This window comes from Bacillus sp. JJ1566, assembly GCF_036962685.1.
In the GTDB taxonomy this organism is placed as follows: domain Bacteria; phylum Bacillota; class Bacilli; order Bacillales; family Bacillaceae_L; genus Ferdinandcohnia.
In genome coordinates this window covers 32,190-89,860 of record NZ_JBALOP010000014.1, presented here as the reverse complement: position 1 = coordinate 89,860, position 57,671 = coordinate 32,190, and the positions used below count along the sequence as shown (strand labels likewise).

Annotated in this window: 51 protein-coding genes and 1 tRNA gene (1 of these 52 only partly in view); 45 read left to right on the top strand and 7 right to left on the bottom strand. The window is 39.6% G+C overall.

Annotated features, from left to right (window positions below):
• The 25 genes from V7112_RS07330 to tcuA form a co-directional block, all read left to right on the top strand.
• Window positions 1-299, top strand: the final stretch of a protein-coding gene (locus V7112_RS07330; protein WP_335417229.1) for a PEP/pyruvate-binding domain-containing protein. 640 nt of this gene lie to the left of the window's left edge; the window shows 299 of its 939 coding nt (coding positions 641-939); the start codon falls outside the window, past its left edge; the stop codon is at window positions 297-299.
• A 13-nt stretch (window positions 300-312) separates the two neighbouring features.
• Window positions 313-969, top strand: coding sequence for a GntR family transcriptional regulator (locus V7112_RS07325; RefSeq protein ID WP_335417227.1), 657 nt, complete (start codon window positions 313-315; stop codon window positions 967-969).
• Window positions 970-1,031: 62 nt separating this feature from the next.
• Window positions 1,032-2,723: a PEP-utilizing enzyme gene (locus tag V7112_RS07320; protein WP_335417225.1), complete on the top strand. Its 1,692-nt coding sequence runs from the start codon at window positions 1,032-1,034 to the stop codon at window positions 2,721-2,723.
• 116 nt (window positions 2,724-2,839) lie between these two features.
• The gene (locus V7112_RS07315) at window positions 2,840-3,562 is read left to right on the top strand and encodes a cyclase family protein (protein ID WP_335417223.1); all 723 of its coding nucleotides are present in this window, start codon (window positions 2,840-2,842) and stop codon (window positions 3,560-3,562) included.
• 33 nt (window positions 3,563-3,595) lie between these two features.
• Window positions 3,596-4,066, top strand: a complete 471-nt coding sequence (locus V7112_RS07310) for a CoxG family protein (protein ID WP_335417221.1) — start codon at window positions 3,596-3,598, stop codon at window positions 4,064-4,066.
• On the top strand, window positions 4,050-4,937 hold the full coding sequence (locus V7112_RS07305; protein ID WP_335417219.1) for an FAD binding domain-containing protein: 888 nt from the start codon (window positions 4,050-4,052) through the stop codon (window positions 4,935-4,937). The genes V7112_RS07310 and V7112_RS07305 overlap by 17 nt, the downstream gene beginning before the upstream one ends.
• Window positions 4,934-5,425 (top strand): (2Fe-2S)-binding protein, encoded by a 492-nt coding sequence (locus V7112_RS07300; protein WP_335417217.1) that lies wholly within the window; start codon window positions 4,934-4,936, stop codon window positions 5,423-5,425. Before V7112_RS07305 ends, V7112_RS07300 begins: the two co-directional genes overlap by 4 nt.
• The gene (locus V7112_RS07295) at window positions 5,418-7,715 is read left to right on the top strand and encodes a xanthine dehydrogenase family protein molybdopterin-binding subunit (RefSeq protein WP_335417215.1); all 2,298 of its coding nucleotides are present in this window, start codon (window positions 5,418-5,420) and stop codon (window positions 7,713-7,715) included. Before V7112_RS07300 ends, V7112_RS07295 begins: the two co-directional genes overlap by 8 nt.
• A complete protein-coding gene (locus tag V7112_RS07290) occupies window positions 7,712-8,431 on the top strand; it encodes a histidine phosphatase family protein (RefSeq protein WP_335417213.1) in 720 nt (239 codons plus the stop codon). Before V7112_RS07295 ends, V7112_RS07290 begins: the two co-directional genes overlap by 4 nt.
• A gap of 11 nt (window positions 8,432-8,442) precedes the next feature.
• Window positions 8,443-8,733, top strand: coding sequence for a putative quinol monooxygenase (locus tag V7112_RS07285; RefSeq protein ID WP_335417211.1), 291 nt, complete (start codon window positions 8,443-8,445; stop codon window positions 8,731-8,733).
• Window positions 8,734-8,755: 22 nt separating this feature from the next.
• Entirely contained in the window at window positions 8,756-9,748 is a 993-nt protein-coding gene (locus tag V7112_RS07280) for a fumarylacetoacetate hydrolase family protein (protein ID WP_335417209.1), read from the top strand.
• 94 nt (window positions 9,749-9,842) lie between these two features.
• Entirely contained in the window at window positions 9,843-10,910 is a 1,068-nt protein-coding gene (locus V7112_RS07275) for an XdhC family protein (RefSeq protein WP_335417207.1), read from the top strand.
• Between the two features lie 2 nt (window positions 10,911-10,912).
• Window positions 10,913-12,115 carry an MFS transporter gene (locus V7112_RS07270; RefSeq protein WP_335417205.1) on the top strand — a complete coding sequence of 401 codons (1,203 nt, stop codon included), beginning with the start codon at window positions 10,913-10,915 and terminating at the stop codon, window positions 12,113-12,115.
• A 75-nt stretch (window positions 12,116-12,190) separates the two neighbouring features.
• Entirely contained in the window at window positions 12,191-13,576 is a 1,386-nt protein-coding gene (locus V7112_RS07265; protein WP_335417259.1) for an aldehyde dehydrogenase family protein, read from the top strand.
• 448 nt (window positions 13,577-14,024) lie between these two features.
• Complete coding sequence (locus V7112_RS07260; protein ID WP_335417257.1) at window positions 14,025-15,191, top strand: ATP phosphoribosyltransferase regulatory subunit; 1,167 nt, start codon at window positions 14,025-14,027, stop codon at window positions 15,189-15,191.
• Window positions 15,192-15,821: an ATP phosphoribosyltransferase gene (gene hisG, locus V7112_RS07255; RefSeq protein WP_335417203.1), complete on the top strand. Its 630-nt coding sequence runs from the start codon at window positions 15,192-15,194 to the stop codon at window positions 15,819-15,821.
• 26 nt (window positions 15,822-15,847) lie between these two features.
• Entirely contained in the window at window positions 15,848-17,113 is a 1,266-nt protein-coding gene (gene hisD, locus V7112_RS07250) for a histidinol dehydrogenase (protein WP_335417200.1), read from the top strand.
• A gap of 335 nt (window positions 17,114-17,448) precedes the next feature.
• The gene (gene hisB, locus V7112_RS07245) at window positions 17,449-18,036 is read left to right on the top strand and encodes an imidazoleglycerol-phosphate dehydratase HisB (RefSeq protein WP_438823871.1); all 588 of its coding nucleotides are present in this window, start codon (window positions 17,449-17,451) and stop codon (window positions 18,034-18,036) included.
• On the top strand, window positions 18,037-18,669 hold the full coding sequence (gene hisH / locus V7112_RS07240) for an imidazole glycerol phosphate synthase subunit HisH (protein WP_335417199.1): 633 nt from the start codon (window positions 18,037-18,039) through the stop codon (window positions 18,667-18,669).
• The gene (hisA, locus tag V7112_RS07235) at window positions 18,666-19,400 is read left to right on the top strand and encodes a 1-(5-phosphoribosyl)-5-[(5-phosphoribosylamino)methylideneamino]imidazole-4-carboxamide isomerase (protein WP_335417197.1); all 735 of its coding nucleotides are present in this window, start codon (window positions 18,666-18,668) and stop codon (window positions 19,398-19,400) included. The genes hisH and hisA overlap by 4 nt, the downstream gene beginning before the upstream one ends.
• A complete protein-coding gene (hisF, locus tag V7112_RS07230; protein ID WP_335417195.1) occupies window positions 19,400-20,158 on the top strand; it encodes an imidazole glycerol phosphate synthase subunit HisF in 759 nt (252 codons plus the stop codon). The genes hisA and hisF overlap by 1 nt, the downstream gene beginning before the upstream one ends.
• Window positions 20,155-20,778, top strand: a complete 624-nt coding sequence (hisIE, locus tag V7112_RS07225) for a bifunctional phosphoribosyl-AMP cyclohydrolase/phosphoribosyl-ATP diphosphatase HisIE (RefSeq protein WP_335417193.1) — start codon at window positions 20,155-20,157, stop codon at window positions 20,776-20,778. The genes hisF and hisIE overlap by 4 nt, the downstream gene beginning before the upstream one ends.
• A gap of 340 nt (window positions 20,779-21,118) precedes the next feature.
• On the top strand, window positions 21,119-22,609 hold the full coding sequence (locus tag V7112_RS07220; RefSeq protein ID WP_335417191.1) for a tetratricopeptide repeat protein: 1,491 nt from the start codon (window positions 21,119-21,121) through the stop codon (window positions 22,607-22,609).
• Window positions 22,610-22,712: 103 nt separating this feature from the next.
• On the top strand, window positions 22,713-23,657 hold the full coding sequence (gene trxB, locus V7112_RS07215) for a thioredoxin-disulfide reductase (protein WP_335417189.1): 945 nt from the start codon (window positions 22,713-22,715) through the stop codon (window positions 23,655-23,657).
• 156 nt (window positions 23,658-23,813) lie between these two features.
• Window positions 23,814-25,316: an FAD-dependent tricarballylate dehydrogenase TcuA gene (tcuA, locus tag V7112_RS07210; protein WP_335417186.1), complete on the top strand. Its 1,503-nt coding sequence runs from the start codon at window positions 23,814-23,816 to the stop codon at window positions 25,314-25,316.
• Window positions 25,317-25,361: 45 nt separating this feature from the next.
• Here the strand turns inward: tcuA and V7112_RS07205 are convergent, their stop codons facing one another.
• Window positions 25,362-26,222, bottom strand: coding sequence for a LysR family transcriptional regulator (locus tag V7112_RS07205; RefSeq protein ID WP_335417183.1), 861 nt, complete (start codon window positions 26,220-26,222; stop codon window positions 25,362-25,364).
• Window positions 26,223-26,653: 431 nt separating this feature from the next.
• On the opposite strand from V7112_RS07205, the gene V7112_RS07200 reads away from it, so the two are divergent.
• The 3 genes from V7112_RS07200 to V7112_RS07190 all read left to right on the top strand — a co-directional run bounded on the left by V7112_RS07200 (window position 26,654) and on the right by V7112_RS07190 (window position 30,541).
• The gene (locus tag V7112_RS07200; protein ID WP_335417181.1) at window positions 26,654-28,294 is read left to right on the top strand and encodes an amidohydrolase; all 1,641 of its coding nucleotides are present in this window, start codon (window positions 26,654-26,656) and stop codon (window positions 28,292-28,294) included.
• A complete protein-coding gene (locus tag V7112_RS07195; protein ID WP_335417178.1) occupies window positions 28,295-29,362 on the top strand; it encodes an ABC transporter substrate-binding protein in 1,068 nt (355 codons plus the stop codon).
• A gap of 99 nt (window positions 29,363-29,461) precedes the next feature.
• Window positions 29,462-30,541, top strand: coding sequence for an ABC transporter ATP-binding protein (locus V7112_RS07190; protein WP_335417176.1), 1,080 nt, complete (start codon window positions 29,462-29,464; stop codon window positions 30,539-30,541).
• Between the two features lie 130 nt (window positions 30,542-30,671).
• On the opposite strand, the gene V7112_RS07185 is transcribed toward V7112_RS07190, so the two are convergent.
• Together V7112_RS07185 and potB are read right to left on the bottom strand one after the other, a co-directional pair.
• Window positions 30,672-31,454: an ABC transporter permease gene (locus V7112_RS07185; protein ID WP_335417175.1), complete on the bottom strand. Its 783-nt coding sequence runs from the start codon at window positions 31,452-31,454 to the stop codon at window positions 30,672-30,674.
• 1 nt (window position 31,455) lies between these two features.
• Complete coding sequence (gene potB, locus V7112_RS07180) at window positions 31,456-32,376, bottom strand: spermidine/putrescine ABC transporter permease PotB (protein ID WP_335417173.1); 921 nt, start codon at window positions 32,374-32,376, stop codon at window positions 31,456-31,458.
• Between the two features lie 261 nt (window positions 32,377-32,637).
• Between potB and V7112_RS07175 the strand changes: the two genes are divergently transcribed.
• The 7 genes from V7112_RS07175 to V7112_RS07145 all read left to right on the top strand — a co-directional run bounded on the left by V7112_RS07175 (window position 32,638) and on the right by V7112_RS07145 (window position 42,589).
• The gene (locus tag V7112_RS07175; RefSeq protein ID WP_335417171.1) at window positions 32,638-33,912 is read left to right on the top strand and encodes an NAD(P)/FAD-dependent oxidoreductase; all 1,275 of its coding nucleotides are present in this window, start codon (window positions 32,638-32,640) and stop codon (window positions 33,910-33,912) included.
• A 58-nt stretch (window positions 33,913-33,970) separates the two neighbouring features.
• Window positions 33,971-35,047 carry a C45 family peptidase gene (locus V7112_RS07170; protein WP_335417170.1) on the top strand — a complete coding sequence of 359 codons (1,077 nt, stop codon included), beginning with the start codon at window positions 33,971-33,973 and terminating at the stop codon, window positions 35,045-35,047.
• A 33-nt stretch (window positions 35,048-35,080) separates the two neighbouring features.
• Complete coding sequence (locus V7112_RS07165) at window positions 35,081-36,505, top strand: NAD-dependent succinate-semialdehyde dehydrogenase (RefSeq protein WP_335417168.1); 1,425 nt, start codon at window positions 35,081-35,083, stop codon at window positions 36,503-36,505.
• Window positions 36,506-36,627: 122 nt separating this feature from the next.
• Window positions 36,628-38,160, top strand: coding sequence for a bifunctional GNAT family N-acetyltransferase/carbon-nitrogen hydrolase family protein (locus V7112_RS07160; protein ID WP_335417254.1), 1,533 nt, complete (start codon window positions 36,628-36,630; stop codon window positions 38,158-38,160).
• Between the two features lie 77 nt (window positions 38,161-38,237).
• Window positions 38,238-39,296 carry an ABC transporter substrate-binding protein gene (locus V7112_RS07155; RefSeq protein ID WP_335417166.1) on the top strand — a complete coding sequence of 353 codons (1,059 nt, stop codon included), beginning with the start codon at window positions 38,238-38,240 and terminating at the stop codon, window positions 39,294-39,296.
• Between the two features lie 423 nt (window positions 39,297-39,719).
• Window positions 39,720-41,192, top strand: a complete 1,473-nt coding sequence (locus tag V7112_RS07150; RefSeq protein ID WP_335417164.1) for an aldehyde dehydrogenase family protein — start codon at window positions 39,720-39,722, stop codon at window positions 41,190-41,192.
• Window positions 41,193-41,209: 17 nt separating this feature from the next.
• Complete coding sequence (locus V7112_RS07145) at window positions 41,210-42,589, top strand: putrescine aminotransferase (protein WP_335417162.1); 1,380 nt, start codon at window positions 41,210-41,212, stop codon at window positions 42,587-42,589.
• Window positions 42,590-42,691: 102 nt separating this feature from the next.
• On the opposite strand, the gene V7112_RS07140 is transcribed toward V7112_RS07145, so the two are convergent.
• On the bottom strand, window positions 42,692-43,564 hold the full coding sequence (locus V7112_RS07140) for a carbon-nitrogen hydrolase (RefSeq protein WP_335417160.1): 873 nt from the start codon (window positions 43,562-43,564) through the stop codon (window positions 42,692-42,694).
• Window positions 43,565-43,591: 27 nt separating this feature from the next.
• Window positions 43,592-44,686 (bottom strand): agmatine deiminase, encoded by a 1,095-nt coding sequence (gene aguA / locus V7112_RS07135; RefSeq protein ID WP_335417252.1) that lies wholly within the window; start codon window positions 44,684-44,686, stop codon window positions 43,592-43,594.
• A 290-nt stretch (window positions 44,687-44,976) separates the two neighbouring features.
• On the opposite strand from aguA, the gene V7112_RS07130 reads away from it, so the two are divergent.
• From V7112_RS07130 to V7112_RS07115, 4 genes are all read left to right on the top strand, one after another.
• Complete coding sequence (locus V7112_RS07130; RefSeq protein WP_335417159.1) at window positions 44,977-45,222, top strand: hypothetical protein; 246 nt, start codon at window positions 44,977-44,979, stop codon at window positions 45,220-45,222.
• 144 nt (window positions 45,223-45,366) lie between these two features.
• On the top strand, window positions 45,367-47,502 hold the full coding sequence (locus V7112_RS07125) for a sigma 54-interacting transcriptional regulator (protein ID WP_335417157.1): 2,136 nt from the start codon (window positions 45,367-45,369) through the stop codon (window positions 47,500-47,502).
• A gap of 110 nt (window positions 47,503-47,612) precedes the next feature.
• The gene (gene gabT / locus V7112_RS07120; protein ID WP_335417155.1) at window positions 47,613-48,968 is read left to right on the top strand and encodes a 4-aminobutyrate--2-oxoglutarate transaminase; all 1,356 of its coding nucleotides are present in this window, start codon (window positions 47,613-47,615) and stop codon (window positions 48,966-48,968) included.
• A gap of 44 nt (window positions 48,969-49,012) precedes the next feature.
• On the top strand, window positions 49,013-50,428 hold the full coding sequence (locus V7112_RS07115) for an NAD-dependent succinate-semialdehyde dehydrogenase (RefSeq protein WP_335417249.1): 1,416 nt from the start codon (window positions 49,013-49,015) through the stop codon (window positions 50,426-50,428).
• 330 nt (window positions 50,429-50,758) lie between these two features.
• Here V7112_RS07115 and V7112_RS07110 read toward each other — a convergent pair whose 3' ends face one another.
• Window positions 50,759-52,072, bottom strand: coding sequence for an aminotransferase family protein (locus V7112_RS07110; RefSeq protein ID WP_335417153.1), 1,314 nt, complete (start codon window positions 52,070-52,072; stop codon window positions 50,759-50,761).
• 587 nt (window positions 52,073-52,659) lie between these two features.
• Between V7112_RS07110 and V7112_RS07105 the strand changes: the two genes are divergently transcribed.
• The 5 genes from V7112_RS07105 to V7112_RS07085 all read left to right on the top strand — a co-directional run bounded on the left by V7112_RS07105 (window position 52,660) and on the right by V7112_RS07085 (window position 56,509).
• Window positions 52,660-53,118: an NUDIX hydrolase gene (locus V7112_RS07105; protein WP_335417151.1), complete on the top strand. Its 459-nt coding sequence runs from the start codon at window positions 52,660-52,662 to the stop codon at window positions 53,116-53,118.
• A 149-nt stretch (window positions 53,119-53,267) separates the two neighbouring features.
• On the top strand, window positions 53,268-54,158 hold the full coding sequence (gene rapZ, locus V7112_RS07100) for an RNase adapter RapZ (RefSeq protein ID WP_335417149.1): 891 nt from the start codon (window positions 53,268-53,270) through the stop codon (window positions 54,156-54,158).
• Complete coding sequence (locus V7112_RS07095) at window positions 54,158-55,129, top strand: gluconeogenesis factor YvcK family protein (protein WP_335417146.1); 972 nt, start codon at window positions 54,158-54,160, stop codon at window positions 55,127-55,129. The genes rapZ and V7112_RS07095 overlap by 1 nt, the downstream gene beginning before the upstream one ends.
• Window positions 55,130-55,170: 41 nt before the next feature.
• On the top strand, window positions 55,171-56,112 hold the full coding sequence (gene whiA, locus V7112_RS07090; protein ID WP_335417145.1) for a DNA-binding protein WhiA: 942 nt from the start codon (window positions 55,171-55,173) through the stop codon (window positions 56,110-56,112).
• 139 nt (window positions 56,113-56,251) lie between these two features.
• Window positions 56,252-56,509, top strand: coding sequence for an HPr family phosphocarrier protein (locus V7112_RS07085; RefSeq protein WP_335417143.1), 258 nt, complete (start codon window positions 56,252-56,254; stop codon window positions 56,507-56,509).
• A 148-nt stretch (window positions 56,510-56,657) separates the two neighbouring features.
• On the opposite strand, the gene clpP is transcribed toward V7112_RS07085, so the two are convergent.
• Window positions 56,658-57,251 (bottom strand): ATP-dependent Clp endopeptidase proteolytic subunit ClpP, encoded by a 594-nt coding sequence (gene clpP / locus V7112_RS07080; protein WP_116353406.1) that lies wholly within the window; start codon window positions 57,249-57,251, stop codon window positions 56,658-56,660.
• A gap of 259 nt (window positions 57,252-57,510) precedes the next feature.
• Between clpP and V7112_RS07075 the strand changes: the two genes are divergently transcribed.
• Window positions 57,511-57,582, top strand: a tRNA-Arg gene (locus V7112_RS07075).
• Window positions 57,583-57,671: the final 89 nt, after the last annotated feature.

The following is a 57,671-nucleotide window of genomic DNA, read 5'->3' as shown; positions in this document are numbered from 1 at the left end:
TAGTATCAGGGGAGGTTACACCTGATCAGTACATAATAGAGAAACAATCAAACAAATTATTGATGGCAAACGTATTACCAAAAACCCATATGATTGTTCGAAGTGAAAATGAAGTGGAACAAAAACCTGTGCCGCCTGATAAGGTTCGTGCACAAGTTTTAAATAGTATTGAATTACATCGATTAAACAAGGTAGCATCAAATCTTGAAGACTTTTTCGGGTCTCCTCAAGATGTGGAATGGGCCATTAAGTTAGGGAAGGTTTACCTCCTTCAAAGTCGCCCAATAACAACAATTTAAAGGAAGTGTTTTAATGGAATGGCTTGAATCAGCTCAAGAGTCCCCGCTTAAAAAAACAGTTTTAAGGGACCACGTAAAAAACTTTATATTAGACGCAATCATAAATGGGAACTTACAACCAGGTGACCGTATTGTTGAAACGCAAATTGCTAAGTCCTTAGGAATTAGCCAGGGTCCGGTTCGTGAAGCTCTACGGGAACTTGAAAAGACGGGGGTACTTCATTCAGAACCGTATCGGGGTTCTTTTGTAAAAGAACTTTCTGAAAAAGAAATTACTGAGCGTTCCATTGTTCGAGCTTCTTTAGAGGAAACCGCAATTCGTTTGGCAATAGCAAGAGTTACGAAAGACGATATTAACAAATTAAGAGAGATAATTAATGAAATGGTCAATTCAGCTAAAGCCGTTGATGCAGCAAAATCAATTGCGTTTAATGTCGAATTTCATCGCAAAATTGTGGAATTATCAGGGAATGAATTTTTATTAGCAATGTGGGAGGATATTCATCCAAATACTTGGACAACTATTACGACTCATGTTGTTAAAAAAGAGCTAGTGGAATTAGCGGAAAGACATAATGAAGTTTTAGACTCAATCATCTCGGGTGATCCGGATATAGCTGTTAAAGTTATTCGCCAACATATAGTTGGGCTAACCTCTACTACTCCTTAAACGTGGCATTTTGGCCAATTGGCCTTTTGCATATATTTTTATCAATTTAAGGGGGAATCTGAATGACAGTACAAGTGAATTCGAGGGAAATTTTGGGCCAGTTTTTAGGGAATGAAAAATTTCCAATAAAGTGGAGAACTGAAAGTGACAAAGATGAATTTTGGTGGTTTGATGATCTCCACGTTCCCCGCCCGGTTTCGCCGTTATATTTTGACATCGGTGGCTGGTGGGGGGAAACATGTGAATACATGTTCCGTCGTTTCGGTGTGCCATTCGGAAAGGAGTGGAACGCATTAAATGTAAACGGTTACTTATATACTTCGGTGAAGCGAAGAGATCCTGAAGAAGAAGCAAGATTAGCTCCGTATTTCGGAATGATGCTTCCAATCTATGCAACTCGTTTTCTTGGATGGTGGGAAGAAAGGTATCTTCCAGAGATTAAGAAGAATCTTGAGTACTTAGATAATTTCCCTTATGAAAATTCTAGTATTCCAGAAATGATGGTCTTATTTGAGGATGCAATCGACATTCAGGAAAGACATTTCCGAATTCATTGGATTTTAAATTTAGCACAATTTGCTGCACACTCACAATTCAGCAATATTGCGGTAGAGGTTGCCGGTGAAGATGCTGGCCAATTTGTTGGGAAGGTTCTCGTATCTATTAAAGATAAAAACTGGGAATCTTCAAAAGAATTATTTGATATTAAGGAAAAAATTAAAGCTGATTCGAAGCTAAAGGCGATATTCACGGAGCAGGATACGATTGAAAACATACAAACCGCATTAGCAAAATCAGAAAAAGGACAGGCAATTTTAGATGAAATTAATCGCTATAAAGAGGAGTATGGATACAAAGCAATCTTTACACATGAATACACTTATGAGCTTTGGAAAGAAAACCCTGCTCCAATTTATGAAACATTGCGCAATTACTTAGATTCAGATTATGACTATCACCAAGATAATAAGAGGGTGGCGGTTGAGCAAGAGTCAGCAATAAATGAACTACGTTCTCGAATTCAAAATGAGGACGACCTTAAGAAATTTAATGATGCACTTGAATTAGCGCTTGCAATGAACCCATTAACACCAGACCATCATTTTTATATCGACCAAGGGACATATGCTCGTATGAGAATAGCCATTAAGGAAATTGGTAAGAAATTTGTAAACCGCGGGGATCTCGATGATTCAGAAGATATCTTCTATCTTGTGTATGATGAAATACGCCATTTAGCTGCCGTTCCAGATGCGTTTGATGCAAAAGCACTTGTGGCAAAGCGCAGACAGGAGCAGGATGAGGCACATGTGATTAGCCCTCGTGATTGGGTTGGAACAGCCGACCATTGGGCCTTACATGAACAAGTGTATGCAGGCGTTTGGGGATATCCGGAACGTTTTGAACTATCAAAAACAAAAGATCAAGAGGTTAGTGAAATTAGAGGACTTGCTGCTTCAAGTGGGGTAGTCGAAGGGGTAGCACGTTATATTAGTAGTCCGGACGATTTTGATAAGCTTCAGCAAGGGGACATACTCGTATGCAGAATGACGAACCCTGCTTGGACACTATTATTTAGTAAAATTTCCGGTCTAGTAACAGATTCTGGCGGAGTGCTTTCTCATCCAGCAGTAATCGCAAGAGAATATGGAGTTCCTGCAGTTACAAGTACATTAGATGGAACGACCAAAATTAAATCAGGTCAAAGAATCCGTGTAGACGGAAGCAGTGGTGTGGTTACAATTCTCGACTAACTATTAAAAGATGCTGGGTCGTTGCAGCGACTCAGTATCTGTTTCAACACACACCAGTGCTCCCGACTTATAAGTATAAAGGTATAGAAAAAAATTAACAAGGGAGGCGCATTCAGTTGCCACGTCAAATAATAGATTTAAGTTTAACGATTGGTCCAGATATGCAAACTTTCCCAAGGGTAGCTAAACCAATTATTGCCCAGGTCGAAAGCCATGCTGAATTTGCTAATAATATTGGTGCGACTAAGTTTGGAGAAGAATGGCTAACAGCCCATTGTGTAATCGTTCAAGGAGATCATATTGGTACACATATGGATTCACTCCGCCATATGAGGGGAGATGGTCCTGGGGCTGAAGGTATACCAGTAGAGTATTGTTTCGGAGACGGAGTTCGATTAGATTTTCGTCATAAAGAACCGGGAAGTGTCATCACTGTTGAGGATATCAAGCAAGCGGAGAAAGACATTAATTATGAAATTAAAGAAAGAGATATTGTTCTTATGTGGACAGGTGCAGGTGCTTATAATCAGGAAGACCGCTATCATCGCGATTTCGCAGGGATGAGTGCCGAGGCAACGATCTATTTGATTGAAAAAGGTGTTAAAGTCATGGGATGTGATGCTCCAACCTTTGATCCACCTGTTTGGTCGATGTTTGAAAAGAAGCTCTTTTGGGAAGCTCATAAGGTTATGCTAACACACGAATATTACCATCTTGAAAATATGATGAACTTTGAAAACATCCCTACGTCGCACGGATTCTTATTATCTGTGCTGCCAATCAAATGGGAAGGTGCTACTGGTGCAGCCGTCAGGGCTGTTGCTATTTTAGAAGAATAGTAAATTTGAGGGATTAAATGGGGGGGAAGAACGATGAAAATTGAACACTCTATTCAATTAACCGCAGGACGAGATGTTGTTTGGGATTGGGTAACTACGATTGAACGTGTTGCTGAGTGCATTCCAGGTGTTGAGAATATGAAGGTTATCGAAATCAATAAACATTACAGTGCATTGGCAACTGATAGAGTCGGACCATTTAAAGTTTCTTTTCCTATGGAATTATCATTAGAAGAAGCAGAATTTCCATTAATGAAAATCAAGGCATGGGGTCAAGATAAAATCACAAAAACCCATGTTCAATTGGAACTGTTTGTTGAAGTTAATGAAAATGAATCTGGTGGGTCAGAGCTTCATTTAAAAGTGGACCTCCAGATGAAAGGAAAGCTCGCAACGCTTGGTCAAGGAATGGTCAATCGAAAATTCACTGAAAAGGTTGAAGATTTCGCGAAGAATCTAACCGCTGTACTCGAGGGAGGCCAACAAAATGCTTCAGCCCTTTAGCCTTGTTAAAGCAAAAAGTATCGATGATGCAGTCGAACTAAAGGCTAAATTAGGAGAAGATGCTGCTTATTATGCTGGGGGTACAGAATTATTACAGGTATTAAAGGAAGGAATGCTTGAATACGAAAATTTAATAAGTTTACGTTCATTAATAGAACTAAATTTCATTGAAATAGATGAAGAGAATAAGAGATTAAGAATAGGTGCATTATCAACACATGCGGAAATCGCTAACTCTCCAATTGTCCAAAAATATCAACCTACTTTAGCACAATTAGAGAACAATATTGGAAATATCCGAATTCGAACGGCGGGAACGATTGGTGGAAACCTTGCGTTTGCCGAACCGCGTTCAGACCCTGGTGCATACCTAGTAGCCGCGGAAGCTGATATTAATACAATTTCGGCAAAAGGAACCAGACAAATTCCAATGAGTGATTTTTGGTTGGGACCGTTTGAAACCGCGCTAGAGGAAGGTGAAATGATTACTTCCATTGAGGTTCCATTTTTGAGTGAACGTACTGGGGCGTCCTATCATAAATTTTCAATTGTGGAGTTTCCAATGGCAGGAGTTGCTGCCGTCTTACGTTTAGATCCTAACCTTGAGACAATTACTGACTCAAAAATCGTTGTCGCAGCAACGAATCCAATCCCTACCCGCTTAACTACGATGGAAGCTTTACTAGTAGGAAAAAGCATTGAAGTAGTTGAGAAGGAAATTGATTGGTGGGTTGAGGGGATAACACCGGAAATGGATGCAGTTGATGATAATGATGGAAGTGCTGAATATAAAACACATGTTGTTGCCTCGCTTTTAAGAGTTGCTGTGGAGGAAGCCTTTATTAAAGGAAAGGAGGGGATAGAATCATGAAAATGCATAATATTACTAGCACTGTTAATGGAGAACAGATAAATATTGATGTCAATGCATCCGACTTATTAATCGACGTTTTAAGGGATAGAGGATTAATCAGTATAAAGTTAGCTTGTGATATGCAAGTGTGTGGGGCTTGCACTGTATTGTTAGATGGAAAACCGTATAGTGCATGTACGACACTAGCGATTGAAATGGACGGAAAAGATATTTTAACAGCGGAAGGATTAGCAGATGGAGAAAACCTACACGTCATCCAACAAGCATTTATGGAAAAGGGTGCACTTCAATGTGGATTTTGTACTTCAGGAATGATGCTGTCCTCTCTCGCATTACTAAAGGAAAATGCAAACCCTACCGAGGCTGAAATTAAACACTATCTACATGGAAATATTTGTAGATGTACAGGTTATTCTACAATTGTTGAAGCGGTCCAACAGGCAGCATCCAAGCAGCAGCGGGAAGGAGTAAAGATTTATGATTAAATCCGGAGTTCCGAATGCTGAATCAAGCACTGACCGAAAGATTCCACGTAAGGATTATCGTGCTAGGGTAACAGCGAAGCTCCCTTTTCCAAGTGATATACGTATGGATGGAATGCTTGATTCAGCTATTGTTAGAAGCCCGTTTGCACATGCTGAAATAGAATCAATTGATATCACAGATGCTTTAGATGTGCCTGGTGTTATTTGTGTGCTTACTCAAGATGATTTAAAAGAGTTAGATCCATATTACGGACCAGTTTTTCGTGACCAACCTGTACTTGCAATTGATCGAGTGCGCTACGAAGGGGAGCCAGTGGCGGCTGTTGTAGCAATTGATAAAAAATCAGCTTTTATGGCTGCTAGTTTAATAGATGTTTCTTATAATCCACTCCCAGTGGTAGATTCCATTGAGGCCGCTTTAGATCCTGATGCTCCTAAGGTTCAAACGGAAACATTCAAGGGTGGCCACTATAACAAAGTGTTAACAAATACTGATCCAAGCAATTCATCAAATATTGCTTATAAGTTTGATTATGAACGAGGTGAGGTTACTCCTGCATTAGCGGCCGCAGATTTTGTAATTGAAAATGAATACCAAATACCAATCATTCATCATTTCCCACTTGAACCTATTCATACTGTAGCAAAATATGATGAATCTGGAATTACGGTATGGACTGGAACCCAAACAGCCGCTGTAGTAAGACAGGACCTAGCTTTGATTTTTGGTTTACCCCAAGCAAAGGTACGTGTCATTTCAATCCCAATGGGTGGTTCATTTGGAGCGAAAGCATTTACTAAAATTGAACCTTTAGCAGCTGTACTAGCCATGAAAGCTGGAAGACCTGTTAGAGTTGCCTTATCTATGCAAGAAACAGCAAGGACGATACGTAGGGCAGGCGCAAGAGTGATAATCAAAAGTGGTGTAAAAAAAGATGGATCAATAGTTGCAAGAACGGTGAATATAGATTATCAAATAGGTGCTTATGCGGACTGTGGGCCTCGTGTTGCCCAAAAAGGTGGCTATGTTTCAGCCGGTCCATATCGTATTCCTAATTTGGAAATTCATTCTCGGGCTATTTATTCAAATACACCACCAAGTGGAGCGTATCGGGGGTTTGGGGTGCCACAAGCAACATGGGCTTATGAACAACATACGGATGAAATTGCAAAAATACTTAATATGGATCCAGTTGAGTTTCGCATGAAAAATCTTTTAAAGCGTGGTGAGCTGTATGCAGAAGGAGATACTCCAATGGATTCAGATTTGGCTCCTGTTTTAAAGGATTTAACAGAAGAACTTGGTTGGAACCAACCACTAAAACCTTGGCGAGGAAGAGGCGTTGCTGTTTCTTTTAAACCAAGTCAAGCTCCATCCGAGTCTACTGCGATAGCAAGATTACATGGAGACGGAAGTGTTTCCATTTTAATGGGGACTGCTGAAATGGGGCAAGGTTCTTTAAGCGTCATGGCACAAATTGCTGCAGAAGAATTACATATTCCTCTAAACCGAGTATTTGTCACACACCCTGATACAGCAATGGTTCCATTCGACTCTACGACAACAGCAAGTCGATCGACGGTTGCAATGGGAAGTGCGGTGCAAGATGCTGCAAAAAAAATCAAAGAGAAATTGGTGAAACGAGCATCGGCATTGTTAAATGTTTCAATTGATGAAATTTCTATTGAAAATGGGATGATTCGATCACAAGAGCACCGATTAGAGATTTCCGAAGTGCTCATGCAGACGAAACAGCAATATGGAATTGAAATATGCGAGGTTGGTCAATTTCTATTAACACCAACGAAAGCACCTTTAGGAGGATCAACTCCTTTCTGGGAGCCTTGTTGGGTTGCAACAGAAGTGGAAGTCGATCCTGCGACAGGAAGAGTGAAAATTATAAAACTATTGACAGCAGTTGATGCAGGTAAGGCATTAAATCTCCAGCAGGTAGAAGGTCAAGATATTGGTTCATCGATGCAAGGTATTGGAGCAGCGTTATATGAACAAATGATCTTCGAAGATGGGGTATTAAGCAACCCATCTTTAGTTCAATATCGTGTTCCTCTTTTCAATGACCTTCCGGATGATTTCCGTTCCCGTGTCATTGAAAATGGAGATGGTCCCGGGCCATTTGGGGCAAAGGGTGTAGGTGAGGGTGGCTTAATGGGTGTACCAGCAGCTGTTGGGAATGCAGTAGCTCAAGCCATTGGGATTTGTGTTAATCAACTTCCACTAACGCCCGAAAGAGTATGGAGGGCGATTAAAGACAGAGGTGATTTAGAATGACTCTCTATGTTCATTTTGTAAGACATGGAGAAGTTGCTTCTCATCAAGGTGATGTCCCAATTACAGAAGATGGCGCTAAATTTGCTCGGAAAATAGGAGCTTTATTTGGCGAGAAAATAACGAATCATGAGAAGATAACGTTTCTCTATGCATCCACGAATCGAACACGTCAAACTGCCGAAATGCTGCGGAATGGTATTCTTGATAAGCTTCAGGAACGTGATGTAGAGGAAGCTGTTTTATCTGAGCCAATGGTAGAAGATGCCATACGGAACCCGGATATCTATTTGGGAGGCTTACGGGTGGAGATGGTTTCAACAGCTGAAGCGTTAGCAGAACAAACCAAATCTGTTGGACTAAATGTTAATCATGTGAAAAAAGTACCATTCTGGCCACAGTTTTGGGAAAGTCCAGACCGGATAGGTTATTGGCTTGGGCTTGATGATCCGCCAGGAGAAAATACATTAACTGTTGCTGTTCGGTTGATGAAATTTGCGGAAAGCTTGGGGACTCTACCAGGTGAGGAAACCCGACGCTTTATATGTGTTACACATTCACCTGTATTGCGAGCATTTTTAAAAACGTATTTGCTTGAGAAAGATCTTGGAGAGCCAGAATACTGTGAAACGATTGATATGATTTATGAAACTGATGGCTCTTGCACAATTCGTTATCGGGATTTTATAAAAACAATAAATAACTATCAAACTATTTAGGAGGAGCTAAAATGATCGTATTAGTAGCAAAATATCATTGTAAACCAGGTAAAGGGGACGAAGTACAACAGTATTTAAATGACATGAAACCATTAGTAGAAGAATATGAAAAAGGTTGCCCTATATATTATGCGAATCGCTCTCAAGATAATCCAGATCTATTCTTACTATATGAGCAATATGTGGATCAAGCTGCATTAGAGGGTCATCGTGAAACACCACATTTCCAAGAAATTATTGAAGGAAAAATCATTCCACTATTAGAAAAGCGTGAACGTGAGATTTTTAACTTAGTAGAGTAGTTATCAATTAGGAGGTGATTACATGAAGCTGATCTCATATCAGATTCCAACAATTGAAGGCCCGAAAGTACGAATTGGGGCAGTTTATGGTTCGGTAGCAGTTGACTTAGCTGGTGCATACCGATTGAATTTACTAGCAAAAGGTTTACCCAATAGTGCGGCATTACGAATAAGTTCGGCACTTTTACCTAATGATATGGTGGCATTTATTGAAAATGATGAAGCGGGTATGGAAGCTGCCAGAACAGCACTTTCTAGGGCAATTGAGAGTGGTAATGAAGTAGGGCCAGAAGGAGAACGCATCATACTTCCACTGGAAGAAATCAAGCTTCTTCCACCTGTAATACGTCCACCCATGCTTAGAGATTTTATGGCTTTTGAAACGCATTTAAAAAATATCTATCCAAGATTGGGACGCGAAATTCCACCTGAGTGGTACGAAATACCAGCGTATTACAAAGGGAACCCAAGCAGTTTATCTGCCCATGGTGATGAAATTCCAATGCCATCTCATGCAACTGAAATGGATTTTGAGTTTGAACTTGGAATTATTGTAGGTCGTGGTGGTAAAAATATTCAACGTGAAAATGCGATGGATCATGTGTTTGGCTTAACCATCTATAACGATTTTAGTGCAAGACAAATTCAATCCAAAGAACTTGCCATTGGTTTAGGTCCCGCAAAAGCAAAAGATTTTACAAAAGGTCATACATTAGGACCTTGGATTGTGACGATGGATGAAATTAAAGATGTATATAATTTAGCAATGAAAGCTAAGGTAAATGGTGAAGTATGGTGTGACGATAATTCAGGGAGTATTCATTGGAAGTTTGAGGATTTAATTGCACATGCTTCTTGGGAAGAATACCTGCAATCAGGCGAAGTGTTAGGGACTGGAACAATTGGATGGGGTTCAGGTCATGAACGCGGACAATATTTATACCCTGGTGATCGAGTGGATTTAGAGGTAGAAGGCATTGGTACTTTAACAAATACGATTGCCGCTAAAGAATAGGAGATAGTAGAAAATTGGTCCATTAAAGACGTCCGTCCATATGGACCAATTTATTTTAACCGCAAACGGTAAATGGTTTCGGAGGTGACATTTTATGCGAAATTTGATACTAGGTTTAGAAAAATGTTTAGCCGAAAAGAAAACTGCAGTTATTGCCACTATCATTAAAACAGAAGGATCCACATATCAGCCAGTTGGAGCTCGTAGTTTAATTATGGTCGATGGTCAAATTGAAGGTCTTGTCAGTGGCGGGTGTGTAGAAAGTGATTTGATAGAAAGAGTATCTGGCATAATTGAAAACTATCGACCTGAAACATTATATTATGATTTTCGCTCAGAATTTGATCTCCTATGGGGGATGGGGCTTGGGTGTGACGGAGCGGTAGAAATTTTTTTACAACCATTTGACCCCATAAACCACCTTAAAAATGCAGAAGAAATTTATAAAAGTATGAAACAACGTGACGAAACCGAGGAAAGTTACCAAATTGCTACAGTGGTTCAATCTTCTAATGAAAGTAAATGTCCTGTTGGGCTGATTCAAATTTTACCATCATTAGATGAAGTGCAACTAAAACAATCAATGCTTTGCGAAATCACAATAAATGGGGCTCGAACGGTCAGTTTTATCGAAAAAGTGGAGCCACGACCGCATGTTACCATTTTTGGTGCAGGACCTGATGTAGTACCTGTTGTACAGCAATTAGCCAATATAAATTGGAAAACAACGATCGTTGACCATCGTCCTCAATATGCGACGTCTATTCATTTTCCTGAAGCAAATGAGGTCATACTAACTACTCGAAACGGTTATGAATCTATGAAATTAAAAAAGAATACATATGTCATAATCATGACTCATAATTTCGAGGTCGATGTAAGTATCTTACGTAGACTTTCCAAAGAAAATGTTCAGTATATTGGCATATTAGGAGCCCACAGACGAATATTTAAGCTCTTGGAAGAGTTAAAGGATTCCGAAATCGATATGTTTACGGCAAATAAAGTCCATTCACCGATTGGCCTTGATATTGGAGCACAGTCCCCAGAGGAAATCGCGCTTAGCATTGTTTCCGAATTGCTCGCTGTTAAAAATAATAAGAATGCTAGTCGAAGAGTTGTAACAACGAATGAATATAGGACATTATTACAAAGGTGTTGAGAATGACAGTAATTAAACAAGGAAATCGAATTCCATTATTTTGTACCGTCACATTATTGTTTTGGTTTTCGATGTATACTTGTGTTCCAATTTTAGCAGCTTATTTAGAGCATTTAGGTGCCTCCTACAAAATGGCAGGTCTTGTGGTTGGTATGTATGGTCTAACACAGATGTTACTTCGAATTCCTGTTGGGGTCATTTCGGATCGTCTTCACATACGGAAAATATTTATTATTTTTGGTATCCTATTTTCGATTTTGTCAGGTATTGGCATCCTCGTAACACAAGAAGTTACCTGGATCCTTCTGTTAAGAGCATTGGCTGGTGCAGCAGCTGCTACCTGGGTTGATTTTACGATTTTATTTGTAAGTTATTTTATGAAAGAACAAACAACTGAAGCCATTGGTAAGATTACCTTTTACAACATGAGTGGGCAAATGTTAGGGATTTTAGTTGGTGGATGGGTAGCGGATTTATATGGTTTTGAAGCTGCATTTCTAATAGGAGGAATCATAGGAGTAATTGGCTTAGTCGGATCCCTTTTTATTATTGAAAATACGGAAGGCGATGATCAGAAAATAACGATGCGAGGAGTTATAGAGGTTGCAAGTGACAAAAACCTTGTTATTGTATCTTCCATAGCCATCTTGTTCCAGTTATTAGCATTCGCAACTGTATTTGGATTCACCCCTGTTTATGCACAAAATTTGGGTGCATCAAAATTTGATATGGGACTGCTTACATTTTTCTCTACATTCCCAATGGCAATTGCTGCATGGATAGGTGGGGGCTATCTAGCAAAATACTTCGGTGAAAAAACAGTAGTTATTGCAGGTTTTGTTTTTATTGGACTTTTTACAATTGTAATCCCTTTTGTTGGAAGCATCTTTTTATTAATCATCACACAATGTCTTGCTGGATTAGGAAGAGGTTTTGTTTCGCCTATTCTAATGTCGATGAGTATAAAACACATGGATTCGGGAAAAAGAGCTACGGCCATGGGGTTTTATCAGGCAATATACGGTTTAGGTATGTTTATCGGTCCATTGTTTATGGGAGTCATCGGAGATTGGCTAACTTTAGAGCAGGGATTTATTATCCTTGGTTTATTAGGTTGTGTTACCGCTATACTTAGCTACTTTATGCTAAAACATGTAGTTGAAACACAAGTGTCATATAACCAAGAAAGAAATATAACGGGATGATCATAGTGATTTTCATTAACACAGTAGGAGGGATAGAAGGTGGAGAAACATAAACTATATATTGATGGTCGGTGGATGGAAGCTGAAGAATATCAAGAATTACGTTCTCCTTATAATCAAGAGCTAGTTGCTCAAATTCCTGTAGCAAATAAAAATCATGTTGAACAGGCTATTGCAAGTGCACAAAAGGCAACTAAAGTGATGAGAGGTTTAAGTGCAGCTGAACGTTCTGAAATTTTGGAGAAAGTATCCCAGATTATATCAGAAAGAAAAGAAGAATGTGCATTGATTTTAGCAACTGAAAATGCCAAGCCTTTAAAAGCTGCTAGAGCGGAAATAGCACGTACAATAGAAACCTATAAATTTGCAGCAGAAGAAGCGAAACGTTTACACGGTGAAACAGTACCCTTAGACGCGGCAAAAGGAGGGAAAAATCGCTTTGGCTATGTGAAGAAAGAGCCCCTAGGTGTTATTGCAGCGATAACTCCTTTTAATTTTCCATTTAACCTAACGGCGCATAAACTAGGGCCAGCATTTGCAGCGGGGAATACAGTTGTTCTTAAACCTGCATCTCAGACTCCATTAAGTGGCTTTATGACAGCTAAAATATTTGAAGAGGCAGGACTCCCAGCGGGTGCTTTAAACGTGATTACCGGTAGAGGAGGAGTAGTTGGTGATTTACTAGTTACCGATTCTCGTATAAAAATGGTAACTTTTACAGGAAGTGTACCAGTAGGTTTGGGGATTAAGGAGAAAGCAGGGTTAAAACGTGTAACCTTAGAATTAGGATCAAACGCCGGTGTGATTGTTGAAGATAGCGTGGATTTAGATGCAGTTGCTGCGCGTTGTGTAGAAGGTTCCTTTAATTTCTCAGGACAAGTTTGTATCTCTGTCCAAAGAATCTTTGTGAAAGAGAATCTATTTGATACATTTATTGAAAAAATGACAGCCCATGCTAAAAATTTAGTAATAGGCGATCCGAAAGCGGAGGATACAGATATTTCTGCCTTAATTAACCCTGGTGAAACAGATCGGATAGAAAGCTGGATAAAAGAAGCCGAAAGTGGAGGAGCAACTATAGCCTACGGCGGTAAGCGAGCAGGGAATGCATTTGAGCCAACCATTATAGTGAATGGTGGGAAAAAACTGTCGATCTCATGTAATGAAGCGTTTGGACCAATCGTTTTAGTAAATTCATATAAAACATGGGACGAAGCAATAGATTTAGTGAATGATTCAGAATATGGATTACAAGCAGGAGTCTACACAACAAATCTCCAAAAAGCCTTTGATGCGGTAGAGCGATTAGAGGTTGGTGGGGTAATCATTAATGACATCCCATCCTTCCGCGTTGATAATATGCCATATGGTGGTGTGAAGAATAGCGGAGTTGGAAAGGAAGGCATAAAATATTCTGTTGAGGAAATGACAGAATCAAAATTCGTTTCTTTTAAGTTATAGAACAAACTTACGGATGCTTTTCTTGCTAGAAGAGTGTCCTTTTTATGCAATTTATTTTCTCTACCAATAACAACTCATATACTCAATTTTTATCCCTTCTTCACCCCAACCTCATACCTGCACATACATTCCAGCATTTACCTCCTTTCTTCCTCTCTTGCTTACAAATTTTCGTTCTACTTATCCATTTTATTCACATAATCCACAATTCACTTTAAATGCTATCAACAATATCCACAAGAATATTTTTATCTGCACAATCCACATATCCACAACTACCCCATTCCACTTAGCTAAATTCTGACTTTTCCGTTGACGTATATCATGGTTAGGTGTAATATATACTTTATCTTGGTAGTATATTAGCGAACTAAAGTAAAATGGATTTTTAAGAAAAATATGAGAAAATAAATATATACAAACTATGGTGGTGACGAAAATCGTGTTTATGTTTGAAAAACCATTAGGGATGAGAGATACATTGCCAGCTCTATATGAAGCGAAAAAGAAAATTCGCGATGCAATGTCGTCTCAAATTGAAAGCTGGGGCTATCAATTTATTGAAACTCCTACCCTTGAATATTACGAAACAATCGGTGAGGCATCGGCGATCCTTGACCGACAACTATTTAAATTACTTGATTCACAGGGACATACACTTGTCCTTCGACCTGATATGACAGCACCTATCGCTCGAGTCGCAGCGTCTCGTTTATATAAAGGGGAATACCCACTTCGCATTGCTTATTCTGCAAATGTGTTCCGTGCTCAGCAGCATGAAGGCGGAAGACCTGCAGAATTCGAGCAAATCGGGATTGAGTATATTGGCGATACAACAACTAGTGCAGATGCAGAGGTTATTGCCCTTATGATTGCAGCCCTTAAGCAAGCGGGACTGACCAATTTTACCGTACCAATTGGTCATATTGGTTATGTAAAGTCATTGTTTATGGAGATTGTCGGAAATGAAGCAAGAGCGGATATCCTACAACGATTTTTATATGAAAAAAATTACGTTGGCTACAGGGAGCATGTGAAAAACTTGCCCCTCTCTTCGATTGATAAACAACGTTTGCTTTCCCTTTTACAATTAAGAGGAAATGACTCAAAAATTGCAAATGCGAAAGAATTAGTCGAATGTGAAGAAGGGAAAAAGGCAGCCGTAGAACTTGAAATGCTATGGAAAAGATTAGAGAGCTTCGGTGTAACGGAGCATATTAAAATTGACTTCAATTTAGTCAGTCATATGAGCTATTACACAGGAATTCTATTTGAAGTGTACGCAGAGAATGTCGGCTTTTTAGTTGGAAACGGCGGCCGTTATGATCATTTATTTGAGAAATTTGATCGACCTGCACCAGCGACAGGCTTTGGAATTCGTATCGATCGACTTTTGGAAGCACTTGATCTGCCTCAGGATGAGCCTGAAATTCATTGTGTGATATTTAGCGCGGAGCAACGGGAAGAAGCAATCCGTTTTGCCATGAATAAACGAGAGCAGGGTGAGCGAGTCATCCTTCAGGATATAACAGGAATCAAAGATGTGGATGCGTGCACGAATGCATTTGCGAAAAACACCTTTTTCTTAGGAAATACAAGAAAGGAGGATGCTTAAATGAATGACAAACTAACAATCGCGATGCCGAAGGGACGAATTTTTGAAGAAGCGGCAGAGCTTTTACAAAAAGCAGGCTACAAGCTTCCTCCTGAATTTGAGGATTCCAGAAAGTTAATTATCGACGTTCCTGACGAGCCATTTCGATTTATGCTTGCAAAGCCTATGGATGTGACCACTTACGTAGAGCATGGCGTGGCTGACCTTGGAATTGCTGGAAAAGACGTTATGCTTGAGGAAGAGCGCGATGTATATGAGGTACTCGATTTGCAAATCAGTAAATGCTATCTCGCGGTTGCAGGGCTTCCAAATGTAAAAGTGAAAGGTGTCGCACCAAAAATTGCAACCAAATACCCGAATGTCGCATCAAGTTATTTTCGTGAAAATGGCGAACAGGTGGAAATCATTAAATTGAACGGTTCGATTGAGCTTGCTCCTTTAATTGGATTAGCCGACCGAATTGTGGATATCGTATCAACAGGACGAACTTTAAAGGAAAATGGATTAGTGGAGCTTGAACATATCGCAGACATCACTTCACGCCTTATTGTGAATCCAGTGAGCTATCGCTTAAAGGACCAGCAAATTGACGATATCGTGGAACGACTTTCAAAAGTAGTATCACAGTAAACTCCATTGGAAAGGACCGACACAGCATGCAAATTGAACGTGTAACCAATACTGTTTCTCTGAAGCGGACAATTGATAGTGGAACTGAGGAACAAAGAAAAGCTGTTTTAGAAATACTCGCTGAAGTGCAAAAAGAAGGGGATAATGCCCTTCGTTACTATACGGAAAAATTTGATGGTGTTTTACCTAGTGAGTTAAAAGTCACCGAATCAGATATTCAAGAAGCCTATCAAAAATTAGACGAAAATCTTGTACCTATCCTAAAAGAAGCAGCTGAGAATATCAGGGATTATCACGGTCGGCAGGTTAGACAATCATGGATGACGATGAAGGATAATGGTACGATTCTTGGTCAGAAAATCACTCCACTTGATGCAGTTGGTGTTTATGTACCCGGTGGAAAAGCGGCCTATCCATCATCGGTCCTAATGAATGTCATTCCGGCACAGGTAGCGGGTGTCGAGAGAATCGTGATGGTATCACCACCCGGAAAGGATGGGGCAATTCCTGCAGGCGTACTTGTAGCTGCTGATATCCTTGGTGTGGAGGAAATCTATAAGGTTGGCGGTGCACAGGCAATTGGGGCATTGGCGTTTGGAACAAAAACCATCAAGCCTGTTGATAAAATTGTTGGACCCGGAAATATTTTTGTCGCGTTAGCAAAGCGTGAAGTGTACGGGAATGTGGATATCGACATGATTGCTGGACCTAGTGAAATCGTTGTGGTAGCCGATGAAACAGCTCTTCCAAACGAGGTTGCAGCGGATTTGTTATCGCAAGCAGAGCATGATGAGCGGGCATCAAGTATCCTTGTAACACCTTCAATGGAGCTAGCCGAAGCAGTTTCAGCAGAAGTTGAAAAACAATTAGCGGTTCTGCCTCGTGAGGAAATTGCTAGAGCTTCAATCAATGACTTTGGCGCCATTTATGTCACCAAGGATTTAGATGAAGCAATCAAGGTTGTTAATGAGCTTGCACCTGAGCATCTTGAGATTGTAACGAAAGAGCCAATGGAACAGGTAGGAAAAATCAAACACGCCGGCGCAATTTTTATCGGTCGTTATAGCTCAGAGCCTGTTGGTGACTACTTCGCTGGTCCAAACCATGTCCTCCCGACAAATGGAACAGCCCGTTTTTCAAGTCCGCTTAGTGTGGATGATTTTACGAAAAAATCAAGCATAATCTCCTATAGTAAACAAGCAATCGAAACCAATGGACCTAAAATTGCTGCCTTTGCAAGACTTGAGGGGCTAGAAGCCCACGCAAGAGCAGTTGAGGAACGACTAAAATAGGAAGTTTAAAAGTCCGGTGAAAATGACACGTCGATAGTGGAACTTCGACTAAATGCCGACACGTCCTGTGTCGAACGTCGAAGTCACCACATCCTGTGGAAGCGCGTTGGCTTGCTTTTCCGTTCCTCACGTATTAACTGCATACGTTCCGGTACTCAAAGCTGCGCCGCCTTGAACTTTCGACGTACAGGATGTGCTAGTGCCGGCGACGCCACAGGACGTGGCGTTTTTAGCCGGCGTGGTCCTTTTCATCCTCCTTTTAAACATTTATTAAGATAAATCACAGGTTTTCCTGTATTCATTAAACAAAATTGTGGATAGCGGAAGGTGTAATCATGATAAGACAAGCAAAAGTTGAACGTAAAACAAATGAAACAGATATAAAATTAGATTTTTCAGTAGATGGAGAAGGTATCTCAAAGCTAGATACGGGTGTACCATTCATGTCCCACATGCTTGACCTTTTTACAAAGCACGGTCAATTTAACCTGACAGTTGATGCAAATGGTGATACCGAGATTGACGATCACCACACAACAGAGGACATTGGAATTTGTTTAGGACAGGCTTTACGTGAGGCTCTTGGTGATAAAAAAGGAATCAAGCGCTACGGAAATGCGTTTGTCCCAATGGATGAAGCACTCGCACAGGTTGTCATTGACCTTGGAAATCGTCCGCATTTTGAATTAAAGGCTGATTTCCCAAGCTCCCGTGTTGGCACATTCGATACGGAACTTGTGCATGAATTTTTGTGGAAGCTTGCACTAGAGGCAAGAATCAATCTCCATGTCATTGTTCACTACGGTCACAACACACATCACATGATCGAGGCTGTTTTTAAAGCATTAGGTCGTGCATTAGACGAGGCAACGATGGTTGACCCACGTGTTAAGGGGGTCCCATCAACGAAAGGGATGTTGTAAATGATCGGTATAATCGATTATGGTATGGGGAATTTGTATAGTGTTTCTAAGGCACTCGAGCGAATGAACTACGAATACTTTATTTCAAGCTCACCAAACGAACTTAGTAAAGCAGAAGGTTTGATTTTACCAGGTGTTGGCTCCTTTAAGGATGCGATGGGGATTTTACATGAAACAGGGTTAGTGAGTTTTATAAAAGAATCCGTTGGAAAAGGAACACCACTCCTAGGGATATGTCTTGGAATGCAGCTTTTGTTTGAAGAAAGCGAAGAAAATGGACTAACGAAGGGCCTTGGATTTTTAAAAGGTAGAATCGCGAAAATCCCGGGGGTAACAGCAGGTGGAGAAACCTACAAGGTCCCACATATGGGATGGAATGACCTTGCCCTAATAAATCCGTCTCCGCTCTTACAAGACATTGAGGGTGGACATGTTTATTTCGTTCACTCCTATTATGCGACAACTGACAATGAGAATGTGATCGCAAGCAGTACCTATGATGTTGAGGTTCCAGCAGTTGTCGGAAAAGAAAATGTGTTTGGGACCCAGTTTCATCCTGAAAAAAGCAGCGACCTAGGTATAAAAATTCTCCAAAACTACGCTGCAATCGTGGAAAAGAAGGTGAAGAGATGAGTACTTTTACAATTTATCCTGCAATTGATATGCGTGGCGGCAAATGTGTTCGCCTGCTACAAGGGGATTATAATAAGGAAACAATATATGGCGATTCTCCATTTGACATGGCAAAAGCGTTCGCTGATGCGGGCGCAGAGTGGATTCATATGGTGGATTTAGATGGGGCAAAAGCAGGCAAGCGCGTAAATGATCAATATGTGCTTGAGGTTGCGGAAAAACTCGACGCGAAAGTTCAAATCGGTGGTGGCATTCGAACGGAAGAGGATGTTGCCTACTATATTGAAAAAGGCGTTGACCGTGTAATTTTAGGAAGTGCCGCGATTTCTAATCCTGATTTCGTAAAAGAAATGCTGAAAAAATACAAAGAAAAAATCGCAATCGGCATTGATGCAAAAGACGGCTATGTAGCAACAGAAGGTTGGTTAAATACTTCCTCTGTAAAAGCGACAGATTTAGGTGTTGAGCTAGCAAATGCGGGCGCAGAAGTATTTATTTTTACAGATATCGCAACAGATGGCATGCTTAGTGGTCCTAATATTGACGCGGTTGCGACACTTGCTGCTGCAACTGGTAAAAAAGTGATTGCTTCAGGTGGAGTCAGCTCGATAGATGACTTAAAAGCACTCAGCAAACTAGCAGACGAGGGTGTTTCTGGCGCAATTGTCGGAAAAGCGATCTACACCAATCAATTTACCGTCCAAGAGGCGCTTGAAGAGGTGAAGGACTAATGATTACAAAACGAATCATTCCATGTTTGGACGTGAAGGACGGCCGTGTTGTAAAAGGAATTCAGTTTGTTGGGCTTCGTGATGCGGGGGACCCAGTGGAACTTGCAAAGTTTTACGATTCTGAAGGTGCAGATGAACTGGTTTTTCTAGATATCTCCGCTTCCCATGAGGGGCGGAAAACGATGGTTGAGGTTGTCGAAAAAGTTGCGGCAGAGCTTGCGATTCCTTTTACAGTAGGGGGAGGAATTAATTCCTTAGAGGATATGAAAAAAATTCTTCGCGCAGGTGCGGACAAGGTTTCACTCAATACGGCAGCTGTTACAAATCCAGACTTAATCAAAGAAGGGGCAGATTTCTTTGGCTCTCAATGTATCGTCGTAGCGATTGATGCAAAATATGATGAGGAACTTTGTAGTTGGCGAGTGTTTACACATGGTGGCCGTAAAGCAACCGATTGGGAGGTTGTCGCTTGGGCACAGGAAGCAATCAAACTTGGTGCCGGTGAGATTTTATTAACAAGCATGGACGATGATGGCAGCAAGGATGGATTCAATCTAGAATTAACAAGACGTGTAAGTGAAGCTGCTTCAGTACCAGTTATCGCTTCAGGCGGTGCCGGAAATGCGCAGCATTTTGTGGAAGCCTTCACTGAAGGCAAGGCAGACGCGGCACTTGCAGCAAGTATTTTTCATTACAAAGAAACTTCCGTGAAAGAGGTTAAAAACGTTTTAAAAGAGAAAGGGGTCAATGTCCGATGAACACACTAGACATTAAATTCGACGAAAAGGGACTTGCTCCAGCTATTGTTCAGGATGCCGTAAGCAAAGAGGTCTTAACGCTTGCTTATATGAATGAAGAATCTCTACGCAAATCTATTGAAACACGTGAAACTTGGTTTTATAGCCGTTCTCGCGAAGAGCTTTGGCACAAGGGCGAAACCTCAGGAAATACCCAAAAGATTATGGATATCAAATATGACTGTGACAAGGATGCGATTCTTGTTTTAGTTGAGCCAGCAGGACCTGCATGTCACACTGGAAGCTATTCATGTTTTTCTGAATCTCTTCTTGGGAAATCAAAAGAAGTGACTTCTTCTGACCGCTTTGCCATCCTCAATGAATTAGAAAAAGTAATCGCAGAGCGCGAGGCAGAAATGCCAGAGGGAGCTTATACGACATACCTATTTGATAAAGGAGTAGACAAAATCCTGAAAAAAGTAGGAGAGGAAGCTTCTGAGGTTATTATTGCTGCTAAGAATCGTGACCATGAAGAGCTAAAATGGGAGGCGGCAGACCTTATTTACCACTTGCTCGTCTTACTTCGCGAGCAAAAGCTTCCACTTGATGATGTATTGACCGTTTTGCAAAAAAGAAGATAATAAGCTAAAGGGTACTTATCCACAAGTGAGTACCCTTTTCTAATGCCTCATTTATTGGTGTTCGAATTATTTATCCACGATATCCACATTATCCACAAACCAACATCCGTATTTGTGCATATGTCTAATGAATTCAGTAACTGCAACAGATTGTTCATATGAAAGGAGGAACTTGTCCACATTGTCCACATTGCCCACAAAATACCATTCAAAATGTTTTTCACTTTTAACCAAGCATCCCTATGTGCCAACCGCTTTTATGTGTTATACTACCTTGGGAAATAATTTTATTCAGTGGGGGTGTAAACCCCTGTAATGCATTTTAAAGTGGAGGACCCCGATGGAAAAACATAACGTAAAAGAAAGTCAACGTGCATCAAAGATCATTCCGTTTATCCAGACGGGAGAATATTATTTTAAAAAAGGATTAAAGGCGTATCGCCAGCATGATATATATAAATCAATTAAACATTTTAAACGAGCAATTGAGCTTGAACCCAATGAGCCTATGTTTTTATGTCAGCTATCGGTTGCGTTAACAGAAATTGGTGACTACATTCTATCAAATCAGTATCTTACTAAAATATTGGATAATCCAAAATTTGATATGCCTGAGTGCTTTTATTTTATGGCCAACAATTATGCTCATTTGGGCTTGTTCCAAGAGGCTGGAAAGCATGCAGAATGGTATTTGGATCGTGAACCTGATGGAGATTTTGTAGAGGACGCAGAGGATTTGCTTGATTTATTACGTCTTGAAGAAGGGGACTTTGAGGATTCTGCAAACCATCAGGATGAACTTATTGTGAAGCAAGAACAAGCGCGTGATTTCCTTGAAACAGGAAGATTGGACGAAGCAGTGACCCTTTTAAAGGAGATTATTCGTGAGTACCCGGAGTTTTGGTCTGCCTATAATAATTTAGCACTTGCTTATTTTTATTCAGGAGATGTGGAAAATGCATCTGAAATCCTTGATGAGGTTTTGAGTAAAAACCCAGGAAATCTGCATGCACTCTGCAATACTCTTGTCTTTTTATATTATCAACGTAAAAATCAGCAGGTAAAAGAGTTAACAAAACGATTATCTTCCATTCATCCGATGCTGTTTGAACACCGTTATAAGCTAGGTGCAACATTCGGGTTAATCGGACGGCATGATCTTGCTTATAAATGGCTCCGCAATCTTCAGCGTTGCGGTTTTGAAGGGGATGAAACCTTCTATTATTGGCTTTCCTATTCCGCCTATTTCACAGGGCATCATGATGTTGCCGGGAATGCGTGGAAGAGGGTGCTTGAGGAAAATCCAAGTAAAAAAGGTTCAGCACCTTGGGAGTCTGAACGCACCAAACCAATTAGTGATGTTCTCGATCGTTGGTTGACCGGTGATTTTATTGAGGAACGTTTATATGGTTTATTTTTAGCAAGCAAAACAAATTCATCCTTAGCACGTAAGGATTTAAAGCATATTCAATTTCATGCGACTCTTGAACAGGAATTTGCGAACTATGTTTTAGCGAAAAAGAAAAAAACGGAAAAAATTCCGGCTTACATCATTGATGGCTACAATATTGCGGACACATTATTTACAAAAAATATACATGATGACTCTGCAAATGAAGAGCTTTATTTAACATGGTTGATGATATACGATGAAGCTGTTAAGCGTCAGCTCAGTGTTTCCAACTGGCAGGCATGGGCTGCAGCAACAGAATACATTTGGCGTAATCACGCGTCAAGGGCAATCACCCAAAAACAGGTTGCAGAAAAATATAAAATTTCGAAGGCAACCGTCATGAAATATGTAAAATATGTTAAAGAACTTCTACACTGAGCATATTAATAGCGGATTTTGTCAGGATTTTATAGGATAGGGGTAGGAGATACTAAACGATATATCAAAATTTTACCCAGAGGAAATAAGGAGAGACGAAAAAATGACGGAAGAAAAAATTTATGATGTCATTATTATCGGTGCCGGACCAGCAGGTATGACTGCTGCCGTTTATACATCTCGTGCAAACCTATCAACATTAATGCTAGAGCGCGGGATTCCCGGTGGGCAAATGGCAAACACAGAGGAAGTTGAAAACTACCCAGGCTTTGATCATATTTTAGGACCTGAGCTATCGACAAAAATGTTTGATCACGCGAAAAAGTTCGGTGCAGAATATGCGTATGGTGATATAAAAGAAGTCATCGATGGCGACGAATATAAAACGGTAGTTGCAGGAAGCAAAGAATATAAAGCTCGTGCTGTGATTATCTCAACTGGTGCGGAGTATAAGAAAATTGGTGTGCCAGGTGAAAAAGAACTTGGTGGTCGCGGCGTTTCTTATTGTGCAGTATGTGACGGTGCGTTCTTCAAAAATAGAGAGCTTGTTGTAATTGGCGGCGGGGACTCTGCAGTTGAGGAAGGTGTATACCTGACTCGTTTTGCATCCAAGGTAACCATCATTCACCGCCGTGACGAGCTACGCGCGCAAAAGATCCTTCAACAACGCGCATTCGATAACCCCAAAGTGGATTTCATCTGGAATCACACAGTTAAAGAAATTCACGAAAAAGATGGCAAGGTTGGCAGCTTAACGCTTGTTAATACACAAACTGGTGAAGAATCAGAATTTGGCGCAGATGGCGTATTCGTATACGTTGGAATGCTTCCACTTTCAAAACCATTTGAAGCTCTGGGCATTACAAACGAAAACGGTTATATCGAAACAAACGAAAAAATGGAAACAAAAGTACCTGGCATCTTTGCGGCAGGTGACATCCGAGAAAAATCACTTCGCCAAATCGTAACAGCAACTGGCGACGGAAGTATTGCTGCCCAAACAGCACAGTCCTATATCGAAGAATTGATGGAAAAAATAAAAGCATAACATTAAGCGCCTATCAGACGAATGATAGGCGTTTTTTTTCTTTCCTCCATTCCAATTATAAGATTTTTCTATAGAAATAAATAAAAGATTAATATTTTATTTATCTATGAAAACGATTTACAATAACTTTACATATTGGAGAGGGAGGAGAAAGTAATGTCAAAAGAATTCAAATATGATGTTGTAGTCGTAGGTGCTGGGAATGCAGCTTTATGTGCCGCGATATCTGCTCGCGAACAAGGAGCAAATGTATTAGTACTTGAAAAAGGTCCAAAAGAAAAACGTGGTGGAAATTCATATTTTACAGATGGTGCGATTCGATTTGCCTACAATGACCTCGAAGACATTCGTGAGTTAATGCCTGAATTAACGGATGATGAGGCTTCAATTATTCAAATGCCTCAATATACAACAGAAGATTATTATCACGATTTAATGAAGGTTACTGGTGGAAAAAGTGATCCAGAATTAGCTAATCAACTTGTTTCTAATTCATATGAAACAATTGTATGGATGAAAAAACAAGGTGTAGAATTTGAATTAAACTATGCAAACCAGTCTTTTAAAAAAGAGGGTATTATTCAATTTTGGGGTGGCCTACCAGTCAAAACAAAAGGAATTGGGATGGGGCTCGTTAATCGACTTTTTACACGAGCTGAAGAACTAGGTATTGAAATTTGGTATGAATCCCCAGCTATAAAGTTAATTACGAATGAAAATAGGATTTCGGCTGTAGTTGTAAAACAAGAAAATGTCGAATTAATTGTGAACACTAATAGTATCGTTTTAGCAAGTGGTAGCTTTGAAGCAAATAAGCAAATGCGTGAGGAAAACCTTGGTAAGCAATGGACAGCCGCTAGGGTTAGAGGCACAGAATTTAATACTGGTGCTGGTATAAAAATGGCATTAGAAATCGGTGGGCAAAAGCATGGACAATGGACAGGATGTCATTCAATTGGGACAGATTACAATGTTCCAGTTGTAGGTGATTTTAAAAAACCGGGCGATATCTTTAAGAAGCACTCATACCCGTTGGGAATAATGGTGAATAAAAATGGGGAAAGATTTGTTGATGAAGGAGCGGATTTTCGAAATTATACCTATGCAAAATATGGTGCAGAGGTGTTGAAGCAACCTGACCAAGTTGCCTACCAAATATTTGATAGCCAAGTGAGGAATAAACTAAGGGATGAATATAATCTTCCTGAAGCTACAGGTTATGAAGCGAATACGTTAGAGGAATTGGCGGAATTAATTCCGATTAATAAGGAGAAATTCCTAGAAACAGTAGAACAATATAATCATGCAGTACAAGAAGGGGACTATAATCCGTCTATTAAAGATGGAAAAGGAACCAAGGGTATTACTCCACCTAAATCAAATTGGGCATTACGAACTGAAGAATCTCCATTTTATGCCTTTCCGATTACATGTGGAATTACATTCTGTTTTGGAGGCGTCCATACAAGTAAAAACGGGGAAGTACTAAATGAAAATAAGGAACCAATTAAAGGCCTTTACGCTGCTGGAGAAATGATAGGTGGCATTTTCTATGATAACTATCCAGGCGGATCTGGCTTAATGTCGGGTGCTGTTTATGGGAAAATTTCTGGAGCAAATGCGGCACAATATTCTCTGAAAGAACCAGCTATAAACTAATATGAAAAACCTTTGAGTAATTTTCTGCTCAAAGGTTTTTCTTTATCAATAATTTTTATCCTTTAAAAATGAGATAAACTTCTTAATGATCGGATAATCCAAATCTTCTTTTCTGTATAGAAGCCATGTATCTCTCAAAATGGGCTTCCCTTCTGGATCTGTTAAAACGATTTTATGTAAATCAGGGTACTCGGTCAAACCAATACTTGGAACAATTGCGTAACCAAGTCCATTAGCTACCATTTTAGTACAGGTTTCAATATTATCTATATCCATTGCAACAGTATAAGGGTCAGAATAGTTTTGTTGCCACCATTTATCTATAGATTGCTGAAGCTCGTTATCTGTTTTAAAAATAATTCTTGGTAACTCATGTAACCTATCAACGTTAATAGGTTCCTTCGATATTAAACATAAGGATTCTCTTTTCAACAGGATTTTACCATCCTGCCAATAGTTATCTCCTCTAACAATCGCTAGATTTATTGAATCCTTTTCCAACATCTTCATAATGGACTGACTTAAAGATGTTGTTACATGAAATTGTACATTTGTATTTATATCTAAAAACTCTTTTAAAATATCAGGTAACATAAATCTCGCAAAGTTTCTTGAAACTCCTAGTCTTATCATTCCACCATCCGTATCATTCATATTTAACAAGTGATCTTTTACCTTCTGAAAGTCATATAGCATCTTATTAGCATATTTGGTAAGGTACTCACCTTCTTTTGTAAATTTAATTCCTTTTTTTGTTCTAAACATGATTTCCACACCTAACTCTTGCTCAATATTTTTAATTCGATAAGTCAATGCAGGTTGTGAAATGTATATTTTTTCAGCAGCGCGTGTGATATTTTTTTCCTCATATAAAACTTTTAATATATTCCAATCCTTACTATCCATATTTGCCACCTCCTAGTAAAACAGCTCTGGTTGAAAGGACTTTGTTTCACTATATAATAAAAAATTTTTAGTAACATAAAGGGAATACCCTATTGTTACTCATAATATCAGAAAAGTGATAATTTTGACTATAAATAGGGATTTCGCAAAAGGTGAATGGGGAAAGGGTGAAAAACAACTCCTTATTCTAGAAATATTGAAAAGTGCGGGAGAAAGAGTCTCGCACTTTTGTGCTTTATGAAAAATCATTACCGTTAAAATAAAAAAATATCATCCACGGTATTATCCTAAAGACAAGCTCCATTTTAAATTTTGGCACGGTATTTGCATAATTTAATTCACGAAAGATTTAATCTTTTAAAGGAGGAGAGTGCAAAAACGTAGATACAAGATTACGTGCCACTTGCCATTTTTGAGGGGGGGATTGCAGCTTGTACGCAGATATTCTTATTAAGGGAAATGCGATTTTTACAGGGAATGAAACCAGTCCAATGAAGGGAGCAGTCGTTATTAAAAACGATAGAATCCTGGATGTGGGAGAGATTGAAAACGTTAATGATTATATAGGACCAAAGACAAAAGTCATTTATGCAGACGATAAGCTTGTTTTACCTGGTTTTCATGACTTTCATCTTCATCTTGTATTAGGAAGTATGTTTAGTGAATTTACTACACTTACAGAATGTTCCTCAGAGGAAGAGGCTGCTCAAAAAATTTATCATTATGCCGAGAAGAATCCAAATGATGCTTGGGTATTAGGATTTGGCTGGCATCATGTTCGTTGGCCGGGAAAAAAGTCACCAACCCGTCAATCGCTTGATCAACTAATTCCAAACCGTCCAGTGTTCCTTTTAAATGAGGAAGGCCATAGTGCATGGGTAAATTCGAAAGCTCTAAAACTTTTAAACATAACAAAAGAAACTCAGGACCCACCATTTGGTTTGATTGAAAGAGATGAGAATGGTGACCCAACAGGCTTTTTGTATGAAACAGCCGTAAAGCTTGTTGCAGAAAAAGCCTATCAATTCTCAGAAGAAATGCAGCGAAGATTAATGGATGCCTTTTTGAAAAAGGCTGCATCCTACGGAATTACATCGGTAAGTGATATGCTTCCTTTGCCTGGCTTTGAACTGGGTTCTCCATCTTTTTATGCGGCATACGAAAAAGAAGGGAAATTAACAACGAGAATTCACTTCTTATCCTCCCTAGATGGTGATTTATCTAAGGCAAAATTTTATCGAGAGCTCTATCAATCTGATAAATTACAATTTTCTGGATTAAAACAATTTATCGATGGTGTTCCAAATACGTATACGGGTTATTTAATTGAGCCTTATTCAGACCGGCCAGAAACAAGAGGTGGCATTTTGTTTGAAGAGGAAACATATATGAGATGGATTAAGGAAGCCGACAAGGAGGGCTTCCGCATCCGGCTACATGCCTGTGGAGATGGGGCCGTCAGGTTTGGACTAGATTGCTATCAAGCAGCACAACAGCAAAATGGAAAGCGAGATTCTAGACATACAATTGAGCATATTGAGGTCATTCATCCTTATGATATTAAACGTTTTGAGGAGCTAGGGGTCATTGCATCCATACAGCCTGAGCATATGAGTGCAGAATCAATGGAGGGGCATACATATCTTGATAGATTGGGCCCAGAACGAGCTCGTTATACATGGCCGATTGGATCTCTAAAAAGTAATGGCGCATCCATTGCTTTTAGTAGTGACTATCCAGTTGTTGATATGAACCCGATGATTGAAATCTACCGTGCTGTAACAAGAAGAAATGCAGATGGAACACCAGAAGATGGTTGGAATCCACAAGAAAAAATATCACTTGTAGACGCACTACAGTTTTATACGAAGGCTCCTGCCTATGGGAATTTCCGCGAGGACGATCTAGGAACTGTAGAGGCTGGAAAAAAAGCAGATATAGCTATTTTGGATAGAAATCTGTTTTCTGTGGATGCGAACGAGATTTTAGAAGCGAAGGTAGAGATGACAATAATGGATGGAAATATCGTCTATACACGAGAACAAACAAAAAAGCTTGAAGGGGCAATGTGAATGTATAAGAAAATGAGATTCCTTGCAATTGCTTTTATTTTATTAACGATGACCTTTTTATCTGCATGCGGAGGAAAAGAAGCAGGCGGAGCTAAGCAATCCGATGAAAAAGTATTAAATTTATTTAACTGGGCGGAATATTTACCACAAGAAGTCATCCAGCAATTTGAAGAGGAAACCGGAATTAAGGTAAATTACGACGCATACTCAAGCAACGAGGAAATGATGGCGAAGTTACAAGCGGGAAATACACAGTATGACATTGCTGTAGCTACAACGTTTTTCGTTGATATCCTACTGAAGCAGGAATTAATTCAAAAAATAAATAAAGAAAATATCCCGAATGTCAAAAACTTAGATCCAACGTTTACCTCAGCCGAATTTGATAAAGAAGGAGATTATTTTATTCCTTATCTGTGGGGTTCAGGTGTTTTATTTCAAAATACCGAACTCGTGGATTTTGAGATAAAAGGGTATCAGGATCTTTTTAGACCGGAGCTTAAAGATAAAATTGTATTACCGGATGACCAACGTGGTGTCATTGGGCTTGCTCTGCAAATGCTTGGATATTCGATGAATACGACTGACGAAAAAGAATTAGAAGAAGCGAAAGAAAAGCTTTTAGAACTGCGTCCAAATATTAGGGCATTTAATACAGAACCGAAAACGATGATGATTGCTGGGGACGTTGCAGCAGGAATGGCGTGGACAGCCGAAGTATTTAATGCACAAAAAGAAAATCCAGCTATTGTGCCGATTATTCCAGAAGAAGGCCTAATGGTTTTCCATGACAATTTTGTTATTCCTAAAGGCGCACCGCATCTTGAAAATGCGGAAAAATTTATAGACTTCCTACTTCAACCTGAAATTAGTAAACTAATCTCCACAACATACCCGTATGGGAACCCAAATATGGAAGCATATAAATTGCTTCCAGAGGATTTGAAAAATAATAAAGTCGTATATCCAGATCTTGACCAAGTTACAAATGTTCAACAAGCGCTTGATATTGGTGAAGCTACACAATTATATGACCGTATTTATAGTGAATTAAAGGCTGGGAACTAGTGTGGAGAAAGGTGGACTCGTTAAAGCGGGTCCGCCTTTTTGGCATGATTTTTGCAACTAAAACTTACAAAGGGAAACTACTAGGGGGAGGATAATCGAATGTCAGTTAATATGGTCGAACTACGAGATATCAACAAACAATTTGGGGAAACGAAGGTTGTCCAAAATGTATCATTACATGTAAAAGAGGGAGAATTTCTAACATTACTTGGCCCAAGTGGATGTGGGAAAACAACAACACTTAGGATGATTGCCGGTTTTGAACAGCCAAGCTCAGGTAGCATTCTTTTAGATGGTAAGCATGTGGAGGGAATACCCGCAAATAAACGAAATGTTAATACCGTCTTTCAAAGCTATGCACTTTTTCCGCATATGAATATTTATGATAACGTGGCATTCGGTCTTAAAATGAGAGGTGAGGATAAAGGAATAATTAAAGAAAAGGTAACGAAAATGTTGGAGCTAGTTCGATTACAGGGCTATGAGAATAGAACTCCAGCGCAGCTTAGTGGTGGTCAAAAGCAACGGATTGCGATTGCACGGGCCTTAATTAATAATCCTAAAGTCATTTTGTTAGATGAACCACTAGGAGCATTAGACCTAAAGCTTCGAAAACAAATGCAGGTTGAACTGAAGCATCTTCAACAACAGCTTAAAATAACATTTATTTATGTGACGCATGATCAGGAAGAGGCACTTACGATGTCGGACCGGATTGCAGTTATGAATAATGGATTCATAGAACAGCTAGGTCCTCCAATTGATATATATGAAAAACCAAAAACCAAGTTTGTCGCCGATTTTATCGGGGAAACAAATTTATTTGAAGGAAAAATTTCAAGGCTGGATAAGAGCTATGCCTATTTAGATTTCGGTGGTAAGGAAATTGAAGTAAAGAACGAAGGACTAAAAGTTGGAGAAAAAGTGTTTGTCACGATTCGGCCAGAACGTATTAAAATCGTTGGGGACGAGTCCACAAAAACGAACACTGTCAAATTAAAAGGAAGGTTTAAGGAACTTATTTATGTTGGCTCTGTTTCAAAAATGGTCGTGTTACTTGAAAATGGGAAGGAAGTTGTTGTGAATGAACAAGCAGCAGGCTCCCAATCAAAGGACTACATAAATAAGGATCTATATTTAACCTGGGGCGTTGACCATGGGGTTGTTATGAAGGAATAGAAAAGGTGCTATCAACTGAGCCAAACTTTGGATGAGAATTGTACAAAATAAAACCCAAGAATGCTGAAAAGCATTTTTGGGTTTTATTTTTCCGATTTAGTCTAGAAAACTACTTGCCCCTTTTCAATTTCTATCCATTTTTCCTCATCAGCAACCGTTCACCAGCAATGACGGCACCAAGGGTAACGATAAGCATTAATGTGGATAATGCGTTAATTTCAGGTGTAACCCCATATCGAACCATTGAAAATATTTGTAATGGTAGTGTTGTACTTCCTGGACCTGCTACGAAGAAGCTCACGATTACATCATCTAGGGAAATTGTAAATGAAAGCAACGCACTAGCTACAATTGCGGGACCAATAATCGGTAAGGTAATAAGGCGAAAGGTTTGCCATTCACTAGCCCCTAAATCCATTGCTGCCTCTTCCACAGAACGATCAAATCCTTTCAAACGTGCCCTTACAACGACGACAACATATGGAATACAAAATGTAATATGAGAGATAATGAGTGTCCATATTCCTAATGGCATTTTTACCATCGAAAAGAATGCAAGTAATGCAATCCCCATTACGATTTCCGACATGACAAGGGGAATGTAAAGCATTCCATCGAGTAGTGATTTTCCTTTGAAATAATATTTGTACATCCCTACAGATACGAGCGTTCCTAAAATGGTTGAGGCAATCGTAGAAACAATCGCAACGATAATTGTAATTTTGGCTGCCTCTAATACCTGCGTATTTGACCAAAGCTTTGCGTACCACTCGAACGTAAATCCAGTCCAAACAGCGTTAAGCTTTGATTTATTAAATGAAAATAAAATCAAAATGAGAATCGGTAAATACAAAAACGAATAAATAAGAGCGCCATAGATGATTGACGACCATTTTGTAAACCTTGAACTCACCTTACATCACCCCCAAGTCATCTTTATTTCCTTTTGAAATCCGCAGATAAACAAAGATTAAAATCATGGTTAAAATGACTAGAATAATGGACGACGCTGCTCCAAATGGCCAGTCCCTTGCAGTTAGGAATTGATTTTTAATCAGATTTCCAATCATCATCGTCTTTGCTCCTCCCATTAAGTCAGGAATGAAAAAGAGTCCTAAGGTTGGAATAAACACAAGTAAGGAACCAGCCACAATACCTGGCATTGTTAAAGGGAGTGTAATTTTCATAAAGGTTTGCCATCCCTTAGCTCCTAAATCACTGGCTGCTTCCAAATATGATTTATCTAGCTTTTCAATCGACGCATACAACGGAAGAACCATAAATGGAAACAGAGTATATACAAGTCCTATCAATATAGCACCATTGTTATAAAGTAATGCAAGTGGTTCTGAAATCAAGCCGATACTCATTAGGAGATGGTTAATCACCCCTTCAGTACGCAGCAAAATAATCCATGCATATGTACGAATAAGTGAGTTCGTCCAAAAAGGAATGATAACAAGGAATAATAACAAAGTTCGATACTTAGGTGAAGATCGTGCAATCAAGTACGCAAATGGATATCCGAAAATAATACAGATGGCAGTTGTGGCGGTTGCCATAAAGATGGATGAAAGCAAAATGTTCATATATAGAGAATCAAAAAAACGTGCATAATTCTCCAAGGTAAAGACGTATTCAATACCACCATACGTCCCCCTAGTCATAAAGCTTACAACAAGAATTAAGACAATTGGTATAAATAAAAATCCAATCATCCAGAATGTTACTGGGGATAGCATCCAAATGGGACCTGTACTCTTTATCCTCCTCTTTTTCGGTCGTTTTGTGTGCAATGTGACCGGTTGACTTGTAGATAACTCTTCTTTATTCATCTTTTTCCCCTCCAGCCAAAAAAACGATTACCTAATTAATATGCAAGATTCATTCCAACTAAAAGTTACATGAAATAAAAAAAGAGTAAGAAAACAAAAAGGTATTTATGCACATGTGAATAACTTATTCATTTTTGCATAATGCTTATCCACAATAAAATTCTATTTCTACATTGAATTTTTGTATAAATAATAACCTGGTACGATACTTGCATAAATTTATGTTAGAGAGAATCGGAAAAGTGTAGGAGAGTGGACATTTTGATACAAGTTTCAATGTGGGAAGCAACATCAAATAAGAGAAAACAACGCTCATCCATATCCGGTAACCAAGAGTGTGATGTGGTCATAATAGGAGGAGGTTTTACAGGTCTATCAACGGCCTATCATTTACAAAAGAAAAACGTTAAAACTATTGTACTTGAAAAAAGCTATCTCGGAAGCGGGGCAAGCGGTCGAAATGGCGGCCAAATATTAACAGGCTTCATTGACTCCATGAGCTCATTAGCCAAGAAAAAAGGATTAGAAACGGCCAAACAAATGCTACAAATGTCTCTTGATTCCATTGATTTAATTGAACAAATTAGTAAGGATAATCAAGTTGCATGTTCCTTCAAGCGCTCTGGTCATCTTTATGCAGCCTATAAGTCTACACATATCGACTGGTTAAAGGAGGAGCAAGAAATACTAGAACGAGATTTTAATTACAAGGTTCGGGTAATTGACAAGAAGGATTTACAAACAGAATTAAAAACAAATTTTTATCACGGTGGTTGTATCGACGAAAATAGTGCAACCTATCATCCTTTTAATTACGTACTCGGGTTAGCAGATACGGTAGAAAAATTAGGAGGTGTCATCTATGAAAATTCGGAGGCACTTCAAATCAATAAAGCTTCGAATGGTAAAGTCACCATTGAAACGAAGGAAGGAAAAGTTACTGCCGATCATCTAGTGATTGTCACGAATGCCTATTCAGGGAACCTACATAAAACGATTTCTCGAAGTGTCATACCAGTTGAAAGCATTATGATTGCTACGGAACAATTACCTGAAGAGCTAGTTTCTTCGTTAATCCCGAATAATAGAGCTATTTTTGATACAAAGCACATGCTTTATTACTTCAGGAGAACTCCTGACAATCGGATTGCATTTGGGGGATCTGGCAGGTCATTAAGTGGTGATACATCTCCACTGTACCTCAAGTTGAAAGAGGGGATGAATACTGTATTTCCAGAGTTGAAAAAGTATAAGGTTGAATTTTGCTGGAGTGGGAAGGTTGGGTTTACGAGGGAAATGCTTCCTTACATTGGCCAGCTTGACGACGGTACCCATTTCGCTTTCGGCTATGCCGGGCATGGTGCTGCAATGTCGACATTAATGGGGAAACTGCTTGCTGGAAATATCCTCTCCGAAAACAATGGAAAAAACCCATTTGAAAAAAATGATTTACGCCCGATCCCGTTTTATAGTCAGCACGGGAAAGTAGTCGGCCTCATGAAGTACTATTTTAAGGTTAAAGACGCCATCTCATAATAGGCTCAACATATGCAAGCATACAATAGTAAAAAGCCAACAAGAAAGGAATGTCGACATGATAAAAAAACTCCAGTTGTCAGGCACACCAAAGGAAATTGGTGAAAAACATGGCAGCGAAGGGAAAAATGAGGTTCATCAAAGTCTTGATACGTATGAATCTCTTTTCTACGGATATAGCAAAATTAGCTGGGAGCAAGCTATTCAGATAGCATTGGAACATTTACCAGCCATTGAAGCTTATAATCGTGACTTAATTGAGGAAATGGTAGGAGTCGCAAAGGGGGCTGGGGTACGCTTTGAGGATATTTTAGCGTTGAATACTCGAAGTGAAATTGCCTTAGCAGGAAGAAAACCATTTTCAGATGGTTGTACGGCTATTTCAATAACCCCTCCACATACAAAAGAAACGATTATTGGCCAAAATTGGGATTGGAAATCTGACCAAGCAAATAGCTTACTCCTACTTGAAATTGAGCAAAAGAATAAGCCCACAATCAAAATGATAACCGAGGGCGGATTAATTGGGAAAATCGGATTCAATAGTAGCGGGATTGGTGTTTGTTTGAATGCACTCCATACTGATAAAAAGTCGAATCAAATTCCGATTCATTTGGGACTGCGAAGTGTCCTTAATTCTCATACACTTCATGAAGCTATATCTAAGATTAAACACCGTCAAATGGCCTCTGCAGCCAATTTCCTTATTGCCAGCGAAGATGAGAATGGGCAGGCAATGGCAGCTAATTTTGAGGTCTCACCATTTGGAATGGATATGATTCCAAACAGTGAAGGGGTGGTTGTCCATACGAATCATATTTGTTCACTTGAAGTACAAAAACATCTTACAGATATGAATGAATATAAATTTGAGGATTCAATGATCCGTAAAAATAGAGCAGAACAACTGATTTCTGCAAGCATTAGAGCTGGTAATGAAATTAACGAGAATCGCTTTAAGGAATGGTTCTCTGATACCTTCAACTACCCGAATTCGATCAATCATTATGTGAATACGAGTGCGCCTGAGCATCGTCAAATGGAGACAGTCTTCTCTGTCATTATGAATCTATCAAAACGAACAATGCAGGTATGTATTGGAAAACCTTCGTTAAATGGGTATTTTGAGGTGTAAAAAAATGTACCAACATCTAAAAGGAGTGGAACCATGTTATATATAAACGGAGAATGGAAGGAATCGAATTCAGGAAAGACGCTTCAGGTAAACAATCCGGCAACATCGGAACGAATTCAGGAGGTTGCCTTCGGGGGAACAGAGGAAACAAAAGAGGCAATAGCTGCTGCAGCTTTAGCTTTTCCAACTTGGAAAAAGACAACGGGGAAGGAACGCGGACAGTACCTTGAAAAGGTTGCAGCTCTTTTACGAGAAAAAACGAATGAAATTGCTGTCGTAATGACATCTGAAATGGGCAAGCCAATTCCAGAAGCAATCCGTGAAATTGGCATTGCAATTGATTATGTTGATTGGTATGCCGAAGAGGCAAAACGAATTTATGGAGATACACTGACCCCATCCCACCCTGATAAACATTTAATGGTGTTACGTGAACCTGTAGGAGTAACAGCAGCCATAACACCATGGAATTTTCCAATTGCAATGATTACTCGTAAGCTGGCTCCTGCATTAGCGGCTGGATGCACAGTGATCTTAAAACCCGCATCAGCAACACCGCTAACAGCGATTAAAGTCTTTGAATGTTTTCATGAAGCTGAGTTACCTAAGGGGGTCGTTAATTTAGTCATTGGTTCTGCTTCCGAAATTGCCGCTGAAATGACAAGTAATCCAGACGTGAAAAAAATTACGTTTACTGGGTCAACTGAGGTTGGGAAAAAGTTGATCCAAGACTCTGCCCCACAGCTAAAAAAGGTATCCATGGAGTTAGGGGGACACGCGCCATTTGTTGTGTTTGAGGATGCAGATTTAGATTTAGCTGTTGAGGGGATTATGCTAACAAAGTTTAAAAACTGCGGGCAAACATGTATTAGTACAAACCGCATTTATGTTGCGGATAAGATTGCGGATCAGTTTGGTCGAAAGCTTGCCGAACGTGTAAGTAAGTTAACGATTGGAAATGGGCTGGAGGAAGGCATAGATGTGGGTCCTTTAATTGATAAGAAGGCATTAGAAAAGGTTGAGGAGCATGTGCAGGATGCACTTTCTCATAATGGAAAACTCCTTTGTGGAGGAAAACAGGTTGTTAAGGAGGGATTAAAGGGTAGCTTCTATGAGCCAACTGTCATTGCTGGGGCTAATGAAAATATGAAAATCCTAACGGAAGAAACCTTCGGCCCAGTCGCTCCGATTATTTCATTTACGACTGAAGAAGAGGTAATTGGGAAGGTGAATCATGAGCAATATGGTTTGGCTTCATACTGCTACACAAAGGATTTAAGTCGAGCAATGAGGATCATGCGGGAACTTGACTATGGAATTGTAGGAATTAATGATCCGACTCCTGTTGTGGCACAAGCTCCTTTTGGTGGTGTGAAGGAAAGTGGCATCGGAAGGGAAGGTGGAAAATACGGATTAGAGGAGTACTTGGAAGAAAAATTTGTTTCCATACAATTCTAATTATTGTTCAACCTAAACTGAAATACAACAACCGTCACTGTGGCTACAATTAAAAAATTGAATAAATTAAGAAAGGGTAGATATTTGTGCCAACCATCGATCTTTCGAGATTTGAGAAGAAGATGATTTTAAGGAATATCAAACATGAGGATATTGATGAAATAATTGGTCTGTCAAAAATTTGTTTCCCTAATATGGAGAATTGGGAACGTGATGAATTAGAAAGTCATCTCTCTATTTTTCCAGAAGGTCAGTTTTGCGTAGAGTATGACGGAAAGATAATTGGCTCCTGCTCAAGCTTAATTGTTGAATTTGATGAATATGACGATAAGCATACCTTCAATGAAATTAGTGGCAATTCCTATATTCGAAATCATGACCCAGAAGGAAAAAATCTTTACGGTATTGATGTAATGGTTCATCCAGATTATCGGAGGATGAAAATTGGCCGTCGTCTTTATGAGGCACGTATGAAGCTAACTCAAGCACTTAACTTAGAGAGTATCATCATTGGAGGCAGAATCTCAAACTATCACAAATATGCCGATAAAATGTCTGCTAGAGAATATGTAGAACAGGTCTTGCAGCAAAATATATATGATCCTGCACTAACATTTCAAATGATGAATGGGTTTGTATTAAAACGTATCAATGCCAATTATTTAACTGACAAGGATTCGTTAGGCTATGCAACCCTTATGGAATGGAATAATCCGGACTATCTACCAAGGAAAACGAGGCGTATCTATACAAGGGCTTTGCCTGTTAGGATCTCTGTGATTCAATACATGATGAAGAAAATTAAGTCGTTTGAGGAATTTGAAACGCAATGTGAATACTTTATTGATGCAAGCTCTAATTTTCACTCGGATTTTGCAGTATTTCCGGAAACATTTACCATGCAGCTTTTATCATTTATAAAAGAACAGGTTCCAAGTAAACAGATTAAAAAGGTTGCCGAATATACAGAGGAATATATCAATCTATTTTCAATGCTTGCGGTAAAATACAATATAAATATTGTGGGTGGCTCCCATTTTGTTGAGGAAGGCCATGGAATTTATAATGTCGCGTATTTATTTAGACGTGATGGAACAATCGATAAACAATATAAGCTTCATATCACCCCTGATGAAAGAAGATGGTGGGGTGTTCAGCCTGGAAACGATGTTCACGTATTTGATACAGACTGTGGAAAAATATCAATTTTGATCAGCTATGACATTCAATTTCCTGAACTGGCACGGATTGCGGTTGATAAAGGTGCTCAAATTATATTTACCCCATTTAGCACAGAAGACCAGCAGGGCTATTTAAGAGTGCGCTATTGTTCACAAGCGCGTGCAGTTGAAAATCAAGTATATACTGTAATCGCAGGAACGGTTGGGAACCTTTCGCATGTTCCGCATATGGATGTTCAATATGCACAGTCTGGTATTTTTTCACCGTCTGATTTTACATTCTCTAGTAATGGAATCGTTGGAGAATGTAATCCAAATATCGAAACAATCGTTGTCGGTGAAGTTGACCTTGAAAGCCTGCGCCGGAATCGCAAGAATGGTACGGAAACACCACTTAAGGATCGCCGGAATGATTACTACCAAATCATCACAAAAGACACTAAGCCTCGGAAAAAGGTCATACCAGTCGATTGAAAAAAGAATTGGCATATAACTTGCAAGATTAATAGAAAAGTTACATTTCTATTTTCTTAAAAAGGGGAGAGTGTTATATGCCGTTTAAAAGGAATTTTGGTATGTCCGTTTTTGTGATTCTATTTCTTGCTTCCATGTTGCTAACAGCTTGTGGTGGAGATAAAGCAGGAGGAAAATCTGATGAAAAGGTCCTGAATGTTTTTAACTGGTCTGAATACTTGCCAACGAGTGTGATCAAGCAATTCGAGGAAGAAACAGGTATTAAAGTGAACTATGATACGTATTCCTCCAATGAAGAAATGTTAGCAAAACTGCAGGCTGGGAATACGGGATACGATATTGCAGTTGCCTCTACCTATTTTATAGAGATTATGCGAAAGCAAGATATGCTTGCAGCATTAAACAAAGAAAGCATTCCTAATTTCAAAAATATCGGTGATAGTTTTCTAGGTACACAGGCAGACCCGAATGATGAATATTCTGTTCCGTATATGTGGGGAAAGGCAGTTATCGCCTATAATGAGGATTTAGTCGACAAGGAAATTAAAGGGTATGCTGATTTGTTCGACCCGGAGTTTAAGGATAATCTTGTTGTCCTGGATGATGTCCGCGTGCTAGTTGGTAATATGCTTGCCCTGTTAGGATATTCGCAAAATAGTATAGATGAGCAGGAGCTTGAAGAAGCAAAGCAAAAACTACTTGAGTTTAAACCAAATATTAAGGCATTTGATAGTGATAGTCCAAAGACGCTCCTTGTGAGTGGTGAAGTAAAAGCGGGTATCGTGTGGGGGGCAGAAGCTACCCTTGCTGCAAGGGAAAATCCTGCAATCAAGACCGTGTTCCCTGAAGAAGGGATGAATCTGTGGCAAGATAACTTTGTCATTCCAAAGGATGCACCACATAAGGAAAATGCCGAGAAATTTATTGATTTCATTTTACGACCAGAAATCAGTAAGGAAATCTCAATGGAATATCCATATGGAAATCCAAATGTTGAAGCTCTAAAGCTTTTACCTGATGATGTTAGAAAAACTCTTGAAGTTCCAGAAGAGGATTTGGCAAAGGGAGAGTATAACATCGATGTAGGTGAAGCTACACAGATTTACGATCGAATTTGGTCTGAAATTAAAAATTAACCATTATCCTTCTATCCGTTTTTTTGGGTAGAGGGATTTTTATATGATTTTTAATGTCTAGCTCCACCGCCTATCCCCTCTCTGGTCTAGCCAATCCGTCAAGAAGGATAAAGAGCATCCTTCTGGCCGACTTTTTTATGCTTGTCGGACTTGCACAGGACAAGGAAGGCTTCGCAGCATAAACATCGCACGAAGAAAATGCAATGCATTTTCGAGAAGGTGCTGGCATCGACGTTTGCCACAAGGCGTGGCAGTAGTTAGTCGATGTACCTCTCTTTTTCGTTTTTATGCACATGTGAATAAGTTATTCAATTTTGCATTCCGGGTCAAAAACAATCATGGAGGCAAAGGAAAAAAGAACAATAAACTTGGCACACATTTTGCATATTACATAGTTGAGAAAAACCAAAGGGGAGGATGGAAATGCAGAAACTAAAGATGTTTATAAATGGGGAATGGGTTGATGCCCAAAGTAAAAAGACCCGTTCTATTGTAAATCCTGCTAATGGAAAAATCATTGCAGAAGCAGCAGAAGGAGATGTTGAGGACGCCGGGATTGCTATAGATGTAGCACGACATGCATTTGATTCAGGAATTTGGTCCGATTTATCTGCTGCAGAACGGGCATCCTACCTGTTTAAAATTGCAGATAAACTTGAGGAACGTGCGGATGAGATATCTAAACTTGAAACAGAAGATAATGGAAAACCACTTAGAGAAACCGAATTTGACGTAGCAGACGCAGTTGCCTGTTTTCGCTATTATGCAGGCTTAGCTACAAAGCCAGACGGTCAAACCTACCATGTCGCAGATCCGATGCAAGCTATGGTGGTTCGTGAACCAGTTGGCGTGTGTGGATTAATTGTTCCATGGAACTATCCACTTCTTATGGGAGTGTGGAAAATCGCACCTGCACTTGCTGCGGGAAATACGATTGTATTCAAACCTTCCGAGGTTACCCCAGTAACTTCTATTAAACTATTTGAAATCATTCAAGAGGTTGGTATCCCTGCAGGGGTAGCGAATATGGTAATGGGACCGGGACCAACTGTTGGAAATGAGATTGCTGAAAGCCATAAAGTAGATAAGGTGTCATTTACAGGTGGTACGGCAACGGGCCGAAGTATTATGAAGGCGGCTACCGGTAATATAAAGAAGATTTCATTAGAATTAGGTGGGAAATCACCAAATATTGTATTTGCTGATGCTGACTTTGATACAGCAGTTGATTATGCTCTATTTGGAATTTTCTCCAATGCAGGGCAGGTATGTTCTGCAGGTTCTCGACTACTCCTAGAAGAAAGCATTCATGACAAGTTTATTGATAGGTTAGTAGAAAGAGCAAAGAAAATACGGGTGGGTGCTGGGGATGATCCTAATACCGAAATGGGTTCACTTGTAAGTCAACAGCATATGGAAAAAGTCCTATCGTATATTGAAATTGGCAAACAGGAAGGAGCAAAGCTTGTTTGTGGTGGTAACAGGATTACAACAAACGGTCTAGAAAATGGGTATTTCGTGGAGCCAACTATATTTATTGATACAACACCTGATATGAGAATTGTTCAGGAGGAGATCTTTGGACCTGTTCTGGTTGTCCAGAAATTTAAAGATGAAGCAGAAGCCATTGAACTAGCAAATAACACGGATTATGGGCTTGCTGCTGGGGTGTTTACACAGGATGGTGCAAAAGCACTTCGTGTCATTAAGAAAATTCGCGCAGGGATTACGTGGATTAACACGTATCATCCAACCTACAATGAAGCTCCTTGGGGTGGCTATAAGCAAAGCGGAATTGGGCGTGGGTTAGGAACCTTTGGATTTGAAGAATTTACGGAAGTAAAGCAAATCAATATTAATCTACAGGTTGAACCATCGGGATGGTTCGAACAATAAAACAAAGGAGAGAAAAAATGAGTATAAATACAACGAATAAAGAGTTGGAAAAAAAGGATTATGCAGGAGTTACTGATTATATCAAAAAAGTATTATCTATCATTGAGAAGGATCAAATTACGAAGGAAGAAGCAGCATGGGTAACCCGAGAAACAGTCGATGGTTTTAGGGAACATGTGAATCCTGGGTTTTTAGACTATCGTAAAACGGTAACAAAGGATAAACAGTTTGCTGCCGTTGAATGGTCTGATTCTGGCTCCTGCTTTAAGGATGTAAATGGCAAGGAATATATTGATTGCCTAGGTGGTTTTGGAATCTATAATGTGGGTCACAGAAATCCAAAGGTAGTGAAAGCTGTTACGGACCAATTAAAACGACAGGCACTTCACAGTCAGGATTTACTGGATCCACTGCGTGCAATGCTTGCAAAAATACTAGGTGAAATTACACCTGGTGACTTAAAATATTCCTTCTTTGTTAATAGTGGAACAGAAAGTGTTGAAGCAGCTATTAAGCTAGCAAAAATGCATAGCGACAGAACGACCTTCATTGCAACTACAAGAGCATTCCACGGTAAAAGCCTTGGGTCTCTTTCAGCGACAGCAAAAGGGGTATTCAGGAAACCATTCCTTCCAATGATACAAGGCTTCCGCCATGTACCATTTGGTGACATTGAAACAATGAGAAGAACATTTGAGTCATGTGCTCTAGTAGGTGAAGATGTAAATTCTGTAATCCTTGAGCCTATCCAAGGTGAAGGTGGAGTTATTCTTCCACCAGAAGGGTACCTAAAGCAGGTACGTGAACTTTGCGATGAATTTGGAGCTCTTCTCATTTTTGATGAGGTACAAACAGGAATGGGACGCACAGGTACAATGTTCGCGGCTGAAGGCTATGGTGTGGTGCCCGATATTCTTTGTTTAGCAAAAGCATTTGGTGGAGGTGTGATGCCTGCAGGAGCAGTAGTTGCAACAGAGGAAGTTTTTAAATGCTTATTCCCTAATCCATTCATGCATACAACCACTTTCGGAGGAAATCCATTGGCCTGTGCGGCAGCAATTGCTACAATCGATGTATTGATTGAGGAAAATCTTCCACAGCGTGCGGCCGAGGTCGGAGAATACATGCTTGGAAAGCTAAATGAAGTAGGTAATGAATTCCCTGAGCTGGTATTAGAAATTCGTGGTAAGGGATTGTTAATTGGTGTTGAATTTCATACAGATGAGATTGGCTATGAGGTTTCAAAAGGACTATTCGATAATGGAGTGCTAGTAGCAGGAACCCTTGTTAATTCCAAAACCTTCCGAATTGAACCACCATTAACTATTGGCATTGAAGAAGTAGACCAAGTCATTGCCACTTTTAAACAGGTATTAGAAAATGTAAGTGAAAAATAGATTATAGATGCCCTTGGAGCAAATTCCCTGGGCATTTTTTATTTAAATAGACGTAAAAACCCGATAAGGCTTTTTATGCCTTATCGGGTTTTGCCCTCGCCATCATTTCAACACCCTTTTTAATAATTCACCATAGCTGTCAGGTCGTCGATCTCGATGGAATTGAAGAATATTTCGGGCCTTGGTAATTTCATGAAGATTAATTTCGGACATGATAATTTCATCCTCATTTGTTTCCGCTTCTTTTAGAACGGTCCCCCATGGATTGCTAATAAAACTGCGTCCATAAAATTCCATATGACCTTCCGTGCTATATTCACGCCCCACGCGATTCACGGCGGCTATGAAAATATTATTGTGAATACCATGTGCTCGAATGGCATCTATCCATGTTTGAGACGTATCAAGTTCAGGGTGGTCTGGCTCGGAGCCAATTGCTGAAGGGTAGAAAATAATATCTGCTCCTTTTAACGCTAGGATACGAGAAGGCTCAGGAAACCACTCGTCCCAACAAATGAGTACACCGATGGTTCCGTATTTTGTTTCAAAAACAGGATAACCAGAATCCCCTTCTGTAAAATAGTATTTTTCAATATATTGAGGACCTTCAGGGATATGATGTTTTCGGTATTTTCCTAGATTTGTTCCATCCGCATCAAAAACAACGACAGTATTAAAATAAAGACCATCCATTACATACTCATACAAAGAGGTAATCAGGACGACTTCAAGCTCTTTTGCTAGGTCTTGCATGTGATTGCTCAATGGTCCAGGAATGGGTTCTGCCCAATCATATTTATTGACATCAATTGTTTGCGGAAAATAGGTGCCAGTGAAAAGCTCTTGTGTACATATTACCTGAGCCCCCTGCTTTGCAGCTTTACGGATCAAATCCGTTGCTTTTTCTAGATTAGCTTGCCGATCATCCGAGCAACTATGCTGAATTAATGCGATTTTCATTTTACCTCTATTCATGTGTACACATCCTTTCATTATTTCGTACTAGATTGGTATCTGTTGGGTAATGCAATGGATATTCCCGCCCCCTAGAGCAATTTCTCTCGTATTGACTTGGACTACCTTTCGATCTGGAAAAAGGGTTTCAAATTGACGAAACGCAATTGAATCATATGGATCCCCAAACCCAGGAATAACGATACCCCCATTGCATAAATAACTATTTATATAAGTACAAGCAAGTTTCGTACCTGGCTTCCGACCATAACTATGACGTGCTATATCAATTCCTTCGCTTTCCTTATCTGTTATTTCAATTTGCGTGGGGATTTGAATCTTATGAATCTTAAACATCCTCCCTTTCGCGTCACAGGCATCTTTTAATTGGTTATAGCATTCAGACAAAATATCATATTGTGGATCGGATTTATCATCAGTCCAACTCATGGCAACTTCACCAGGGCGTACGAAAAAAACAACCTCATCGACATGCCCATCGGTTTCATCAAAAAGCATTCCATTTTTTAGCCAAATAATCGTATCCACATGTAAATATTCTTTTAAACGATACTCAATTTCATCTTTAGATAAATGAGGATTTCGATTTTTATTTAATAGACATTGTTCAGTTGTAATAAGGGTGCCTTCTCCATCGACAGTAATGGCTCCACCTTCGAGGATAAAATCCTGAGCATCATAGCGATTGATTTGGTCAATTTCCAACACCTTTTGTTTGACTAGGTTATCTAAATTCCATGGAAAATAAAGACCGTTTTCAAGCCCACCCCATGCATTAAAGCCCCAGTCAATTCCGCGGACTTCACCCTCCTCATTTTTTACATAGGTAGGTCCAATATCCCTCATCCATGCGTCATTAGAGGAAATCTCAACGACACGGATGGAGCGGGGGAGTATTTCTCGTACATGCTCATATTGGTTTGCAGAAACACCTATGGTAACAGGTTCAAATTTAGAAATTGCCATTGCAACCTCTGCAAAGGCTTTTTGAGCAGGCTTCGCACCTAATCGCCAGGTGTCAGTTCTCTCAGGCCAAAGCATCCAAGTTCCCTTATGGGGCTCGAATTCTCCTGGCATTCTAAAGCCATCACGGCGGGGGGTGCCAGTTAATTTTTCAACCATACTACTTCCTCCAGTAATCGTGTGTTTGCTTATTTTTTTCAAATAATCTCCTCCCATCGAAATCATCATTCTTGAATAGTGCAAAATTCATACCAATTTGTCTAATTCAATAGGATGAGAGTAAAAAACAGGTGGCTATGAGTAAATGAATAAACTATGCATAAATGAATAATCAATCGATTCATTGAATACGGATTAGTTACCAGTAAACAAGTAAAAAGGAAATGCGATTTGGCACATTATTTGCAACAAAACTACTAAATAAATCATTGAAGAGAGGAGGTGAATAAGTGGAGTATGATGAAATCATTACTAGCCCCTACCATGGAACAATAAAAAAGATCAAAATAAAGGAAAAAGATAAAGTAGCTGAATGGGAGCCACTTTTTATCATTCAAACCCTTTATGGTGAGGATAAGACAATCGCGGTGGGGATTAGAGGGAGTGTACAATCAATCGAAGTCCAAGAAGGAGATGAAGTAATACCTGGTATGGTTCTTACTTATGTAAAAGACGATTCATTCATCCCACATTAAAATGCAGTAAAACCTCAATCATTGAAATTTCACTGTACTTTAGGAGAAGATTCTGTCTTCTCTTTTTTATCATTTAGATTTATCTAAAAATTCTATATAATTAGTGATATAATAGAGCCATATGGAAAAGGGGGATAGTAGTTCATGTTTTCAGTTGATCCAAAAATGATAAAACCTTTAGTAGTAACTGATATCGAATCACTTGAAAAAGAACGTGAGGTAATACATTTTCGCAATACTCAAGAACCCTACCTTTTTATAAGAAAGCAACAAAGAATCATCGGATATGTCCCTATGAAGGTATTTTCAGCTAAAGGTGGAGAGGTTATAGGAGTAACAGCAGAAAAAATTAAGAACAAACTAATTCCTATTGAGAAAGTCTCACAGTTTAGTAAGAATGTTTCCCTCCCTCTCATCTTTCAAATTATTGGTGAGCCCTTTGCTTTGGTGAAGGATGATGCTGGAGAGTTAAGTGGATACATACCGAGAGAAGAACTATTAGCTGAAATGTTTCGACAAGGCAATCAGAATATTGATTTATTAAAGGTTATATTAACCTCGATTCCAATGGGGATATTTATTGTAGATCGTGACAGAAATATTGTTTCCTACAATGAATCAGCTTTAGAAATGATAAAAATGACTCCAGAAAAAGTACTACAAACACCCGCAGAGAATATCTTCGCAAAAGAACATATCAACAGCGTATTTCGCACAGGATCCACAGTATTAAATCAGCTTCACATCACGACAACTATGAGTGTTTTAGTTGATTACAGTCCAATCTATACTCCAGAGAAACAGGTCGATGGGATGGTCATCATTGTACAGGACCTTCCAATGGTTGAAGAAATGGCAAATGAAATTGAATACATAAAGGATTTAAATCATGATATGCATGCAATTCTCTCTAGTGTTTATGACGAAATACTAGTAGTAAATGCAGAGGGAGAATTGATTCGTTTTAGTGATACAGAAATCTCACAGTTTTGGGGCGTAGACTTAAAAAGCCTGCTAGGAAAAAACATTATTGAACTTGAACAAAAAGGTTTATTTACACCCTCGGTTACGAGATTAGTCCTGGAACAAAAGAAAAAAGTTTCTGTCGTTCAAGAGACGAAAGCCGGGAAACGGATTCTTGCAGTTGGAAAACCGATATTTAATGATAACGGTGAGCTTATTCGAATCATTATTGCATCTCGAGATATTACAGAAACGACAAAACTTAAGAACGAACTTCGTCATATGAAGGAAGTTTCGGATCAGTATAAACGTGAACTAGATGATATGAAAACAAAGGATTTATTCTATAAAAAACTAATATATTGTAGTCCCAAAATGGAAGAAATCATGACCCAGGTAAAAAAGATTGCCGCTTTTTCCTCAACGGTCTTAATAAACGGAGAATCAGGTGTTGGGAAAGAGGTAATTGCCCAAGCTATTCACCAGCTAGGTAAACGCTCGAACAAACCTTTCCTTAAGCTCAATTGTGGCGCAATCCCGGAAAACCTTCTTGAAAGTGAGTTGTTCGGCTATAGCAGGGGGGCTTTTACAGGAGCAGATAAGAATGGAAAGGAAGGATATTTTAAGCAAGCGAATGGTGGTGTCCTATTTCTTGATGAAATAGGTGAAATGCCATTACATTTACAAGTTAAACTACTACGGGTACTTCAAGAGCAAGAGGTCATTCCAATTGGAAGCACGAAACCAATCAAAGTGGATGTACAAATTGTTGCAGCTACTAATAAAAACCTTGAAAAAATGGTAGAAAACCGTGAATTTCGGGAGGATTTATTTTATCGGTTAAATGTGATTCCGATTCATATTCCTCCACTGAGAGAAAGACCAGAGGATATCCCGTTACTTGCCTTTCATTTCGTGCAACAAATGAATGAGCGATACGATAAGAACTATCATTTAACTCCTGATGCTTTAAATCTATTAGAGGTTCATTCGTGGCCGGGAAATATTAGAGAGCTTCAAAATATGATTGAGCGGCTTGTTGTTTCAGCTGATGATGAGGCGATTGATGCTGAGTTTGTGAATCGATACCTTGTTCTTGGGAAGGACATGAAAAGCTCAAAGCCAATTGTAACGAAAATTTTACCACTTCAGCAAGCATTAGAGTCGGTGGAGGAGCAACTGATTTTACTCGCGATAAAGCAATACAAAACAACCACTAAAGCCGCAAAAGCACTGGGGATAAGCCAATCCTCTGTGAGCAGGAAATATCAAAAAATTTTAGCTGAACAGCATGTCAACATAGAAAATGTGTATTAAACAAAAAAACTATTGGTTCCTTTACGGAATCAATAGTTTTTTGTTTTTTAAAATTGGCATAGATTTTGCAATAAATAAAATTACACAAAGACAAGAAAGGATGATGTAAGATGGGTTACGCTTCAATCAGAACAAATTTACCTGGAAATAGATCAAGAGAATTATTAGAACGGAGAGAGCAGGCTGTACCAAAGGGAGTAAGCTTTGGGGCACCGCTATTTGCTCAGTCAGCTGAAGGTGCTCTAATCAAGGATGTCGATGGGAACACTTTTATTGATTTCGTTGGCGCCATTGGAACAATTAATGTAGGACATTGTCATCCTAAGGTAAAGCAGGCTCTTCACGAACAGGTTGACCAATTCATTCATACAGGATTTAATATCATGATGTATGAGGCGTATATCGAGCTTGCTGAAAGGCTTGCTCGCATTGCTCCAGGAAAACATGAAAAAAAGGTGCTACTTCAAAATAGTGGTGCGGAAGCCGTCGAAAATGCAGTTAAGATTGCGCGAAAATATACAAAAAGACAAGGTATTGTTTCATTTTCAAAGGGCTTCCACGGCAGAACCTTATTAACTATGACAATGACGAGTAAGGTTAAGCCTTATAAATATGAATTTGGTCCATTTGCACCCGAAATTTATAAGGCCCCATATCCTTACCATTATCGTAGACCACAAGGATTTACAATTGAACAGTATGAGGAATACATGGTAGAGGAATTTCGAAACTTCCTAATTACCGAAGTAGCTCCAGAAACAATTGCTGCTGTCGTCATGGAGCCAGTCCAGGGGGAAGGTGGCTTTATCATACCTGGTAAACGTTTCGTTCAAGGAGTCTATCAAGCTTGCAAAGAATATGGGATCCTTTTTATAGCCGATGAAATTCAAACAGGATTCGCAAGGACAGGATGTTATTTTGCGATTGAACATTTCGATGTCGTTCCTGATCTCATTACCGTTTCGAAATCCTTAGGTGCAGGTGTACCTATTAGCGGGGTAATTGGCCGGAAGGATATTATGGACCAATCAGAACCAGGTGAATTAGGAGGTACATATAGTGGAAGTCCACTTGGATGCAGGGCAGCCTTAGCGGTTCTTGATATTATGGAAGAAGAGAAACTTAATGAAAAGGCAAAAAGAATTGGAAAAAGGGTAATGGATAAGTTTGAACAGTTGTATGATAAATATGAGTGCATTGGTGATATTCGTGGAATTGGTGCTATGTGTGCCATGGAGATTGTAGAGGACCGAACGACCAAAACTCCTTCTAAGAAACTAACAAATGAAATTATCCAGGAAGCCAACAAACGCGGACTCCTTTTACTAAGTGCAGGAGTTTACGGGAATGTTATACGTCTCCTAATGCCAATTGTAATCACCGATGAACAACTAGATGAAGGACTGGAAATCTTAAAACAATCGATCGAAACAGTTGAGAAGAGCAGTAAGATCTTAATGAATTAGAATGGAAGATTAAAAGGGAGGTATTTTAGTTGTCAACATATTTTATGTATATTAATGGGGAACAGGTAGATAGTGACTCGAAGGAAATCATTGAGGTAATCAACCCAGCTACAAATAAGGTGTTTGCTTCCGTGCCGAAGGGTGGAATGGCCGAAGCAAGAAGAGCGGTAGATGCTGCTCATGCTGCTTTTAAAGAATGGTCGAAAAAAACAGCCGGGGAACGTGGACAGTTACTCATGAATTGGTTTCGTTTGATTGATGAACATAAAGAAGAGCTAGGTCGATTAATGACAAAGGAGCAAGGAAAGCCATTAAAGGAGGCGGTTGGTGAAATTGCCTATGCAAACAGCTTTATTTCTTGGTATGCGGAGGAAGGAAAAAGAATCTATGGTGAAACGATTCCAGCATCCCATCCTAATAAGCGAATTTTAGTAAACAAACAACCAGTAGGAGTTATTGCAGCGATCACTCCTTGGAATTTCCCAGCTGCCATGATTACTCGAAAGGTTGCGCCTGCGCTTGCGGCAGGTTGTACAGCTGTCGTAAAACCGGCTTCACAAACCCCACTAACTGCAATAAGACTTGCCGAGCTCGCTGGTGAGGCTGGTATTCCTGCTGGTGTCATTAATGTCGTAACAGGAAATGCACGTGCAATTGGCGATGCATGGTTAGAGGATGAACGTGTTCGAAAAATAACATTTACAGGTTCAACAGAAATTGGAAAGGTGTTAATGAAGGGGGCAGCTAACACAGTCAAGAAAATTTCCCTTGAGCTTGGAGGGCACGCTCCTTTTATTATTATGGACGATGCGGACCTCGACAAGGCAGTTGAAGGTGTGATTGGATCAAAATTTAGAAATGCCGGTCAAACCTGCATTTGTACAAATCGGATATATGTTCACGAGTCTATCTTGGAAGCCTTTCAAGAAAAATTCCAAAATGCCGTTGCCAATCTCAAGGTAGGGAATGGTCTTGAGGAAGGTGTGGACATTGGACCATTAATAGATGAAGTAGCTCTTGAAAAGGTAACCGAACATATTGAGGATGCCGTCTCAAAAGGGGCAACGGTTCTATATGGAGGAAAAAGAATGTACGACAGTGAAGGGTATTACCATGAACCAACAGTTCTAGTAAATGTGTCAGATAACATGATTTGCATGCAAGAGGAAACATTTGGCCCGTTGGCTCCGATCACAACTTTTAAAACGGAAGAAGAGGCTATTGAAAGAGCGAACAACTCACCCTATGGATTGGCGGCTTATGTCTTTACTGAAAATATTGGAAAAGCTATACGAATAAGTGAGCAGCTCGAATATGGGATTGTTGGTTTAAATGACGGGCTGCCATCAGTAGCTCAAGCCCCATTTGGAGGTTTTAAAGAAAGCGGACTTGGAAGAGAAGGTGGGCATTTCGGAATTGATGAATATATTGAAATAAAATACATTTCAATTGCATTTTAACTTTTTTCAGCAAAAGTTTATAGTGGTGGATGTATGCGATAAGAATTTTTGATACAGTATAGTTCAACACTCGGCTGAATAAAGTTAAAGCCTCCAGCGGATGCCACGATTTTTCAGAGGAAATTTTTCTCAGCGTAAGATCAAAGACTAAAAACGCCACATCCTGTGGCAACGTCTTTGTGACCCACATCCTGTGGGCCTAAAATCGGGCGCAAATGTGCAAGGCGTATTTGATAGGAAGACCGTTATAAAGAACTGCCCCATTCATATAAGAATAGGGCAGTTTTTTGGGGTAAAATTGGAGTAGTACATGAAAAACATTTGCAAAAATCACACCCCCCGTTCCACCCTAAAGATTGCGTGATGCAGCATTTCAATCATAAGCTCCATTTCCTCTTTGTTAATACAAAGCGGGGGTGCAAAGACAAGGGTGTCCATTCCGTCAAATACAACGGATCTGCAGATTAAGCCGATTTTTGCCGCCTCATTCACGATTCTTGGTGCAAGTGGTCCTTTTACATGCTGTGGCGTATTGATTTCAACAGCTCCCATGAGTCCTAATGCACGAACGTGACTGACGAGACTGCTTTCTCCTTGAATCCACGAAAAGCCATCGAGCATTTTTGCCCCCATTTTTGCGGAATTCTCGATTAACCCTTCATTTTCAACAATCTCAATATTTTTCAGCGCAACTGCGCATGCCATTGGGTGGCCGCTATACGTATATCCGTGTAAAAGTGTTCCGCTTGAAAGCTCTTTTAAATCCTCAAAAATAGTCTCGGAAAGAACAACTCCACCTAATTGGGCGTATCCACTTGTAACTCCTTTAGCAAAGCACATCATGTCAGGCGCCTCACCGTAGTGATCAACCCCGAAGTATTTCCCTGTCCGACCAAATCCGGTTATCACTTCATCGGTAATCCATAAAATATTGTATTCATCGCAAATGTCACGAACCTCTTTAAAATAGCCATCTGGTGCGATATGTACACCGCCTGCCCCTTGAACGGGCTCCGCAACAAATGCCGCTATTGTTTCCGGTCCCTCTGCCTCAATCGTTCTTCGCAAATCTTCGGCTGATAAATTATCCGTATAATAAAAATCAGGGGCTAATGAATTCGTAAAATCGCGGAATGGCTTCAATCCAGTAGCACTCGTTGAGCCCATCGCAACCCCATGATAGGACCTCTTGCGAGAGAGGATTTTCTTTTTCTCAGGCATCCCCCGTAAAATCCAATAATGCCGCGCTAATTTATATGCGGTATCATTTGCCTCGGAGCCACCTGATGTAAAGAAGGTGGTCGATAAACTTCCTGGTGAAATGTCTGCGAGCTTTGCAGCTAAGCGAATTGCGGGCTCATTGCTAAACGTTGCAAAGCAAGAGCTAAATGCGAGCTTGTTCATTTGCTCCATTGCCGCTTGACCCAATTCCCTCCGACCGTGTCCAATATTCACGTTCCATAAGGAGGACATGCCATCAAGCACTCGCTTCCCATTCACATCCTCAAGAAAAACACCTTCTCCTTTTGTAAAAATAAATGCAGGACCGAGATCTTGCTGTTGCTGAATCGGTGAGGTTGGATGTAAAAAATGTTTCTGGTCAAGCTCCATTAATTCCTGGCGAACCATCAATTTTTCATTCATTCAACTTCCTCCTTCCTTCATTAACCGTAACTAAAATATATGCGTAAAGTTCAAGCTTTCGAACTAGGAATCAGAAATAAAACTAGTCCGAGCTGCTTTTATTACACTGTTGTTAATTAAAAAATTAAAATCGTAATTATGTTTTAACTCTCCTGTAACACGGATGAAATATATTTTGAGTATGATAAGAGTAGTAATTGACCCCCTTTTTATAAAATAGATTTTTTTGGGCACGGGTACATCCCCTGTGCCCCCTTTTTTTGCCCACTTATACTCCAAAGGTACAAACCTTCAATAAAAATCAACATGAAAATCTTGTTCGTTGTGACTACCCGTTAGAAATAGTATAATAATAACCATAAGATTGCTTACAAACGGTTATCTATATTCAGTCGGTTTTAAAGACCCGACTGAATATAGATAGCGCCTCCGGCGGATGCCACAGATTTTCAAAAGATCAAAGATTAACAACGCCACATCCTGTGGCAACGTCTTCGTGACCCACGTCCTGTGGGCCTAAAATCTGGGCCAAAATACGCCAAGGCGCATTTGATTTTGTGGTTATGACCGACTTGGGGTGAAAGATAGTGCAAAGAGTAACAAATTGCGTAGTACGCAAAGAAAATAAAGTATTGCTTTTACAAAAGCCAAGACGCGGATGGTGGGTTGCTCCTGGAGGAAAAATGGAGCCAGGCGAATCAATTCGCGATTCTTGTATTCGTGAATACCGCGAGGAAACGGGATTGTATTTAAAAAATCCGGATATTAAAGGGATTTTTACATTTATCATTAAAGAAGGCGACAAAGTAACTTCGGAATGGATGATGTTTTCTTTTTTAGCTAATGAGTTTGAAGGAGAAAATGTTGATGAGTCCGAAGAGGGAATCCTAAAATGGCAAGATATTAAGGACATACCTAATCTGCCGATGGCCCCTGGTGATTATCATATTTTGGATTACGTACTTAAAGGTTCTGGGGTTATTTATGGAACATTTACATATACACCAGATTTTCAATTACTTTCATACAGATTAGACCCAAGCTAACTTTATTCAGTCGAGGTTCAAATTTCGACTGAATAAAGTTAGAGCCTCCGGCGGATGCCACAGATTTTCAAAGGAAGTTTTTCGCTCGATCGCGAAAAAATCTGGGCGCAAATACGCCAAGGCGCATTTGATTAAAGGGAGGCAATATAATGAGTGTTGGTTCAACAAGTGAAATACAATTAGTGATTATCACTGGCATGTCAGGTGCCGGAAAAACAGTGGCCATTCAAAGCTTTGAGGATTTAGGTTATTTTTGCGTAGATAATCTACCTCCAACTTTGCTTCCGAAATTCTTAGAGTTAATGAAGGAATCTGGCGGAAAAATGGATAAAGTTGCTCTTGTCATGGACCTACGCGGACGTGAATTTTTCGATAGCTTATTTGCATCCCTTGATGATCTCTCAGAGGTTTCATGGATTGCGCCGCAAATCTTATTCCTGGAAGCAAAGGATACGACGCTTGTTACACGCTATAAGGAAACAAGACGTTCACACCCACTTGCTCCAACTGGTTCACCACTTGAAGGAATCCAGGCCGAGCGGGAAATCCTTGAGGAAATGAAGGGGAGAGCCCAATATATTTTTGACACTTCGGATTTGAAGCCGAGGGAACTACGAGAGAAAATTTTAAAGCAGTTTGCATCACAATCAAGACCTACATTTTCAGTCAATGTGATGTCGTTTGGTTTTAAATATGGCATCCCGATTGATGCTGACCTTGTGTTTGATGTGCGCTTTCTCCCAAATCCACATTACATCGAGGCAATGAGACCGAGGACTGGGCTTGATGAGGATGTATCAAGCTATGTTCTTAAATGGACGGAAACTCAGAAGTTTATTGAAAAAGTAACCGACTTACTTGCATTTATGCTTCCGCAATACAAGCGGGAAGGAAAAAGCCAGCTTGTAATTGCCATTGGTTGTACAGGCGGACAGCACCGTTCTGTTACACTTGCTGAATATATCGCAAATCATTTCAAGAATGACTACCAAACCCATGTTTCTCACCGTGATATTGAGAGGAGAAAGGAACAAAAGTAATGACCAATCCAAAACAGCCAAAGATTGTCATCATTGGTGGGGGAACTGGCCTTTCCGTACTTTTACGAGGGTTAAAATATCAACCTGTTGATATTACAGCAATTGTAACGGTTGCGGATGATGGGGGATCATCTGGTCGACTTCGCGATGAGATGGATATTCCACCACCCGGTGATATTCGAAATGTATTAGCTGCGTTATCAGATGTAGAGCCTTTGATTGAGGATTTGTTCCAGCATCGGTTTGCAGGTGGAAATGGCTTATCCGGTCATTCACTTGGAAACTTGATCCTTGCGGCAATGACAACGATAACGGGCGATTTTGTACACGCAGTTGGTGAAATGAGTAAGGTCCTAAAAGTTAGAGGAAAAGTGCTTCCAGCCGCTAATAAAAGTGTCGTTTTAAATGCTGAAATGGAGGATGGCACAGTTGTTACAGGTGAGTCCAAGATTCCATTACCTGGTAAAAAGATCAAGCGTGTTTTTTTAACACCGGATGATATTGAACCATTAAACGAATCGATTGAAAAAATCCGCCAGGCCGATATGATTGTCATTGGTCCCGGAAGCCTCTACACAAGCATTTTACCAAATTTGCTTGTACCCAAAATTGGCGATGAAGTTGTCAAGGCGAAAGCGAAAAAGGTCTATATTTGCAACGTGATGACTCAGGCCGGAGAAACCTTGAATTATACAGCAAGCGACCATGTGCAGGCCCTAAATGATCATATGGGCTTGAAGTTTATTGATACCATTCTGGTCAATGATGGTGATATTCCAGAGCACATCAAGGAAAAATATGCAAAAGAACTGGCTAAGCCTGTTGTGTATGATTTAGAAAGGCTTTCTACTTTAGGATTATCCATCATTAATGGTAAAATTATTGCATACGACAACGATGTGATCAGGCATGACACAACAAAAGTGGCAAATCTATTATATAATATGCTTGTAGAAGATAATAAAGGGTGATTTAATAAATCACCCTTACGATTAAAAGGAGGGTGGAACCTGTGTCATTTGCATCAGAGACGAAAAAAGAACTGACAAACCTAGACATCAAAGATTGCTGCGCAAAAGCTGAGCTTTCCGCTTTGATCCGAATGAATGGCGCACTTTCCTTCTCCAACCAAAAAGTAGTGGTTGATATTCAAACCGAAAACGCCGCTATCGCGAGAAGAATTTATACATTGCTAAAAAAATGCTATAATGTTGCTGTTGAGCTCCTCGTTCGTAAAAAAATGAGACTCAAGAAGAACAATGTATATATTGTTCGACTTATCGAGGACGCAAAGGATATTTTAGAAGATTTAAAGATTTTTGAAGGTTTTACCCTACAACAAGAAATCTCTCCGACCCTCGTTGCGAAGAAATGCTGCAAACGCTCCTATTTACGTGGGGCTTTTTTAGCAGGAGGCTCAGTAAATAACCCTGAAACATCCTCGTACCATCTTGAGATTTTTTCATTATATAAAGAACATAATGATTCTCTTTGTGAATTAATGAACGTTTTTGATCTCAATGCTAAAACATTAGAACGAAAAAAAGGCTTTATTACGTATTTGAAAGAAGCAGAAAAAATCACAGAATTCCTAAATGTCATCGGTGCTCACCAGGCATTACTCCGATTTGAGGATGTACGCATTATTCGAGACATGCGAAATTCAGTGAACCGTCTTGTGAACTGTGAAACGGCAAACTTAAATAAAACAATCGGTGCAGCCATTCGTCAAGTGGAAAATATCCGATACATTGATGAAACAGTCGGCCTTGGCATTTTACCTGATAAGTTAAGGGAAATTGCTGAACTCCGTGTTGCCTACCAGGATGTCACGCTAAAAGAGTTAGGTGATATGGTTACATCCGGAAAAATCAGCAAATCAGGAATTAACCACAGGCTTCGAAAAATTGATGAAATTGCCGACAAGCTACGTGCAGGTCAATTCATTAAGTGAGCGCTTAGTTCACTTTCAAAAAAATAAAGCGCTATCATTTTGAAACCTTTTGGGTAAGTTCTACGTATGAATAGAAATCTACAATAAAAAATCGTACAACTTTAGATTATTTTTACACAAATTTGAGGAGGAAGAAAAAATGGTTGAAAGACATGTTGAGGTTACATTAAGGACGGGATTACAAGCACGCCCTGCCGCAATGTTTGTCCAGGAAGCAAATAAATTTTCTGCGGACATCTTTTTAGAAAAGGATGGGAAAAAGGTAAACGCAAAAAGCATCATGGGCTTAATGAGTTTAGCAGTTGGAACTGGCGCAACAGTGACCTTAATTGCAGATGGAAACGATGAAGAAGCTGCGGTTGAAGCATTAACTGAATTTGTTCAAAAAGAAGCATAAAGTGAAACTTCAATCAGTAGGGGGCTTCATCCCCTACTGATTGTTAGTTGCAATTGGGCTTTTACTGGCATCAAACCTTTGTTACTGCCCGTTAATACGGGATAAAAAAATCCTCTCACGATATGATGTGAGAGGACTTTTTTCATTCTTATTTATTGTTATCTTGTGGGTACATAACCTTGTCGATTAATCCGTACTCCATTGCTCTTTCAGCTGTCATGAAGTTATCACGATCTGTGTCTCTTTGAAGTACTTCTAAAGGTTGACCCGTACGCTCTGATAAAATTTGGTTTAGCTTTTCGCGTAAGAAAAGAATACGTTTCGCTGCGATTTCAATTTCAGTTGCTTGCCCTTGAGCTCCACCAAGTGGTTGGTGAATCATTACTTCACTGTTTGGAAGCGCAAAACGCTTGCCTTTTTCACCAGCTGCAAGTAAGAAAGCACCCATAGATGCAGCCATACCGATACAAATTGTGGAAACCTTTGGCTTGATGAACTGCATAGTATCATAGATCGCCATACCAGCTGTGATTGAACCACCTGGACTATTGATGTATAAAGAAATATCTTTTTCAGGATCCTCAGCTGCTAAGAATAATAACTGAGACACAATTGAGTTTGCAACATTATCATCAATGGCACTTCCAAGCATGATAATACGGTCTTTTAATAAACGTGAATAGATGTCATAGGCGCGCTCTCCACGGTTTGTTTGCTCAATAACTGTAGGGATTAAATTCATTTAACTTCCTCCTTTAAAACAAAATTAAAAGCTTTAATTATGTATTTCCATAATACAATTATGGTCAGTAAAGGTCAAACATTTCGCTTTACTTAATTATTCTATTCTACAAACTATTATCACATTCCTTTTCAGGCACGGAAAAAAACAAAATTTCATACGTATTCCATCATACCCGATTTGGAGTGTTTTAAACATTCATCTTGCAATAAAAAGCTTTATATCCTATAATGATGAGTGCAATTCTTTTAAAAGACATGCCCTCGTAGTGTAGTGGATAGCACAAGAGATTCCGGTTCTCTTATCGTGGGTTCGAATCCTGCCGAGGGCGCTACTAAAAACTGACTAGAGAGTTATCTCTGGTCAGTTTTTTTGTCTGTGGTATTCGTACTCACTTTAGCTCAAAATCGAACAAAAAGG

Coding starts and splice junctions, on each gene's coding strand:
- V7112_RS07325 (WP_335417227.1), top strand. CDS start 313: ATGGAATGGCTTGAATCAGCTCAAGAGTCCCCGCTTAAAAAAACAGTT.
- V7112_RS07320 (WP_335417225.1), top strand. CDS start 1,032: ATGACAGTACAAGTGAATTCGAGGGAAATTTTGGGCCAGTTTTTAGGG.
- V7112_RS07310 (WP_335417221.1), top strand. CDS start 3,596: ATGAAAATTGAACACTCTATTCAATTAACCGCAGGACGAGATGTTGTT.
- V7112_RS07305 (WP_335417219.1), top strand. CDS start 4,050: ATGCTTCAGCCCTTTAGCCTTGTTAAAGCAAAAAGTATCGATGATGCA.
- V7112_RS07300 (WP_335417217.1), top strand. CDS start 4,934: ATGAAAATGCATAATATTACTAGCACTGTTAATGGAGAACAGATAAAT.
- V7112_RS07295 (WP_335417215.1), top strand. CDS start 5,418: ATGATTAAATCCGGAGTTCCGAATGCTGAATCAAGCACTGACCGAAAG.
- V7112_RS07290 (WP_335417213.1), top strand. CDS start 7,712: ATGACTCTCTATGTTCATTTTGTAAGACATGGAGAAGTTGCTTCTCAT.
- V7112_RS07285 (WP_335417211.1), top strand. CDS start 8,443: ATGATCGTATTAGTAGCAAAATATCATTGTAAACCAGGTAAAGGGGAC.
- V7112_RS07280 (WP_335417209.1), top strand. CDS start 8,756: ATGAAGCTGATCTCATATCAGATTCCAACAATTGAAGGCCCGAAAGTA.
- V7112_RS07275 (WP_335417207.1), top strand. CDS start 9,843: ATGCGAAATTTGATACTAGGTTTAGAAAAATGTTTAGCCGAAAAGAAA.
- V7112_RS07270 (WP_335417205.1), top strand. CDS start 10,913: ATGACAGTAATTAAACAAGGAAATCGAATTCCATTATTTTGTACCGTC.
- V7112_RS07265 (WP_335417259.1), top strand. CDS start 12,191: ATGGAAGCTGAAGAATATCAAGAATTACGTTCTCCTTATAATCAAGAG.
- V7112_RS07260 (WP_335417257.1), top strand. CDS start 14,025: ATGTTTGAAAAACCATTAGGGATGAGAGATACATTGCCAGCTCTATAT.
- hisG (WP_335417203.1), top strand. CDS start 15,192: ATGAATGACAAACTAACAATCGCGATGCCGAAGGGACGAATTTTTGAA.
- hisD (WP_335417200.1), top strand. CDS start 15,848: ATGCAAATTGAACGTGTAACCAATACTGTTTCTCTGAAGCGGACAATT.
- hisB (WP_438823871.1), top strand. CDS start 17,449: ATGATAAGACAAGCAAAAGTTGAACGTAAAACAAATGAAACAGATATA.
- hisH (WP_335417199.1), top strand. CDS start 18,037: ATGATCGGTATAATCGATTATGGTATGGGGAATTTGTATAGTGTTTCT.
- hisA (WP_335417197.1), top strand. CDS start 18,666: ATGAGTACTTTTACAATTTATCCTGCAATTGATATGCGTGGCGGCAAA.
- hisF (WP_335417195.1), top strand. CDS start 19,400: ATGATTACAAAACGAATCATTCCATGTTTGGACGTGAAGGACGGCCGT.
- hisIE (WP_335417193.1), top strand. CDS start 20,155: ATGAACACACTAGACATTAAATTCGACGAAAAGGGACTTGCTCCAGCT.
- V7112_RS07220 (WP_335417191.1), top strand. CDS start 21,119: ATGGAAAAACATAACGTAAAAGAAAGTCAACGTGCATCAAAGATCATT.
- trxB (WP_335417189.1), top strand. CDS start 22,713: ATGACGGAAGAAAAAATTTATGATGTCATTATTATCGGTGCCGGACCA.
- tcuA (WP_335417186.1), top strand. CDS start 23,814: ATGTCAAAAGAATTCAAATATGATGTTGTAGTCGTAGGTGCTGGGAAT.
- V7112_RS07205 (WP_335417183.1), bottom strand. CDS start 26,222: ATGGATAGTAAGGATTGGAATATATTAAAAGTTTTATATGAGGAAAAA.
- V7112_RS07195 (WP_335417178.1), top strand. CDS start 28,295: ATGTATAAGAAAATGAGATTCCTTGCAATTGCTTTTATTTTATTAACG.
- V7112_RS07190 (WP_335417176.1), top strand. CDS start 29,462: ATGTCAGTTAATATGGTCGAACTACGAGATATCAACAAACAATTTGGG.
- potB (WP_335417173.1), bottom strand. CDS start 32,376: ATGAATAAAGAAGAGTTATCTACAAGTCAACCGGTCACATTGCACACA.
- V7112_RS07170 (WP_335417170.1), top strand. CDS start 33,971: ATGATAAAAAAACTCCAGTTGTCAGGCACACCAAAGGAAATTGGTGAA.
- V7112_RS07165 (WP_335417168.1), top strand. CDS start 35,081: ATGTTATATATAAACGGAGAATGGAAGGAATCGAATTCAGGAAAGACG.
- V7112_RS07160 (WP_335417254.1), top strand. CDS start 36,628: ATGATTTTAAGGAATATCAAACATGAGGATATTGATGAAATAATTGGT.
- V7112_RS07155 (WP_335417166.1), top strand. CDS start 38,238: ATGCCGTTTAAAAGGAATTTTGGTATGTCCGTTTTTGTGATTCTATTT.
- V7112_RS07150 (WP_335417164.1), top strand. CDS start 39,720: ATGCAGAAACTAAAGATGTTTATAAATGGGGAATGGGTTGATGCCCAA.
- V7112_RS07145 (WP_335417162.1), top strand. CDS start 41,210: ATGAGTATAAATACAACGAATAAAGAGTTGGAAAAAAAGGATTATGCA.
- V7112_RS07140 (WP_335417160.1), bottom strand. CDS start 43,564: ATGAATAGAGGTAAAATGAAAATCGCATTAATTCAGCATAGTTGCTCG.
- aguA (WP_335417252.1), bottom strand. CDS start 44,686: ATGGTTGAAAAATTAACTGGCACCCCCCGCCGTGATGGCTTTAGAATG.
- V7112_RS07125 (WP_335417157.1), top strand. CDS start 45,367: ATGTTTTCAGTTGATCCAAAAATGATAAAACCTTTAGTAGTAACTGAT.
- gabT (WP_335417155.1), top strand. CDS start 47,613: ATGGGTTACGCTTCAATCAGAACAAATTTACCTGGAAATAGATCAAGA.
- V7112_RS07115 (WP_335417249.1), top strand. CDS start 49,013: ATGTATATTAATGGGGAACAGGTAGATAGTGACTCGAAGGAAATCATT.
- V7112_RS07110 (WP_335417153.1), bottom strand. CDS start 52,072: ATGAATGAAAAATTGATGGTTCGCCAGGAATTAATGGAGCTTGACCAG.
- rapZ (WP_335417149.1), top strand. CDS start 53,268: ATGAGTGTTGGTTCAACAAGTGAAATACAATTAGTGATTATCACTGGC.
- V7112_RS07095 (WP_335417146.1), top strand. CDS start 54,158: ATGACCAATCCAAAACAGCCAAAGATTGTCATCATTGGTGGGGGAACT.
- V7112_RS07085 (WP_335417143.1), top strand. CDS start 56,252: ATGGTTGAAAGACATGTTGAGGTTACATTAAGGACGGGATTACAAGCA.
- clpP (WP_116353406.1), bottom strand. CDS start 57,251: ATGAATTTAATCCCTACAGTTATTGAGCAAACAAACCGTGGAGAGCGC.